General features: G+C 65.6%; 44 protein-coding genes and 2 tRNA genes (1 of these 46 running past the window's edge). 20 read left to right on the forward strand and 26 right to left on the reverse strand.

The window, feature by feature from the left end:
• The 7 genes from tsaE to RBB46_RS07025 form a co-directional block, all read left to right on the forward strand.
• On the forward strand, positions 1 to 118 hold the 3' end of the coding sequence (gene tsaE, locus RBB46_RS06995; protein ID WP_306028180.1) for a tRNA (adenosine(37)-N6)-threonylcarbamoyltransferase complex ATPase subunit type 1 TsaE. 1,391 nt of this gene lie to the left of the window's left edge; only the last 118 of its 1,509 coding nucleotides appear in the window; its start codon lies off the left edge, out of view; it ends in the stop codon at positions 116 to 118.
• 41 nt (positions 119 to 159) lie between these two features.
• The gene (locus tag RBB46_RS07000) at positions 160 to 924 is read left to right on the forward strand and encodes a nucleotidyltransferase family protein (RefSeq protein ID WP_306028181.1); all 765 of its coding nucleotides are present in this window, start codon (positions 160 to 162) and stop codon (positions 922 to 924) included.
• 26 nt (positions 925 to 950) lie between these two features.
• Entirely contained in the window at positions 951 to 4,079 is a 3,129-nt protein-coding gene (gene addB, locus RBB46_RS07005) for a double-strand break repair protein AddB (protein WP_306028182.1), read from the forward strand.
• Complete coding sequence (gene addA, locus RBB46_RS07010) at positions 4,076 to 7,573, forward strand: double-strand break repair helicase AddA (RefSeq protein ID WP_306028183.1); 3,498 nt, start codon at positions 4,076 to 4,078, stop codon at positions 7,571 to 7,573. The genes addB and addA overlap by 4 nt, the downstream gene beginning before the upstream one ends.
• 90 nt (positions 7,574 to 7,663) lie before the next feature.
• Entirely contained in the window at positions 7,664 to 7,984 is a 321-nt protein-coding gene (gene trxA, locus RBB46_RS07015) for a thioredoxin (protein WP_306028184.1), read from the forward strand.
• A 143-nt stretch (positions 7,985 to 8,127) separates the two neighbouring features.
• Positions 8,128 to 8,799, forward strand: coding sequence for a nucleotide exchange factor GrpE (gene grpE, locus RBB46_RS07020; protein ID WP_306028231.1), 672 nt, complete (start codon positions 8,128 to 8,130; stop codon positions 8,797 to 8,799).
• A 161-nt stretch (positions 8,800 to 8,960) separates the two neighbouring features.
• Positions 8,961 to 9,578, forward strand: coding sequence for a trimeric intracellular cation channel family protein (locus RBB46_RS07025; protein ID WP_306028185.1), 618 nt, complete (start codon positions 8,961 to 8,963; stop codon positions 9,576 to 9,578).
• Positions 9,579 to 9,720: 142 nt separating this feature from the next.
• Here the strand turns inward: RBB46_RS07025 and RBB46_RS07030 are convergent, their stop codons facing one another.
• The 3 genes from RBB46_RS07030 to sppA all read right to left on the reverse strand — a co-directional run bounded on the left by RBB46_RS07030 (position 9,721) and on the right by sppA (position 11,602).
• Complete coding sequence (locus tag RBB46_RS07030; protein WP_306028186.1) at positions 9,721 to 10,074, reverse strand: LapA family protein; 354 nt, start codon at positions 10,072 to 10,074, stop codon at positions 9,721 to 9,723.
• Positions 10,075 to 10,193: 119 nt separating this feature from the next.
• The gene (locus RBB46_RS07035; protein WP_306028187.1) at positions 10,194 to 10,490 is read right to left on the reverse strand and encodes an integration host factor subunit beta; all 297 of its coding nucleotides are present in this window, start codon (positions 10,488 to 10,490) and stop codon (positions 10,194 to 10,196) included.
• A complete protein-coding gene (sppA, locus tag RBB46_RS07040) occupies positions 10,487 to 11,602 on the reverse strand; it encodes a signal peptide peptidase SppA (protein ID WP_306028188.1) in 1,116 nt (371 codons plus the stop codon). The genes RBB46_RS07035 and sppA overlap by 4 nt, the downstream gene beginning before the upstream one ends.
• 83 nt (positions 11,603 to 11,685) lie before the next feature.
• Here sppA and panB point away from each other — a divergent pair, with 83 nt between their 5' ends.
• Both panB and RBB46_RS07050 read left to right on the forward strand, forming a co-directional pair.
• Positions 11,686 to 12,495, forward strand: coding sequence for a 3-methyl-2-oxobutanoate hydroxymethyltransferase (gene panB / locus RBB46_RS07045; protein ID WP_306028189.1), 810 nt, complete (start codon positions 11,686 to 11,688; stop codon positions 12,493 to 12,495).
• 93 nt (positions 12,496 to 12,588) lie between these two features.
• Positions 12,589 to 12,975 (forward strand): DUF488 domain-containing protein, encoded by a 387-nt coding sequence (locus tag RBB46_RS07050; RefSeq protein WP_306028190.1) that lies wholly within the window; start codon positions 12,589 to 12,591, stop codon positions 12,973 to 12,975.
• Between the two features lie 136 nt (positions 12,976 to 13,111).
• Here the strand turns inward: RBB46_RS07050 and rpsA are convergent, their stop codons facing one another.
• From rpsA to aroA, 3 genes are all read right to left on the reverse strand, one after another.
• On the reverse strand, positions 13,112 to 14,821 hold the full coding sequence (gene rpsA, locus RBB46_RS07055; RefSeq protein ID WP_306028191.1) for a 30S ribosomal protein S1: 1,710 nt from the start codon (positions 14,819 to 14,821) through the stop codon (positions 13,112 to 13,114).
• 303 nt (positions 14,822 to 15,124) lie between these two features.
• A complete protein-coding gene (gene cmk / locus RBB46_RS07060; protein WP_306028192.1) occupies positions 15,125 to 15,751 on the reverse strand; it encodes a (d)CMP kinase in 627 nt (208 codons plus the stop codon).
• Positions 15,748 to 17,103, reverse strand: coding sequence for a 3-phosphoshikimate 1-carboxyvinyltransferase (gene aroA, locus RBB46_RS07065; RefSeq protein ID WP_306028193.1), 1,356 nt, complete (start codon positions 17,101 to 17,103; stop codon positions 15,748 to 15,750). Before aroA ends, cmk begins: the two co-directional genes overlap by 4 nt.
• 232 nt (positions 17,104 to 17,335) lie before the next feature.
• On the opposite strand from aroA, the gene RBB46_RS07070 reads away from it, so the two are divergent.
• The 4 genes from RBB46_RS07070 to RBB46_RS07085 all read left to right on the forward strand — a co-directional run bounded on the left by RBB46_RS07070 (position 17,336) and on the right by RBB46_RS07085 (position 19,753).
• Positions 17,336 to 17,731, forward strand: a complete 396-nt coding sequence (locus tag RBB46_RS07070; RefSeq protein ID WP_306028194.1) for a TIGR02300 family protein — start codon at positions 17,336 to 17,338, stop codon at positions 17,729 to 17,731.
• A 226-nt stretch (positions 17,732 to 17,957) separates the two neighbouring features.
• Positions 17,958 to 18,033, forward strand: a tRNA-Ala gene (locus RBB46_RS07075).
• Positions 18,034 to 18,395: 362 nt separating this feature from the next.
• Entirely contained in the window at positions 18,396 to 19,541 is a 1,146-nt protein-coding gene (locus RBB46_RS07080) for a radical SAM protein (protein ID WP_306028195.1), read from the forward strand.
• A 14-nt stretch (positions 19,542 to 19,555) separates the two neighbouring features.
• Positions 19,556 to 19,753, forward strand: a complete 198-nt coding sequence (locus tag RBB46_RS07085; protein WP_306028196.1) for a hypothetical protein — start codon at positions 19,556 to 19,558, stop codon at positions 19,751 to 19,753.
• 150 nt (positions 19,754 to 19,903) lie between these two features.
• Here RBB46_RS07085 and RBB46_RS07090 read toward each other — a convergent pair whose 3' ends face one another.
• Positions 19,904 to 21,589, reverse strand: a complete 1,686-nt coding sequence (locus RBB46_RS07090; protein WP_306028197.1) for a methyl-accepting chemotaxis protein — start codon at positions 21,587 to 21,589, stop codon at positions 19,904 to 19,906.
• 15 nt (positions 21,590 to 21,604) lie between these two features.
• A complete protein-coding gene (locus tag RBB46_RS07095; RefSeq protein ID WP_306028198.1) occupies positions 21,605 to 22,213 on the reverse strand; it encodes a hypothetical protein in 609 nt (202 codons plus the stop codon).
• Between the two features lie 436 nt (positions 22,214 to 22,649).
• On the opposite strand from RBB46_RS07095, the gene RBB46_RS07100 reads away from it, so the two are divergent.
• Complete coding sequence (locus tag RBB46_RS07100; protein WP_306028199.1) at positions 22,650 to 23,078, forward strand: Hsp20 family protein; 429 nt, start codon at positions 22,650 to 22,652, stop codon at positions 23,076 to 23,078.
• 73 nt (positions 23,079 to 23,151) lie between these two features.
• Positions 23,152 to 23,409, forward strand: coding sequence for a DUF1150 domain-containing protein (locus RBB46_RS07105; protein WP_306028200.1), 258 nt, complete (start codon positions 23,152 to 23,154; stop codon positions 23,407 to 23,409).
• Positions 23,410 to 23,530: 121 nt separating this feature from the next.
• Here the strand turns inward: RBB46_RS07105 and ptsN are convergent, their stop codons facing one another.
• The 12 genes from ptsN to RBB46_RS07165 all read right to left on the reverse strand — a co-directional run bounded on the left by ptsN (position 23,531) and on the right by RBB46_RS07165 (position 34,601).
• The gene (gene ptsN, locus RBB46_RS07110) at positions 23,531 to 23,995 is read right to left on the reverse strand and encodes a PTS IIA-like nitrogen regulatory protein PtsN (protein WP_306028201.1); all 465 of its coding nucleotides are present in this window, start codon (positions 23,993 to 23,995) and stop codon (positions 23,531 to 23,533) included.
• 88 nt (positions 23,996 to 24,083) lie between these two features.
• Entirely contained in the window at positions 24,084 to 24,659 is a 576-nt protein-coding gene (raiA, locus tag RBB46_RS07115; protein WP_306028202.1) for a ribosome-associated translation inhibitor RaiA, read from the reverse strand.
• Between the two features lie 448 nt (positions 24,660 to 25,107).
• Positions 25,108 to 26,664 carry an RNA polymerase factor sigma-54 gene (rpoN, locus tag RBB46_RS07120; protein WP_306028203.1) on the reverse strand — a complete coding sequence of 519 codons (1,557 nt, stop codon included), beginning with the start codon at positions 26,662 to 26,664 and terminating at the stop codon, positions 25,108 to 25,110.
• A 216-nt stretch (positions 26,665 to 26,880) separates the two neighbouring features.
• Complete coding sequence (gene lptB, locus RBB46_RS07125; RefSeq protein ID WP_306028232.1) at positions 26,881 to 27,627, reverse strand: LPS export ABC transporter ATP-binding protein; 747 nt, start codon at positions 27,625 to 27,627, stop codon at positions 26,881 to 26,883.
• A gap of 169 nt (positions 27,628 to 27,796) precedes the next feature.
• Positions 27,797 to 28,351, reverse strand: a complete 555-nt coding sequence (gene lptA / locus RBB46_RS07130; protein ID WP_306028204.1) for a lipopolysaccharide transport periplasmic protein LptA — start codon at positions 28,349 to 28,351, stop codon at positions 27,797 to 27,799.
• Positions 28,348 to 29,046, reverse strand: coding sequence for an LPS export ABC transporter periplasmic protein LptC (lptC, locus tag RBB46_RS07135; RefSeq protein WP_306028205.1), 699 nt, complete (start codon positions 29,044 to 29,046; stop codon positions 28,348 to 28,350). Before lptC ends, lptA begins: the two co-directional genes overlap by 4 nt.
• Before the next feature lie 118 nt (positions 29,047 to 29,164).
• On the reverse strand, positions 29,165 to 29,800 hold the full coding sequence (locus tag RBB46_RS07140) for a ribonuclease D (RefSeq protein ID WP_306028206.1): 636 nt from the start codon (positions 29,798 to 29,800) through the stop codon (positions 29,165 to 29,167).
• An 83-nt stretch (positions 29,801 to 29,883) separates the two neighbouring features.
• Positions 29,884 to 30,996 (reverse strand): DegT/DnrJ/EryC1/StrS aminotransferase family protein, encoded by a 1,113-nt coding sequence (locus RBB46_RS07145; protein ID WP_306028207.1) that lies wholly within the window; start codon positions 30,994 to 30,996, stop codon positions 29,884 to 29,886.
• A 5-nt stretch (positions 30,997 to 31,001) separates the two neighbouring features.
• Positions 31,002 to 31,919 carry a Gfo/Idh/MocA family protein gene (locus tag RBB46_RS07150; RefSeq protein WP_306028208.1) on the reverse strand — a complete coding sequence of 306 codons (918 nt, stop codon included), beginning with the start codon at positions 31,917 to 31,919 and terminating at the stop codon, positions 31,002 to 31,004.
• Positions 31,901 to 33,226 (reverse strand): glycosyltransferase, encoded by a 1,326-nt coding sequence (locus RBB46_RS07155; protein WP_306028209.1) that lies wholly within the window; start codon positions 33,224 to 33,226, stop codon positions 31,901 to 31,903. The genes RBB46_RS07150 and RBB46_RS07155 overlap by 19 nt, the downstream gene beginning before the upstream one ends.
• Positions 33,219 to 34,058 carry a 3-keto-5-aminohexanoate cleavage protein gene (locus tag RBB46_RS07160; protein ID WP_306028210.1) on the reverse strand — a complete coding sequence of 280 codons (840 nt, stop codon included), beginning with the start codon at positions 34,056 to 34,058 and terminating at the stop codon, positions 33,219 to 33,221. The genes RBB46_RS07155 and RBB46_RS07160 overlap by 8 nt, the downstream gene beginning before the upstream one ends.
• A 9-nt stretch (positions 34,059 to 34,067) precedes the next feature.
• A complete protein-coding gene (locus RBB46_RS07165; protein WP_306028233.1) occupies positions 34,068 to 34,601 on the reverse strand; it encodes an acyltransferase in 534 nt (177 codons plus the stop codon).
• A gap of 261 nt (positions 34,602 to 34,862) precedes the next feature.
• Between RBB46_RS07165 and RBB46_RS07170 the strand changes: the two genes are divergently transcribed.
• Positions 34,863 to 35,552, forward strand: a complete 690-nt coding sequence (locus RBB46_RS07170; protein ID WP_306028211.1) for a hypothetical protein — start codon at positions 34,863 to 34,865, stop codon at positions 35,550 to 35,552.
• 92 nt (positions 35,553 to 35,644) lie between these two features.
• Here RBB46_RS07170 and RBB46_RS07175 read toward each other — a convergent pair.
• A tRNA-Leu gene (locus RBB46_RS07175) sits at positions 35,645 to 35,731 on the reverse strand.
• A 259-nt stretch (positions 35,732 to 35,990) separates the two neighbouring features.
• On the opposite strand from RBB46_RS07175, the gene RBB46_RS07180 reads away from it, so the two are divergent.
• Positions 35,991 to 36,989, forward strand: a complete 999-nt coding sequence (locus RBB46_RS07180) for a complex I NDUFA9 subunit family protein (protein ID WP_306028212.1) — start codon at positions 35,991 to 35,993, stop codon at positions 36,987 to 36,989.
• 112 nt (positions 36,990 to 37,101) lie between these two features.
• On the opposite strand, the gene RBB46_RS07185 is transcribed toward RBB46_RS07180, so the two are convergent.
• Positions 37,102 to 37,404, reverse strand: a complete 303-nt coding sequence (locus tag RBB46_RS07185) for a DUF1127 domain-containing protein (protein ID WP_306028213.1) — start codon at positions 37,402 to 37,404, stop codon at positions 37,102 to 37,104.
• 157 nt (positions 37,405 to 37,561) lie between these two features.
• Between RBB46_RS07185 and RBB46_RS07190 the strand changes: the two genes are divergently transcribed.
• Positions 37,562 to 38,575, forward strand: a complete 1,014-nt coding sequence (locus tag RBB46_RS07190) for a YafY family protein (protein WP_306028214.1) — start codon at positions 37,562 to 37,564, stop codon at positions 38,573 to 38,575.
• Here the strand turns inward: RBB46_RS07190 and RBB46_RS07195 are convergent.
• A complete protein-coding gene (locus RBB46_RS07195; protein ID WP_306028215.1) occupies positions 38,558 to 39,364 on the reverse strand; it encodes an undecaprenyl-diphosphate phosphatase in 807 nt (268 codons plus the stop codon). The genes RBB46_RS07190 and RBB46_RS07195 overlap by 18 nt on opposite strands.
• A 188-nt stretch (positions 39,365 to 39,552) precedes the next feature.
• On the opposite strand from RBB46_RS07195, the gene RBB46_RS07200 reads away from it, so the two are divergent.
• Both RBB46_RS07200 and queG read left to right on the forward strand, forming a co-directional pair.
• The gene (locus tag RBB46_RS07200) at positions 39,553 to 40,245 is read left to right on the forward strand and encodes a glutathione S-transferase family protein (RefSeq protein ID WP_306028216.1); all 693 of its coding nucleotides are present in this window, start codon (positions 39,553 to 39,555) and stop codon (positions 40,243 to 40,245) included.
• Positions 40,242 to 41,405, forward strand: coding sequence for a tRNA epoxyqueuosine(34) reductase QueG (gene queG, locus RBB46_RS07205; RefSeq protein ID WP_306028234.1), 1,164 nt, complete (start codon positions 40,242 to 40,244; stop codon positions 41,403 to 41,405). Before RBB46_RS07200 ends, queG begins: the two co-directional genes overlap by 4 nt.
• Here the strand turns inward: queG and RBB46_RS07210 are convergent.
• The 3 genes from RBB46_RS07210 to RBB46_RS07220 all read right to left on the reverse strand — a co-directional run.
• The gene (locus RBB46_RS07210; RefSeq protein ID WP_306028217.1) at positions 41,402 to 42,601 is read right to left on the reverse strand and encodes an acyl-CoA dehydrogenase family protein; all 1,200 of its coding nucleotides are present in this window, start codon (positions 42,599 to 42,601) and stop codon (positions 41,402 to 41,404) included. The two genes, queG and RBB46_RS07210, sit on opposite strands and share 4 nt — an antisense overlap.
• 11 nt (positions 42,602 to 42,612) lie before the next feature.
• Positions 42,613 to 43,377, reverse strand: coding sequence for an SDR family NAD(P)-dependent oxidoreductase (locus RBB46_RS07215; RefSeq protein WP_306028218.1), 765 nt, complete (start codon positions 43,375 to 43,377; stop codon positions 42,613 to 42,615).
• A 41-nt stretch (positions 43,378 to 43,418) separates the two neighbouring features.
• Positions 43,419 to 43,818 (reverse strand): RNA pyrophosphohydrolase (locus tag RBB46_RS07220; RefSeq protein WP_306028219.1); only part of this gene is annotated, 400 nt, incomplete at its 5' end.

Here is a 43,818-nt window from a genome sequence, read left to right on the forward strand (position 1 = left end):
TGTCCATGTTCCGCGCGTACGCGACTATCTTGCCCGAGCGCTGGCGCATCCCGATCTGCATGAACTGGCGGACTGGTTCTCGGCACAGGCGGGTATCGGGAGCGGTGAGGGGCGATGATGCAAGGCCCGCCGCCACGGAAAAAGGACAGGGACCGGACAATGAACGCCACGGGCAATGACGGGATCGGTTCGGGAGACGGGGCGCATCGCCCCCGTTGCGCCATGGTGCTCGCGGCGGGTTTGGGCAATCGCATGCGGCCGCTCACCGCGACGACGCCGAAACCGCTCATCCCCGTTGCCGGCCGGACCCTGATCGACCGGGCCCATGACAAGCTGGTTCCCGCCGGGGTCGAGACGATCGTCGTCAACGTTCATTATCTCGCCGATATGGTCGATGCGCATGTGCGGGCTTGGCCGGCTCCGACGAAGGTGCTGGTGTCCGACGAGCGCGACGGGTTGCTCGAAACCGGTGGCGGGATTGTCCGGGCATTGCCGCTGATCGGCGAGGATCCCTTCTACCTGCTCAACTCGGACAGCACCTGGATCGAGGGGGTGACACCCAATCTCGAGCATCTTGCCCGAACCTGGGATCCTCGGCGCATGGACGCGCTCCTGCTGTTGTCGGAACTCGTCGGCGCGGTCGGCTACGACGGAAAAGGCGACTTCACGATGGACCCGGCTGGCCGGCTGGAGCGTCGCGGCGAGCGTGTGGTCGCACCTTTCGCCTATGCCGGGGCAGCGATATTGCACCCGCGGCTTTTTGAAGGGGCGCCGGCGGGGGCCTTTTCCCTCAATCGTCTCTTCGATGTGGCGATCGGGCGGGGCACGCTCTACGGTGCGAAGATGGAAGGCGTGTGGCTGCATGTCGGCACGCCGCAGGCGATCAAGGCCGCCGAACAGGCGATTCGCGACAGCGCCGCCTGACGCACCGGACGCCAAAGGGGAGGCAGATGACAACTCGGCGTCGCGACGGCGTGTACACGATCCCGCCGTCGGTTCCCTTCTTGCCTGCGCTTGTCGAGGCGCTGTTCGACGGGCGGCTGGTTGAAGGGTTCAACCCGGCTTCCGACCCTTTGGCCCTTGCGGACGTGACGCTCTATCTGCCGACCCGGCGTGCCGCCCGTGCCGTTGTGCCGTTGATCCGCGACCGTCTTGGCGGAACGGCGAGCCTGATGCCTTCGATCCGGCCTCTCGGCGACGTGGAGGAGGATCTGCAGCTTCTAACCGGCGGTCCGTTTCTGGAAGGACTGCCCTCGGCGATTTCCGGGATGGAGCGGCTATTTGCCATGACGCGTCTGGTCGGCGCCTGGGAAGGAGCGATGCGCCGGGAAGTGCTGAACCTTCCGGAGGGAGCGGTTTTGCGCGCCCCTGCGTCCGCGGCCGATGCGGCCTGGCTTGCCGGCGACCTTGTCGCGCTGATGGACGAGATGGAGACGGAGGAAGTCTCCTGGCAGGGGCTCGCCACCCTGGTTCCCGAAGACCATGCCCGCTACTGGCAGATCACCCTCGACTTTCTCAAGATCGCGATGGAGCACTGGCCGGCCTATCTCGGCGAACGTGGTGCGATGGATCCCAAGGCCCGGCGGTCGGAGTTGATCCGCCGCGAAGCCCGTCGGTTGCGCGATGCGCCGCCACGCGGTCCGGTGATCGCCGCAGGCGCGACGGGCTCGATTCCGGCCACGGCGGAACTGCTGGCCACGATCTCGCAACTGGAAAAAGGCGCGGTCGTGTTGCCGGGCTTCGAGCGGGAGATGGACGAACGGTCCTGGGCGGCGCTGGTCGGTGCCGAAGAAGGAAGGGGCGGCCCCAGCCACCCGCAATACGGCATGGCCAGGCTTGTGGGAACGCTTGGGCTCGAGCGGGGTGACGTTCTTCCCCTGGTGTCCTCCGACAAAGCCGAGGACGCGCTACGGGACCGGCTTGTCGCCGAAGCGTTGCGCCCCGCCGAGACGACGGATGCGTGGCCTTCCGTGATGGGGGCGGTTTCCCGCGAGGCGGTCAAGGCGGCTTTCGCCGGTGTGGATCTGGTTGTTGCGCGCAACGAGGCCGATGAGGCGCTGGCGGTGGCGACCTTTCTGCGACAGGCCGTCGAGGAAGGGAAAACCGGTGCTCTGGTGACGCCTGATCGGACGCTTGCCCGGCGGGTGGCGGTCGAGCTCACCAGATGGGGGCTTCAGGCCGACGACAGCGCGGGGCGGCCGCTTGACCAGACGGCGCCAGGTGTTCTGGCGCGTCTGGCCTCCTCGCTGGCGCTCGACGGGCTGGAGCCGGTGGCTCTTCTAGCATTACTGAAGCACCCTTTGACGCGACTTGGTTTGCCGGCAAATAATATACGGGCCTCTGCACGTGCGCTGGAGCGGGCCGTGCTGCGTGGGCCGAGAAGCCGGGCCGGAACGGCGGGCCTGCGCGAGGCGGTCGCCGCGGTTCGGGATCTTGCACGCGGCGGCGAGCCGCGGCGCATGCCTCGATGGCAGGCTCTGCATGACGACGATTGGGACGATGTCGCCGATCTCGTCGACCGGCTGGCGGATGCGCTGGCTCCGCTGGAGCGTCACACCGGCATGCGTGACCCGGTAGACGTCTCCGTACTGGTCGCCGACCTTGAAGAGGTGCTTCGTCGGCTTGCCCGCGACGAGGAGGGCGACAGCAGCGAACTCTATGCCGGGGAAGCAGGAGAGGGGCTGGCCGCCGCGTTCAGCGAAATGCTGGCCGCAAAGCCGGCCGGCCTTCAGGTGCCTCCGGTGGACTGGCCTGCCGTCTTCGTTGCGCTTGTTTCGGGGATCAATATCCGGCGGCGCCTGCCTGGCGATCCGCGGATCGCGATATTCGGTCCGATGGAAGCCCGCTTGCAGGCCTTCGACACGGTGATCCTAGGTGCACTCAACGAGGGCAGCTGGCCGCAGTCGACACGCAACGATCCCTGGCTCAACCGGCCGATGAAAGGCGGGCTGGGGCTGGATCCGCCTGAACGGCGCATCGGTGCGGCGGCGCATGACTTCACCCAGGCTCTGGGCGCGCGCCACGTGGTGCTTTCGCGGGCCGAACGTTCGGGCGGCGCGCCAACGGTCGCCTCGCGCTGGCTGCTGCGCCTGACCACGCTGCTGGGACGCGACGTGTCCGCCGCGATGCGCGCGCGCGGCGCCGTATTGCTGTCGTTGGCCGGCCGGATCGACCAGGTTACCGGTGAACCGGAACCCGCGCCCCGGCCGCAGCCCTCGCCGCCGGTCGCCGCGCGGCCTCGCCGTATCTCGGTGACCGAGGTCGAGACGCTGATCCGCGACCCTTATGCAATCTACGCCCGCAAGGTGCTGGTGCTAGATCCGGTTGAGCCTGTCGGCGGCGATCCGGGGGCGGCGGAAAAGGGAACCCTGATCCACGATTGCCTTGCCGAGTTTCTCGCCGACTGGAACCGGCCTCTCGATGACACGGCGCTGGCGCGGCTTATCGAGATCGGCCGCGCGCGCTTTGCCTCGCTCGACGCCTTTCCGGCGGTACGCGCGGTGTGGTGGTTGCGGTTCGAGCGCATCGCCGAGGCCTTCATTCGCCACGAGCAGGGAGTGTCCGCGAACATTGCGGGGCGCCATCTGGAAATCGGCGGAGCGCTGGACCTTGATCTCTCGCCAGGGGGTGCCGTGACGCTTTCGGCGCGAGCCGACCGCATCGACGTCTTGAAGGACGGCACGCTCGCCGTCATCGACTACAAGACGGGCCAGGCCCCGAGCGACAAGGAGGTTGCCTCGCTTCTCGCGCCGCAGCTGCCGCTTGAAGCGGCCATGATCGCCGGCGGCGCGTTCACGGGCATCGACCGGCAGGCGCCGGTTTCGGACATTGCCTATCTCCGTCTTTCCGGCGGTCGACCGCCACTCGAATGGAAGCCGCGCGCGCCGAAGGAGCGGTCTGTAGAGGAACTTGCGAGCGAGGCGTTGGCGCGTACGCGAATTCTATTTGCCGGCTATGAAAATCCGGAAAAGGGATATCTATCGAGGGCGCGGGTGCGCAAAGAGTCCGAGCTTGGCGGCAGCTACGATCACCTCGCGCGGGTGCGGGAATGGTCGCTTGACGGGAGCGTCGAGGAATGAGCGTCTTCGAAATCCCGCTCGCCACCAGGGAGCGTCAGGCGCTTGCAGCCGATCCCGCGCGTTCGGCCTGGGTCAGCGCCAATGCCGGTTCCGGCAAGACTTTCGTGCTGGCCAGGCGTGTCATTCGCCTGCTGCTCTCGGGAACCGCGCCGTCCCGCATCCTCTGCCTGACGTTCACAAAGGCTGCCGCTTCCGAAATGGCCAATCGCGTGTACGAGACGCTCGGTGCCTGGACGGGATTGGACGACGAGGCGTTGTGCGCCGAAATCGAGGATGTCGAGGGGCGCCGCCCGGACCCGGCGCGGTTGGCCCGGGCGCGCCACCTGTTCGCCACCGCGCTTGAAACCCCGGGCGGGTTGAAGATCCAGACGATTCACGCCTTCTGCGAGGCTCTGCTGCACCAGTTCCCGCTGGAGGCCAATGTCGCGGGCCACTTCCAGGTGCTCGACGATCGTCAGTCGGCGGAACTTCTGGCAAGCGCAAGGGCCCGGGTCCTTACTGCCGCGGAACGTGCGCTCGACAGCGGGCTTGGCCGGGCGCTTGTCTTTCTCGTCGCCGAGATGCCGGACAAGACTGTGGAGGCGGCGCTCTCGGAACTCGTGTCGCGCCGCGACGCGCTGCGGCGCTGGCTGCGCGAGGCGGGGTCCGTGGACGCAGCCCTTGCCGGCTTGCGCGACGAGTTCGGCCTTGGCGGGCACGAGACGCTCGAGAACCTCGACCGGCAGCTTCGCGATGGTGCGCTGATCGATGCAGGCGAGATGCTCGCCTTCGCCGAGGCGTTGGCGACGGGCGGGGCCAATGATCTCAAGCGGGCCGACCGTTTGCGGCAGGCCGCTGCGGCGGGAAGCTTCGAGCATTGGCAGGCCGCGTGGTTCGCGGTGTTTCTGACCCAGAAGCTGGAACCGGCCAAATCGCTCGCCGGGAAGGCCGTGGCCGAAGCGTTTCCCGCCCTCGTCGAACGGCTTTATGCCGAGCAGGAGCGGCTTGTCGCGCTGCTGGAGCGCCGCCGCGCCGCCTATGCGCTCGCGGGAACCGAGGCCGCCCTGCGGCTGGCGGATGCAATGCTCGATGCCTACGAAGCGGAAAAGACCCGCCGCGGCCTGATGGACTTCGAGGACCTGATCGTGCGCACGGCGAATTTGCTGTCGCGGGCCGATGCGGCGCTCTGGGTCCAGTACAAGCTGGATCAGGGGCTGGACCATATCCTGGTCGACGAGGCGCAGGATACGAGCCCCCATCAATGGCAGGTGGTGCGGGCGCTGGCCGAGGAGTTTTTCGCAGGTGCCTCCGCCAGCAGCAAAACGCGAACGCTGTTCGCGGTCGGGGACGAAAAGCAGTCGATCTATTCGTTTCAGGGCGCCGTGCCGGCCTATTTTGCCGAGATGCGCCAATATTTCGAAAACCGTGCGCGGGTCTCGCAAAAGGACTTCTCGCGAGTCGAACTGACACTGTCATTCCGTTCCCGGCCCGATGTCCTGTCCGCGGTTGACACGGTCTTCGCCGATCCGGATGTCCATCGGGGCCTGTCGCAGGAGCTTGTTGCGCCGGTGCATGAGGCGGTGCGGCGCAACGACCCCGGCATGGTGGAGATCTGGGCGCCGGAAGCGCCGGTGGCGAACGAGATGCCGGACGACTGGACCGCGCCCGTCGACCACATTGCCGCCGACAGCCCGATGCCAAGGCTCGCGAAGCGTCTGGCCTCGACGATACGGGCGTGGTGGCAGCGCGGCGAGGCCAACCCGGAAGACGTTCTGGTGCTGGTGCGCAAGCGCGGCCCGTTCGTCGATGCCCTGACCCGGGCCCTCAAGCAGGCGGGCGTGCCGGTTGCCGGCAGTGACCGCCTTGTGCTCAACGAGCATATCGCCGTCGAGGACCTGATCGCGCTCGGCCGGTTCCTGCTCTTGCCGGAGGATGACCTGTCTCTGGCCTGCGTCCTCAAGAGCCCGCTGTTCGGCTTGGGTGAGGATGAGTTGTTTCATCTTGCCCGTCCGGACGGGCAGTCTCTGCGCTCGGGCACCTTGTGGCAGTCCCTGCGCCGGCTGGCCGGACATGAACCTGCCCTGGAGGCTGTGCGTGCCCGGATCGAGATGTGGCGGTCGCGTGCGGACTTCATGCCGCCTTTCGAATTCTTCTCGCGCCTTCTCGGGGCCGATGGCGGGCGGCGGGCGTTCCGTCGCCGGCTGGGTACGGAAGTCGATGACGTCCTGGACGAGTTCCTGGCGCTGACACTTGCCTTCGAGCAGACCGGCACGCCCGGCCTTGAAGGGTTCCTTGCTTGGTTTGCGGCAGCCCCGACGCAGGTAAAGCGGGAGTTGAACAACGCCCGCGGCGTCGTCCGGATCATGACCGTGCATGGCGCCAAGGGCCTGGAGGCTCCCCTTGTCATCCTGGTTGACGGGGGCAATGCACCCGTCAGCGCCCACCACGATCCGGTTTTCCTGGAGCGAGCTCTGTCGAAGGACGGCACGCGCCCCTCGGCACTCGTCTGGAACCCGGTGAAGATTGAACGGACCGGGTGGCACGACACGGCATTGGCCTCCCTGCGAACCTCCGCGGAGGAGGAGTACCGACGGCTTCTCTATGTTGCGATGACCCGTGCCCGGGATCGGCTGGTGGTCTGTGGATGGACGCCGGCGAGGGGCAGTCAGGACGACGGATGTTGGCAGGCGCTGATCACGCGCGGCCTCGACCCTGGTGCGCGCGATGGAGAAACAGCGACAGGAGAACCCTGCCGCATCTGGCAGCGCAGCGGTGTGGAGACGCCGCCGCCGCTGCTGGGACAGGCAAGTGCCGGCGTGGAAGACCCGGATGCAGGGGAGGCGCCTGCCTGGCTCACGCAGCCCGTGCGTCCGCTGCCCCGGCCGCGCCGGTTGCGACCCTCCTCCGCCTTCGACGAGATGGAGGCGAAGGAAGGGCCCACGGAGGTTCCCGCCCTCGATCGCCTGGCGGAGATCCGTGCAGCGCCGGATTTCGCGCTGGAACGCGGACGCCACCTGCACCGCCTGCTGCAGACGCTGCCTGATCTCGACCCGGCCGCCCGCCGGCAGGCTGCCGCACGCTATCTGGAGATGGCCCTCTCGCCGGAGTTCCGGAACCGGGCGGAGGCGATCGCCGACGAGGCCCTGTCCGTCCTCGATGCCCCGCGTTTCGCGCGCATCTTTTCCGCGGATGCGCGCGCCGAAGTGCCCGTCGTCGGACGGGTTCGTGCTGCGGACGGCAGCGATATCGAGGTGTCGGGCCAGATCGACCGGCTCTGCGTCGATGCCCAAACCGTGCTGATCGTGGATTTCAAGACCGACCGCCGGGTTCCGGACAACACGGGCGCGATCGGGGAGGCGTATCTGGTGCAGCTTGCCGTCTACCGGGTGCTTTTGGGGCAGATCTTTCCCGGCCGCGAGATCCGGGCCGCATTGGTCTATACAGCCGGGCCCCGGTTGGTGGAGATCCCGGCGGGAGAACTCGATGCGGTGGCGACCGGTCTCGCGCCGGAGTGACGCAACGCTTGCTTGACGCGGACGGGCCGCCTTCCTACGTTCGGGTCAACGCAAGGATGCACCGCATCCTCGATCTGGAAAGGGCATGAAATGGCCACCGCAGTCGTGACTGATGAAAGCTTCGAGAGCGACGTCCTCAAGGCGTCGGGCACCGTTGTCGTCGATTTCTGGGCCGAATGGTGCGGCCCGTGCAAGATGATCGCACCCGCTCTTGAGGAAATATCCGAAGAGATGGGCGATCAGGTGAAGATCACCAAGCTCAACATCGACGAGAACCAGAACGTTGCCATGAAATACGGTGTGCGGTCGATCCCGACCCTCATCATGTTCAAGGATGGCGAGCCGATTGCCACGCAGATCGGTGCCGCTCCCAAGAACAAGCTCGCGGACTGGATCAAGACCGCGTCCTGAGCCTGTTCGCACGGACGACAGTACGACATTGGCGAATCGCGTGAGTTGTGTGCTGCCCACTCCGGCTGTGTGCAATTCGCGCGATGCTTGCTTGAGTGTGGCAGGTCGTGCACAACAGCGCTCCGGTCCCGACCGGGGACCGGATTGCGGGAAAGACTGAAAGCGCCGGAAAGACGATGAACGAAACCAACAACGAACCCGACGTCAATCCCGAGACGGCTGCCCAGGAGACTGGCGCGGCCGATGCGCCCGCGCATGAGCCGCGGGACGGGGATCCGACGGAAGCCCTGCTTGCCGAGAACGCGGATCTCAAGGATCGGGTGCTGCGCACCATGGCGGAGATGGAAAACCTTCGACGCCGCACGGAAAAGGATGTTCGCGACGCCCGCCAGTACGCGGCATCGGGATTCGCGCGGGACATGCTGGCGGTCAGCGACAACCTGCGCCGAGCCCTTGAGGCCGTATCCGAGGAGACGCGGGTGGCCGCAGACGATGCCATGCGATCCCTGATCGAGGGCGTCGAGATGACCGAGCGGGAGATGCTCAACCAACTCGAGAAGAACGGCGTCAAGCGGATCGATCCGGCCGGAGAGAAGTTCGATCCGAACTTCCACCAGGCGATGTTCGAGGTCCCCAACACCGAGGTGCCGAACAACACGGTCGTGCAGGTCATGCAGGCCGGCTACGTGATCGGCGAAAGGGTTCTGCGACCGGCTCTCGTTGGTGTTTCAAAGGGCGGCCCCAAGGAACGCCGTGCGGAAGACGCGCCGGGTGCGGCGTCCGAACCCGGCTCGACCGTCGACCGGACCGCCTGAGGGCGGCGTCTGGCGGAAACCGAACGCAAGCGCCGGCCTCTGGCCGGCGTTTTTGCTTGCAGGAAAGGCCCTGTGCATGCCTGCTTGTCATGCGCGAGGTCCGCAAGGCCTATGGAACTCATCCGTCACACCGTCGCTTGGATTGGCATCCGGTCATGATCATGATGCTCCAGATTCTGGATTTTCTCGGCGTGGCGGTTTTCGCGATCACCGGGGCGATCGTCGCCTCCCGGCTTCGTCTGGACTGCCTTGCCTTCGTGTTCTTCGCTGTTTTCACCGGCGTTGGCGGGGGAACGCTGCGTGACCTCCTGCTGGATGCGCCGGTCTTCTGGGTCGAGAACCAGATCTATCTGGTTGTCTGCATCGCCATCGGAGGGGCGATGTGGTTCCTGACACCCTTCGTGGAAAAGCTGAGCAAGCCGCTGCGCTGGGCTGATGCGCTCGGTCTTGCCGCCTATTCCGTGATGGGGACAGCCAAGACGCTGAGCCTTGGCCACCCGTCGATTGTCGCGGTTCTCATGGGCGTCGCCACGGCGACCTTCGGCGGTATCATACGCGATACCATCGCCGGGCAGCCCTCGGCGCTGCTCAAGCCGGAGATCTACCTGACATCCGCCTTTGCCGGTGCTGGGGTCTATGTGGCTCTCTGGACGCTGGGAACGCCCGCATGGCCGGCGGCACTGGGCGGGGTCTGCGCGGCCCTGCTGCTGCGCGGGGGGGCGATCGTGCGGGGGTGGTGCCTGCCGCCCTATCGTCCGTCGGAGGACCCGGAAGGCTGATGCCGGTCGGTAGCCCGAACAGCGCTGTTCCGGGAGGTCGAGATACGGACGGCATTGGGGTCGGTCTTACGATCCTGCAACGTCCTGCCCGGCAGGGACTTGCAAATGCGTCCGTCTGCCTGGAACCCTGCAGGGCCTGTCGTCAGGCGGCGGACCGTGAACCGGGAGCGGCGAGCGCGGTGCCGGTCTTCCTGGGTTGCTGCTGCGACTTCAGCTTGTCGGCTTCCTGGTGCCAGCGATTGGCTTCGCGACGCTTGACCCGCGCTTCCTTGCGCCACTTGCCCTGGGCTGCCCAGGACGCGACGCCTCCGACAAAGACGCCGAAGGCGACGGCGGCGAAAAGGAACCAGAACATCGGTGCCTGGAGGCTGACAGCCGGCTCCGCCGAGGAGAACGGATCGAGCGACAGACGCACGTCATGCCTGTTGGCCACCGCCAGTGCGATCAGAACCAGTGCGATCGGCAACAAGACAAGATTCTTCAGAAAGCGTGTCAAAGGAAGTCTCCCGTCCAGGCATCAGGAAGCCGGCATCGCGTGCCACCTTTCCGCCGGTCAACCGGTGATGTTACAGCCTCGCCGCGCCGGCGCGACAGGTTCGCGCCGAGCTTCTTTTGTCAGTCCTCGGATCCGTCGCCGTCGTTGAGCCGCTCGCGCATCTCCTTCCCCGTCTTGAAGAAGGGCACGTATTTCTCGTCAACATCGACCTTCTGCCCCGTCCGGGGATTGCGCCCGGTTCGTGCAGGGCGGTTCTTGACCGAAAACGCGCCGAAGCCGCGCAACTCGACACGGTTGCCGCTTCTCAGGGCATCGGTGATCTCGTCGAGAATGGCATTGACGATGTTTTCGACGTCACGCTGGTAGAGATGCGGATTTTGTTCGGCAATCCGCTGCACCAGTTCCGACTTGATCATTCGTGTCTCCCTGTCCGGTCGAGACCTTCCGTCGCGTTTTGAGCGTGCCAAACGGATACGGCACCGTCAAGCGCAACCCCTTCGAGTACAAAGCTATTGGCGCCCTTGACGGTATCGATGATACCGTCGGCGAGGCCGCTGCCGACCCATCTGGCGATCCGCGCGGGGAAAGGCAGGCCGTCCAGTTCACCGTTGCTCGACCACGTGACGACCGGCAGGTCGGGGCTTATGTCCCTTTCCTTTTCGAGCCAGGCGATGCTTGCCTCCTCGCCGCCGAGCGCGTCCACAAGTCCCAGTCGCCGGGCCGCCTCACCTGAATAGATGCCGCCCTGGGCCACGCCGCGAACGGCCTGGTCGTCCATCTTGCGGCGTTCCGCCACAAGCGCGACGAACCATTCATAGCTGTCGTCGATCACCGCCTGCAGGTTGTCGCGCACCGCCTGGGGCGGCTCGGAATGGAAGTTCGGCTCGGCTTTCAGCGGGCCGGAGCGCACGACATCGACCTTCACGCCGATCGTGTCGAGAAGGCCGCCGATATTCCCGTACTGGATATAGACGCCAATCGAACCGGTGAGCGAGGTGTGGCGCGCGACGATATAGTCCGCGGCAATGGCCGTCATGTAGCCGGCCGAGGCGCCGAGCGTGCCGATCTGGGCAACCACGGGCTTCTTCTCGGCAAGTTCCCGCAAGGCTTGGTAGAGCGCCTCTCCACCGACCGTGGAGCCGCCAGGAGAATTGATGTCGACGATCACTGCCGCGACGCGGTCGTTCTTGGCCAACTGCCGGATCATCTTCAGCCTGGCGCGGTCGTCGATAATGACGCCGCTGACGCCAACCCGGGCGATGTGCATCGATCGTTTCGACAGGGGGCCAAAACCGCCAGCCCAGGCAATGCCGCCGACGATCGCGATCGCGGCCACAAGGAAGGCGGCGATGCGCCAGAACACAACCTTTCGGCGCAGTCGCCGTCGGTCAACTATCGCATCCGCATCGAAGGACATGGACAAAGCCTTTCCGTCTCGTCGCTCGGGTGCCCTATCGCTACATTGGCGGGACGGGAATGAAAAGCCCGACTTTCCACCGAAATGCGTTTGGGTGAACGGCAGGCGCATTGCCTGCCGTAGCGGCATCTGTCACTTAACCCTCCGTCGGCCGCGGGGGCGGATGGAAATCGCAAGACGGAGGTGGCGCCAGGATGTCGCAGATCACGCTTTCCACACTCGACGGGGCGAAGGCGGAGGGACGCCGCTTTGCCATGCTGACCGCCTATGATGCGTCGTTCGCTCAGGCTGCGGCCCGGTCGGGGATCGAGACGCTTCTGATAGGCGACAGCCTCGGCATGGTTGCGCAGGGGCACGGATCCACGCTTCCCGTGACGATGGCCGACATGGCCTACCATACGGCCTGCGTCGCGCGGGGCGTCGAAAGCTGTGAGCAACGCCCCCTTCTGGTCGCGGACCTCCCCTTTGCGGCCGCCAACACGTCTGTCGACGCGGCCGCGAATGCTGCGCGGTTGATGCAGGCCGGGGCGAATGCGATCAAGATCGAGGGCGGTGCATGGCTGGCGGAGACCGTGCGCCATCTGAGCGAGCGCGGCATACCGGTTTGCGCCCATCTCGGGCTGACGCCCCAGAGCGCGGACATGCTCGGGGGGTACAGGCTCCAGGGGCGTGATGAGGCGGCGGCGGCGCGCATCCGCGCGGACGCAGCGCTGCTGGAGGAGGCCGGCGCCCGCCTTGTTCTGCTCGAATGCGTGCCGAGTGGCCTTGGCGAAGCGGTAACGCAGGCCGCCCGCGTGCCCGTGATCGGGATTGGTGCGGGTCCCGCAACCGATGCACAGGTCCTGGTCATGCATGACATGCTCGGTGTCACGAGCGGCCGGAAGGCGCGTTTCGTGAAGGACTATCTTGCCGGGCGCGGCGGTATCTCGGATGCCTTCCGCGCCTTCGCCGAGGAGGTCCGCAGTGGGGCCTATCCGGCACCGGAGCATTGCTACGGAGCCTGAAGCTGGATCTTTCGCGCCCTGCACGCCGGGCCGGTCCCTTCAACGTCGGACCTTGTCGTGTCATGCTCGCTGGCGAATGAGGGAGATCGGGCGATGAGCGTCAGGATCGTGCAACTGGGGAGCGGCCGGAAGGCCGGCGAGGGGCCGCGCATCGGCACGGTGCGTCGCCCGCCGCGCGGCGTTCGCAAGCAGGACCATGCCACAGGCGACTGGTACGACAGCTGGCTGCCGGAACTGTCCCCGAGCCCCGGCCTCGTGGCTTCCGCCAGGGCCGCCGGCACGGACGCCGACTGGCAGGCCTTCGTCAAGGCATTCCGCAGGGAAATGACGGCTGCGACCCCGGCGCGCCTGCTGGACATGCTGGCGCTTATGTCCCGCACGGCGAATTTTTCACTGGGCTGCTATTGCCAGGACGAGAACCGCTGTCATCGCTCGGTCCTGCGGGCGCTGCTTGCCGAGCGCGGGGCCGACATCGAATGACACCGGTTCCGGCTCGCGCTTGACCATGCCCGACACGGGGCGGGAAGAGCCGTCGCGGTGCCGCGACAACCCCTCAAACGAAAAGACCCCGGCCTTGCGGCCGGGGTCTCGTTTTCAGCACAGGCAAATGGCCTGATCAGTCGTCGGTCTCGCGGGCCTTGAGGGCCGCACCGAGAATGTCGCCGAGCGACGCGCCGGAGTCCGACGAGCCGTACTGCGCGACAGCTTCCTTCTCCTCGGCGATTTCCAGCGCCTTGATGGAGACCGAAACGCGACGGGTCTTCTTGTCGAACTGGGTGACGCGGGCATCGAACTTCTCGCCGACCGAGAAGCGCTCGGGGCGCTGTTCGGCGCGATCGCGCGACAGGTCGGCGCGGCGGACGAAGGTGGTGATGTCGGAATCGACGATCTTTGCCTCCAGGCCGCCCTCCTTCACCTCGGTCACTTCGCAGGTGATGATGACACCCTTGCGCAGTTCGCCGGCGGCTGCAGTGTCGAACGGATCGCCGCCGAGCTGCTTGATGCCGAGCGAAATCCGCTCCTTGTCCATGTCGACGTCGAGCACTATGGCGCGAACCATGTCGCCCTTCTTGTACTCTTCGATGACCTGCTCGCCCGGACGGTTCCAGTCGAGGTCGGACAGGTGGACCATGCCGTCGACATCGCCGTCGAGACCGATGAACAGGCCGAACTCGGTCTTGTTCTTGACCTCGCCCTCGACCTCGGTGTTGACCGGGAACTTGTCGGCGAAGGCCTCCCACGGGTTCTGAAGCGTCTGCTTCAGGCCGAGCGAGATGCGGCGCTTGACCGGATCGACTTCCAGGATCATCACCTCAACCTCCTGCGAGGTGGAGACGATCTTGCCCGGATGGACGTTCTTCTTGGTCCAGGACATCTCGGAAACGTGGATCAGGCCTTCGATGCCCGGCTCCAGTTCCACGAACGCACCGTAGTCGGTGATGTTGGTCACGCGGCCGGTGAACTTGGCATCGACCGGGTACTTGGCCTCGATGCCGTCCCACGGATCGGCTTCGAGCTGCTTCATGCCCAGCGAGATGCGGTGCGTGTCCTGGTTGACCCGGATGATCTGCACCTTGACGGTCTGGCCGATCGACAGGACCTCGCTCGGATGGTTGATCCGGCGCCAGGCGATGTCGGTGACGTGCAGGAGGCCGTCGATGCCGCCGAGGTCGACGAACGCACCGTAGTCGGTGATGTTCTTGACCACGCCTTCCATGACCTGGCCTTCCTCGAGGCTCTGGACCAGCTCCGAACGCTGTTCGGCGCGGGTTTCTTCCAGAACGACACGGCGCGACACGACGATGTTGCCGCGGCGCTTGTCCATCTTCAGGATCTGGAACGGCTGCGGGGTGTGCATCAGGGGAGCGACATCGCGCACCGGACGGATGTCGACCTGGCTGCGCGGCAGGAACGCCACGGCGCCGTCGAGATCGACGGTGAAGCCGCCCTTGACCTGGTTGAAGATCTGGCCGGTGACCTTCTCGTTCGCCTCGAAGGCGACTTCCAGACGGATCCAGCTTTCTTCGCGGCGCGCCTTGTCGCGCGACAGCACGGCCTCGCCGAGCGCGTTCTCGACGCGCTCCAGATAGACCTCGACCTTGTCGCCGACGGACACGCCGGCATCGTCGCCGTCGCGGCCCTTGACGCCGAATTCCTTGAGCGCGACGCGGCCTTCGACCTTGAGGCCGACGTCGATCACCGCGAGATCCTTCTCGATGGCGATGACGGTGCCGGTGATCACGGAGCCTTCATAGTGCTCCTGCTCCTCGAAGCTCTGCTCGAGAAGGGCGGCGAACTCGTCGCGTGTGGGATTCAAACTGTTCATCGAAACTCCTGGCAGCCAAACATGGCTCATCGCCGGCGGGTTTGTGTTGCTCCTGGCGATTTCCCCTTCCGGCACCGTCGCTCTGGACGATGCATCCGCATGGCTCCCCGTGTCCGCATCTTGCGGTAAGTCGAGGCATCCGGCGGGCCGGCGAGGCGAACGGTGAAACCGCACTCTCGAAATAGTTGCCAAGGTCGTCGGGCGTCCGGTTGCGGACCGGGTCGCGCCTGCGATCGTCCCGGCCGCCGCCTGGAAGCGGGAAGCCGTTATCGGGCCACGGAAAAAACGCCGAAATCGTGTCCGCTACTCCGCGTACACGCTATCGACGATATCCACAGCCGCCTTGAACGCCGTTTCTATATCCATTTCCGATGTGTCGAGCAAGTGCGCATCTTCGGCGGCCTTCAATGGGGCGACGGTCCGGTTGGCATCGCGCTGGTCCCGGCGCTCCAGATCGGCAAGGACCTTGTCGAAATCGGCCGGCTTGCCTTTTGCCTCGAGCTCTGTGGTCCGACGTTTTGCGCGTTCCCGGGGGCTTGCCGTGGCGAACAGTTTCACATCGGCGTCGGGACACACGACGGTGCCGATGTCGCGGCCGTCGAGAACGGCGCCGGGGGGCTCCATCGCGAAGCGGCGCTGCAACTGGACGAGTTCCTCTCGAAGGCCCGGCAGGACGGCGATGCGCGAGGCGGCCTCGCCGATCTCGTGGGCCGAGAGCACGTCGCGATCGAGCCGGGAAAGATCCAGGTTGCGCGCCGTCGCCACCGCCACGGCCTCGTCGCCAAGCGGCAGGCCGCGCGCCAGCAGGGCGGCGGCAACTGCCCGGTAGGTCAGCCCGGTGTCGAGATGATGCAACCCGTAATGCGCCGCCAGCCGGCGGGCAAGGGTTCCCTTGCCGGACGCGGCCGGTCCGTCGATGGCGATGATCATGCGGCCTTCTCCCCGGCGAGGGAGAGGTCGCCGCCAAGTTCGCGGATCAGTTTCTGGAAGGTCGGGAAGCTGGTGGCGATGACCGCGCCGTCGTCGACGGTCACCGGTGCGTCGGCCGCGAGGCCGAGAACCAGGAAGCTCATGGCGATGCGGTGATCGAGATAGGTGGCGACCGTGCCCCCGCCGATCGCGCCGCGCCGTCCGTGCACGACGAGGCTCGTCTCGCCTTCCTCGCAGTCGATGCGGTTGGCCCGCAGGCCGGCCGCGACGGCGGCCAGGCGATCGGACTCCTTCACGCGCAGCTCCTCAAGTCCCGGCATCGTCGTCGCCCCGCTGGCGAAGGCGGCGGCAATGGCCAGGACCGGATATTCGTCGATCATCGAGGGCGCGCGCTCGGCCGGCACAGTGATGCCCTTCAGGGCCGAATGGCGGACACGGATGTCGCCGAGCTTCTCGCCGCCCGTCTCGCGGATGTTGTCGATGACGAGATCCGCGCCCATTTCCTGCAATGTGGTCAGCAGGCCGGTCCGGTGTTCGTTGAGAAGCACGTCGGCGACGGTTACGTCGGAGCCTGGCGTGATCAGCGCGGCGACGATCGGGAAGGCGGCGGAGGAGGGATCTGCCGGAACGGTGATGTCCTGCGGCTGCAACTCACCTTGTCCCGTGACGGTGATGATGCGTCCGCCCGAGCCGTCGGCCTCGACGCTGATCGCCGCGCCGAAGCCCAGCAGCATGCGCTCGGTATGGTCGCGCGTGGGGATCGGCTCGATCACCGTCGTCTGACCGGGCGCGTTCAGGCCGGCCAGCAGGACCGCCGATTTCACCTGGGCAGAGGGCACCGGCACCCGGTAGGTGATCGGCGCCGCGGTGCCGGGACCGCGGACGGACAGCGGCAGCCGGTCGCCCGAACGTGCGATGATGCGTGCGCCCATCTGGCGCAGCGGCTCGAGCACGCGGCCCATCGGCCGGCGCGACAGGGACGCATCGCCCGTGAAGGTGGTCGCGATCGGGTGGGTTCCGGCAAGGCCCAGCGCGAGCCGGACGCCGGTGCCCGCGTTTCCGTAGTCGATCACGGTCTCGGGCTCGACAAGACTGCCGAGCCCGGCGCCATCGACTGTCCACACGCCGAGTGGGTCCCGGTCGATCCGCGCCCCGAATGCACGCATCGCGGCCGCGGTGTTCAGGACATCTTCCGATTCCAGCAGGCCGGTCACGGTGGTCCGTCCGACCGCCAGGGCGCCCAGCATCAGCGAGCGGTGCGAAATGGATTTGTCGCCGGGTACCGTGACCCGGCCCTTCAGCGCGCGACCTGAACGCGCCACCATCGGCGCGACAGAAGTGGAATGGGACATGTTGCGATCCGGAGCTTGCAGGCCAGTGTTGCGTTGCATCTCGTATCATGCTGGAACCGATACGTCACCGTGGCGGTTTCCTGGCTGGACGCCGCTGTCGGGCCGGCTCCCGCTGAGCTTTTGGGAAAAGATAACAAAGCGTTTGACGAAGCAGGCCGGATTAGGCTTTGACATGACGTCGGGCAGCCTATATGCGAACGCCCGATTATCGAAAAAGACAAGGGTTGGAACCGTGGCGAAACCCGAACTTGGCACCAAGCGGCTGTGCGGCGGCTGCGGCGCGAAATACTATGACCTCAATCGCGATCCGATCACCTGCCCGAAATGCGGCACCGTGTTCGTCCTGTCTCAGGCGATGCGTGTGAAGGCGGCGGCAAAGGCGGCTGCGGTCGAGGAAGACGAGGACGACGAGGTCGAGGTCGAGGACGAAGGCGCCGAGCTGGTCAGCCTCGAGGAAGCCGACGCCGAAGCCGAAGGCGATGCGGCCGTTTCGGTTGATGCCGACGACGACGAGGAACTCGACGACGACGATTCGGCCGATGACGTCTTCATTGACGATGAGGACGAGGAAGACGACGACGTTCCCGGCATCGTGGTCGAGCGCGACGACGAGGACACGGATCGCTGACGTGCCGCCGCCGCAGGTCGCTGCGTCGGCGATTGTCCACAGTCTTCGCCGCCTTCGGCGAGAGATGTTTGAACGGGCGGATTATTCCGCTTGACTTGAAGGGCGGAAGACGTATTTTCCGCCCGCATCGGCACGGCAGTCCCAAACGCCGCGCCGCGATTTTCTGAAAGCATGACAGCCTCTTCGAAGGAGTGCTTGAAGGGCTTTCGGAGAAGACCTGGAAGACGGGGCCATAGCTCAGTTGGGAGAGCGCTTGAATGGCATTCAAGAGGTCAGGGGTTCGATTCCCCTTGGCTCCACCAGTCTTCCCCTTACGTGTTTCGATCTCCACATGAATTGAGTGCTTTTGTGGTTCCGGGGGCTCGCCTGGCGGAACCGGCGCCGGCGCCTGCATGGCTTCGCGATAGTGGCGGTTCGACACGTTTCCGCGAGCAGTGCCTGCGGTCTGTCCACCGAGACGACCTTTCAGGCAGCATGGTCTTTGCCCCTGCAATTGGCGCAGACGCGTCTGACAGGCTGTACCAAGTGACGAGATGCGCGCTGCGCTTCATCCCGTGGCTGCCGGCGAAGACTTGTCGAGGTGCATGTTCCCTCGGGGTGCTTTCGCCTTTGACGCACCAGAGCGGCACGCTTTAGTTGTTTTCGCATCGGCGGAGGCAACTCAATGTATCCAGGGCACGCGACCGACTATCTCCATATCCTGGTGGTGAAGGTCATCCGGTCATGCAACCTCCGCTGCAGATACTGCTACTATATCAATGATGATACGCGCGATTACGGGTCGTCCATGAGCGTCGAGACGGTCACGGCCCTGTACGAGCGCTACCGCGACTACCTCTCCGGGCTCGGCCGGGAAGGAGCGATCGTCTGGCATGGGGGAGAGCCGCTCATGCTTGGCCATGCGCGCTTCGCCAGGTTCATGGATCTGCAAGAAGAAACCGGCTTGGCACCGTTCATTCACAACAGGCTGCAAACCAACGCCTTGCTGATCGACGACGCATGGATCGACTTCCTGCACCGCTATGACATCGGCATCGGGGTGAGCATCGATACCGACCAGGCCTCCCACGATGCCAACAGGGTGACGCCGAAAGGCGAGGGAACGTATGTCCAGACGGTGGCGGCGCTGAACCGGCTCCGCGAGGCTGGAATCGGTACAGGCGTCTTGAGTGTCGCTGCCGGATCGGTCGATGGACGGCACGCGATTTCGTCGCTGCGCTCGCTCGGTGTCTCCAGTGCCGACATTCTTTTGCCAATGACAAACAATGCAAGGCAGAAGAACGCCGACACGGCGGTAGATCTCGACGCCTTGCCCGATTTCCTGGTCGATGCCTTTCGCGAGTGGGTGAAGGGCGACGACCCGTCAATGCGCATTCGGCTTTTTTCTTCCATGATCCTGCAGGCTTTCGGTCGTCGCACGACGTTCCTTGGTACCGGTGGGGCGGACATGAGTTCCCTGGCGGTTGTCGAAACGGACGGCTCCCTTTGCATGGACACCGAATACAGCCAGCTGGAGCGCTTCCGGATTGCTGGTGGCTACAGCACCGGTCTCAATGTGAAGGATGACGATTTCACGTTTGCCCGCGCCGAGACGCTGATCAAGGCCTTCGTTTCGCAGGTCGGCGGAGACCGGCTGCCGACGGCCTGCAAGAGCTGCGAGGTCGCCGCCGTGTGCGGCGGCGGGCATCCCGGCTCGCGATACGACGACGCGGACGACTCCCACGATCATCCAAGTGCCCATTGCATGGCGCTGTACAGGCTTGGCCAGGAAACCCTGTCCTATTTGAAGAACCCGCACCCGTATCTTTGAGAGAGGAATTTGCGATGAGCGAAAATTCGGGAAAGACGGTCAAGGTCAAATTCGAAGTCGAAATCCAGGGTGTGAACGAAGAGCTTCACGGCCGCCTCATGGCGGTCCACGAGGCCGGCGACCTGACGAACATGGTCAAAAGCATTCTCAACGAGGCCGATAACGATTCCTATACAAAGGTCATCTGGGGACAGTGGCAGCAGTTCGGCTAGGATCGATCGCTGCTCACGGGGACAACGCCTTGCTGCCTGTCGTCGCAGCGGAATGAGCGAACACCGAACTGTCCGGAATCGGCAAAAAAGCGGCCCGCGGGAAAACCGCGAGCCGTTCCGGTAAACTACGGACGTGTTCCGTGAGACCGCTCAGGCGGCGCGGATTGTCGACAGGAACTCGTTCATCGCCGACTGCATGCGGTTCGAGCGGTCGTGCAGGTCGCGGATAGATTCCCGCATCTCCGCGCTCAGGTCACCGGTCTGGTTCGCCTGATTGGACACCTCGACGATCGAACTGCTGACGCTCAGCGTGCCGCGTGCCGCCTCTGCCACGTTGCGGGCGATCTCGTTGGTTGCCGCGTTCTGCTCTTCCGTCGCCGCCGCCATGGCGGAGGTCCGCTGGTGGATGGTTTTCACCATTTCGGCGACGGAGGCCGTTGCCACGATGGAATCGTCGGCAGCCTGACGCATCTCCGAGATCTGCGTGTCGATCTCCTCGGTCGCCTTGGCCGTCTGTTCTGCCAGCGCCTTGACCTCGGAGGCGACGACCGCGAAGCCGCGTCCGGCATCTCCGGCGCGGGCCGCCTCGATCGTGGCATTGAGCGCGAGCAGGTTGGTCTGCTCGGCGATGTCGGTGATCAGCCGGGTCACGTCGCCGATCTTGGCCACCACCTGCTGCAGCTTGCCGACCGCGTTGTTGGAGCGCTCGACCTCGCTGGAGGCTTCCGTCACCACCTTCGAGGAAGCGTGCACCTGCTCGTTGATCTCGGCGATGGAGGCGGAGAGTTCCTCCGTCGCGCTCGCCACCGTGTTGACGTTCTCTGTTGCCTGCTGCGAGGCGGAGGAAACCGACAGGGCCTGGTCCGTCGTCCCGTGGGCGATGTCGGCAAGCGACCCGGCGGACCCGTTGAGCGCCTCCAGCCCGCTGATCATCTCGCGGGTGATGGTCAGGACGGTTTCCTCGAAGCTGCTGGCCACCGCTTCCATTTCGGTGCGGCGCCGCTCGGCCGCGTCGAGCCGCTGGCGTTCGGTGTCTGCTTCCAGTTCGCGGGTGCGGATCAGGTTGGCACGGAAGACGCCGAGCGCCTCGCCCATCTGGCCGATCTCGTCGGAGCGCCTGCCGAAGTCGACTTCCTCGTCGGTGTCGCCGTCGGCGAGCTTGCGAACCACGTTGGCGAGCTGGCCGAGGGGGCGCGACACCATCGCGAAATTCAGGTATCCGAGCAGCCCGGCAAAGAGCGTGATCAGCAGGCCGCTGCCGAGCGCCACCATCTGCGCGGAGGCAAGTTCGGCTCTCTGGGTGCCGAGCAGGGCGCTCTCGCGCTCCTGGAGCGATTTCTGCAGCTCCGCAACACCATCGAAGGTCGAGGCGAGAAGGTTCGCGCCCGTCGCGGTCAGCTCCATCGCCCGCGCCAGGTCGACCGTCTCGGGAACCCGCATCAACCGGATCTGCTCATTGGCGAAACTGTCGGCCCAGGACTTCCAGGCAGTGCGGACGATCTCGGCCTGTCCGACCAGGCTTTGGTCCAGGCCGGAAAGCCGCGACCCCAGCCCGTCGATGCGGGTCGTGATCTCGACCGACTGGTCCTCGACCTTGCCCACCCAGTCGCGATTGCCGGTCAGCAGGAAGTTCTTGACCCACAGCGCCTGCTGAAGCACGGCCCGCTGCAACAGGTCGGCCTCGCGCGAGATCGAGGTGACGGTTTCCGCCTGCTGTACCGCCTCGGCGGCGGTGATGGTTTTCGTGTAGGTGATGGCGCCGCCGATGGCGCCGATCAGCGCCAGACAGGAGAAGGCGATGGCGCCCTTGGTCGAGACCGATAAATTGGCGAACATGACTTTGTCCCTGATTTAGCTGGCGGGCGAATTGCGGCGCTGCAACTCGGTGAGGTTGACCTCGACTGTCGCGGCGCCGATCGGCTGGGCGGTTTCGGGATCGGCCAGGGTGAGGTTGAGCTGGGCGCGCCAGATCTTGCGCTCCTCGTCCCATTCGGCTTCGTCGATGAAGACCGCGTTGGCTCCGGCCGGGAAGGTCTTCTGGAACTTGGCCTCGTCGCCTTGCCAGTAGTCGCCGGTGATCGCGCTCTGGCCGACATTCAGCCCGTTCCCGTCCATCACGAAGATCTCGGTGTAAAGGCCGAGCGTCTGGGCCTGGATTCGCAACAGGTAGATCGACAGGGGCGCCGACAGCGTCGCGGCGATCAGCGGCTTGTCGTCGCTCTTTCGCTCCGCCACCCACTGCTGGTCGAGTGCATCGATCGCCGCCTGGCCGAGATCGCCGCGCAGGCTGTTCTGCGCCTTGATCGACAGCGGGACGATCGGGTTGGCCAGCCACTCGCGTGTCTGGGCGATGAAGGTATCGTCGATCAGGGCGGTGACATCGGGTGCCGACGGTTCCGCCGCCGCCGGCCCGGTCAGGGCGAGGATCGACAGAATGAGAGTACCGGCGATGCGTCGCATGTCTGGCTCCTGTCTAAAAAATGGTCACTCCACATTTCGCCCGCGGGGGTTAACGCCATCTTTAAAAGGCGAGGAGAAAAATTCAAATGAATGAAATCAATTAGTTATTCGAATATATTGCAGGAATTACGCATTATCCCGGAAGGGTCGATTCGTATTTTCTGCAAGCTTCCTTTTGATGTGCAATTTTTCGGGCAACTTCTGACGCTGCGTCAGACAGGCTTGCCGTCGCCGGCGGTATGGGCGGCGCGTCCTGCCCGGTGCGTTTCTTGAATCTGACGCCGCATGCCGCCATATAGAAGACAACGGGGCACGTTGTCCCTGCCGGATGCCTGTCGGGTCCGGCGATTTGAACGTCCCGGTCGCGTTCGGGTTCACAGCGGCGCGGACGGGTCGTTTGTAAAATGGGCCGCTTTTGAAAAAGGGCTTGATGCATATGACGCGCATGTCAGCGTTTTCCTCTCCGTTGCTCCTCGGCTTTGAGGATCTCGAGCGGATGCTCGACCGGGTAAGCAAGGGCGCCAACGACGGCTATCCGCCGTACAATATCGAGCGCCTTCCCAAGACCGAGACGCATGGGGAGATCATCCGCATCACGCTTGCGGTTGCCGGGTTTACCCGCGATCAGCTCGATGTCAGCGTCGAGGAGAGCCAATTGGTGATCCGCGGCCGGCAGGAGGACGACAAGTCCCGTCACTTCCTGCATCGGGGCATCGCGGCGCGGCAGTTTCAAAGGGCCTTCGTTCTGGCGGAAGGGATCGAGATCCTTGGCGCCGAACTGAAGGACGGCCTGCTTTCAATCGACCTTGTCCGTCCACAACCCGAGCGCATCGTACGCCGGATCGAGATCGACGCGCGGGACTGATCCCGCATGTCGGTTGTCCGGTCATCCGGAAAGGGCGATGCGGCAGGTCCGCTCGCCGGAAAGGAGTAGTGCCATGACGCGTGACGAAGAACATCTCGAAATGCAGCCGGGCGAGTTCAAGGCTCTTGGCGCCGGGCAGATCGCCTATGTGAAGCGCATGACTTCGGACGATGTCTCGACGCTTTTTCCGCAAGCCCCGCATATGGAGCCTGGCCTGAGCCTATGGGTGCTGCTCAATGCGGACGGGACGCCGATCATGCTGACGGACAGCCGCGAGGCGGCGCTCGCCAACGCGGCGGAGCATGAGCTTTACACGGTCGGCCTGCACTGACGTCGGGCGGCCCCGCCGGCTTCGACGTAAACCAGGACGCCCCGGTTCATTCACATGGACCGGGGCGTTTTTCGTGGGACATGGGCCGCGGCCGGACAGCCGCGGACCGCGCCGGGAAGCCTCAGGCCGCGTTGGAGGCGGCCGGTTGCGTCAGGATGGTGTAGAGCGCATCGGCGTCGCTGCTCGCCCGGAGCTTGGCGACGGTGCCGGGATCGCGCATCCGGCGGGCGATGCGGGCCAGTGCCTTCAGGTGATCCGCTCCGGCCCCTTCGGGCGCAAGCAGGACGAAGACGAGATCGACCGGCTGGTCATCGAGCGCATCGAAGTCGATTGGCCGCTCCAGCCGGGCGAAAAGGCCGACGAGCTTGTCGAGGCGGACAAGCTTGCCATGCGGAATTGCGATGCCGTTGCCGACACCTGTCGATCCGAGGCGTTCACGCTGCAGCAGCGTGTCGAACACGTCGCGTTCCGGCAGGCCCGTGACAGCGGCGGCCTTGGCGGCCAGTTCCTGAAGCGCTTGCTTCTTGCTGTTCGCTTTCAGGCTCGGAACGATCGCTTTCGACGTGAGGAGATCGTTGAGATCCATAAGGCGACTCGTCGTTGGGGCAATGAGAGGCGATCGGCAAATCGCCGCGCCCCCGATCGGGGGCGCGGCGCTGCCGGCTGATGCCTGACTACCTGGTTGCGTTTTCCGGGTCGATCCACCCGTAATTTCCGTCCGGACGGCGATAGACGACGTTCACCGCCCCGCTTCCGGCATTGCGGAACACCACGACGGGCGCTTCCGCGAGATCGAGCTGCATGACCGCCATGCCGACGGTCATCGTCTTCACCTTGGCGGATGTTTCGGCCACCACGAGCGGCGTGAAGTCGGCAGGAACCTCCTCCTCGTCCTCGACGGAGGCGAGCACATAGGAGGTGGCATCGAACACGTCGCGTCCGTTGGACGCGTTGCCGTGGTGGTCCTTGAGCTTGCGCTTGTAGCGGCGCAGGCGCTTCTCGATGCGCTCGGCGGCGGCATCGAAGCTCTGGCGCGGATCCTGACTGTCGGCGGAAACCTGCAGGTCGATACCGGTGTCGAGATGCAGCAGGCATTCGGAACGGAAGCCGGAACCCTCGCGTCCGATGGTCACGTGGCCGGTATAGCCTCCATCGAAATATTTGGAGATACCTTCGGCAACGCGATCCTCGATATGCGTGCGCAGTGCGTCACCGACATCGACATTCTTCCCCGATATCCGCAGTGTCATGGGAACCTCTTCTTGTTCTGGTCAATCCGACCCGACGATGAATATGACGCGATTCCCGCACATGTCATCGCCAGCCAACCCACTCTTGCAGACCGGGAGGCGGATTGATATCCGCAACCCGCCTAATTGCGTCCCGGTCCTGGGTTACACCTTCGTTGCGGCGGCACACTGTCCGCCGTCCACGGGCCGGTTCATGCGCTCCGCCGGCGGTTTCCTGCCGTGCGGGCGTCCTGAGACCATGCGTGCCGTTTCCGGCACGTCCGAGCGCGGCTCTATAAGCGCCCGGCCCGACGAAGTCAAATGCACTGCCGGCCGATGTTGCACGCCGGGTCGTCGCCGGGTTCGTAACGGCCTGTACAAGTGCCTGAAGATGCGAAGATTTCATCGCCCCATATGCCGTGCCTTTCGTTGCCGCGTTCCGGCGGGCAGTCCGCTGCCGGAGTTCGCGTCAATCCCGGCGAGCCTGTTTCTCCCGTCGTCTCTGGACGGAGGAGGGCAGGCGCAAGGACTCCCGGTATTTTGCAACCGTTCGGCGGGCAATGTCGATCCCCTCCGCCTTCAACACTTTGACGAGGGTGTCGTCGGACAGCACGTCGGAGGGACTTTCGGCCTCGATCAGCGCCTTGATGCGGTGACGCACGGCCTCGGCCGAATGGGCATCGCCCCCGCCGGCCGAAGGGATCGAGGCGGAGAAGAAATACTTCAGCTCGAAGATGCCGCGAGGCGTTGCGATATACTTGTTGGAGGTCACCCGGCTGACCGTGGATTCATGCATGGAGATCGCTTCCGCGATGGTGCGCAGGTTCAGCGGACGCAGGTGCTGGACACCCTCGGCCAGGAACGCATCCTGCTGGCGCACGATCTCGCTGGCCACCTTGAGGATCGTCCGGGCGCGCTGGTCGAGGCTTTTCGACAGCCAGTTGGCGGTCTGCAGGCAGTCGGTGAGAAAGGTCTTTTCGGTTTCGTCGCGCGCCTTCTTGCTGATCAGGGCGTAATAGGTCTGGTTGACCAGCACCTTGGGAAGCGTGTCACTGTTCAGTTCCACAGACCAGCCGCCGTCGCGCGCCGCCCGCACGACGACATCGGGCACGACCGGCTGGATCAGGGTCTCGCCGAAGAAGCTTCCAGGCTTGGGATCGAGCGCCCGCAGCTCCGCGATCATCTCCCTGAGGTCTTCGTCGTCCACGCCGCAGGCCGCCTTCAGGGCCGCATAGTCATGGCGCGCCAGAAGGTCGATATTCTCGATCAGGGCGGCCATCGCCGGGTCGTAGCGGTTCTTCTCCTGCAACTGCAGCTTCAGGCATTCGGCCAGCGAGGTCGCGAACACGCCCGTCGGTTCGAGCGTCTGCAGCAGGGACAGGATTTGGTCGAGCCGCGCCCGCTCGACGCCCATGCGCTCCCCTGTCTCGTCAAGATCAAGGCGCAGATAGCCGGCATCGTCGAGATTGTCGATCATCACCTGGGCGATCATCCGGTCCACGGGATCGGCGATCGCCAGCACCATCTGCTCGCGCAAATGCTGCTGCAGCGAGACATCGGAGGCGACGAAGGCCTCCAGATTGTAGTCGTCGCTGGCGCCTCCACCGCCCGTCCGACCGCCAAGCCCGGTCTGCCACTGGTCGCGCTGCTGTGTTTCAGCGCCGCCTGCAGGCTGTTCGCGCCCGGTGCCGGGATCGTCGGGATAGATGTTGCCGAGATCGGTATCGAGCCGCGAGGCGATGTCGCGAGAGCTGTCGGACAGCTCCGCGCTGAGCCACTCTCCGTCCCCGTCCCCGTCCGCCTCCCGCGAGGCGCTGCCCGTATCCCCATCGGCAGCCTCGCCGCCCTCGGCCGGACCGGCGTCGCTTTCGACCCGCTCCAGCAGCGGGTTGCGTTCCATTTCGGCTTCGACATAGCTCGTCAGGTCAAGCGACGACATCTGCAGCAGCTTGATCGCCTGCATCAACTGCGGCGTCATGATCAGGGTCTGGCCCTGGCGGATCTCAAGCTTTGGCGACAGCGCCATGCAGGCTCCCAGATTTCAGGGCTCGTCACGTGAGGAGACGACCGCCCGGCATCGGCCCGGACAGGCACAGGCGACGGACATGCCCCTGCCCGTCGTCTCCCGGACCCGTTGCCGGCAAGCGGTGCGCCGTCGGCGCGCCCATGCGCTGGCGACCGGAGCACTTGCCCCGCTCCGGTTGGTCCGCTTCTTGCTTTGTACCCTAAGGAAAGTTTCGCATCAAAGCGTAAACTGCTCGCCGAGATAGAGCCGGCGGACATCCGGGTTGGCAACGATCTCGAAGGGGGAGCCTTCCGTCAGCACTTCGCCGGCCGCGATGATATAGGCGCGGTCGATCAGGCCGAGCGTCTCGCGCACGTTGTGATCGGTGATCAGGACGCCGATGCCGCGCTGTGTCAGGTGCCGGACAAGCTGCTGGATATCGCCGACGGCGATCGGATCGATGCCGGCGAAAGGCTCGTCCAGCAGCATGAAGGTCGGCCGGCTGGCCAGCGCCCGGGCGATCTCGACGCGCCGCCGTTCGCCGCCCGAAAGGGCGATCGCCGGCGATTCGCGCAGATGCGTGACGCCGAACTCCTCCAGCAGCGATTCCAGGTCGCGCTCGCGCTGTTTCCTGTCCGGCTCGACCACTTCCAGCACGGCGCGGATATTGTCCTGCACCGAGAGACCGCGGAAGATCGAGGCTTCCTGCGGCAGGTAGCCGATACCAAGCCTGGCGCGGCGATACATCGGCAGCCGGGTGATGTCGAAGCCGTCGAGGCGGATGGTGCCGTGATCGGGCTGGATCAGGCCGGTGATCATGTAGAAGCATGTGGTCTTGCCGGCGCCGTTGGGGCCCAGCAATCCGACAGCCTCACCGCGCTGGACCATCAGGCTGACATGACGGACCACCTGTCGGCGCTTGTAGCTCTTGCCGATGCCGTCGACGATCAGCAGCCCGTCTTCCGCGGACGGTTCGTAGGGCAGGGCGTCCGCCGCTGGGCCTTGCTTGCCCGAAGAAAGGAAGGAGAGGATCTTCACGTCGTGTCCGGATTTGTGCGGCCAGCGCGCCGTATCGCGTCAGCGCCTAATGGCATGAAACGGGTATGGCATTCAATCGCCTGCCGTCGCCGGTTGGCGATGGCAGAGACGGGCATCAGTTCTGCGGCGTGCCGTTCTGCAGGCTGTTCGGCTGGATGAGAACCTTCACCCGGCCGCTCTTCGGTGCCTCCAGGTCGGCTTGCCCGGTCTTCAGGTTCACCGTCAGCTTGTTGCCGACAACGACGTTGGGTCCTTGCGACAGCACAACCTCGCGCCCGGTCATCACCATCAGCTGGCGGCCCATGTCGAAAGTCGCCTGTTCGCCCGTCGCCGTCTGGTCCTTTGACGAGATATAGACCCGGCCGCTCGCCTCCAGCCGCGAGATGCGCTGATTGACGCCGCCGGCGGCGGATCCGTCATAGCGCACGACAAGTCGCTGGGTCTTCAGCACCGCATCTCCCTGGGTGACGACGACATCGCCGCTGAAGACCGCGCTCTGGTCCTTGTCCTGGACCTTCAGCTCCTTCGCCTCGATCTGGATCGGTTCGCGCTCGTTCGAGCCGAAACCGGCAAAGGCGTCGGAAAAGGTCTGGGCGCCGGCAAGGCCGGGCGCGAAGGCCATCGCGACAAGGGCAAGGGAGCCGACAAGACGGCGCCGGAACTGGGTCATGGAGCTTTCTCCGCGTTCGGCGGCATCACCGTCATGGAGATGCCGTCGGTGAAGGTCAGTGTAGCCGCGTCCTGGTCGAAACGCATCCGCCCCGCCTTCAAGGATCCGAAGGACGAGGTGAAGACCGTTTCCTCCTGGCTGGCAAGCCGGCCGGTTTTCAGGGCGACGTCGAGAGATCCGAAGCGGGCCGTCTGGCCCTCGTTGGTGGTGACGTCGATGCCGTCGGAGAGCGACAGTGTCTCTTCTGCGCTGTTGTACGTGCCGCGTGTCGCCACGATCCGCACGTGCTGGTCGGCGGACAGCCGCAGCTCCGCGGTGATCGCCTCCAGGTCGATGATGCGCGGATCGCTGATGCGCTGGATCGCCCTCCGCGCCGAGACCCGGTAGGAGCGCTCGCCGTCATGGCCGGAGAGTTCCGGACTGTCCATCACCAGCCCGTCCGTGGTCAGCGTGATGGTGCCCAGGCCAAGGCTGCTCAGATAGCTGCTGACGCCGATCATGGCGAAGATGCCGAGCATCAGAACAAGGCCGATGCCGGGCACCGCCAGCCGCAGCCGTCGCACCCGCTTGCTGTGGCGCTGGGCCGCGGTGCGGGCGAGAGCGCGCGTTGCCGCCTGCCGCGCGTCCTCGCTGGCGCGCGGTGCACCGTCATGCCCCTCAAACGCGGGGCGCAGTTGATGGGCCTCCTGATCCAACCCTTGTCCGTCCAGTCCGGTCACAGCGGCACGCGGCCCGCCCGCCGCGCGCCGATCCGTCGATGCTGCAATACATATAGGTTGCCGTTTCCCGCTTGTCGCGGCATCGCGGCGAGCCTCAGCTGTGGGCGAAGATGTCGGTGTCGTCCCAGCCGGCAAGATCGAGCAACGCGCGTGTGGGCAGGAACTCGAAACAGGCCTGCGCGATCGCGGTGCGGTTCTCGCGTGCAAGCCGCGCGGCCAGCTGTTCGCGTATCGCGTGCAGGTAGAGCACGTCCGAGGCCGCATAGGCCAGCTGTGCATCGCTCAGGGTCTCCGCCGCCCAGTCGGAGCTTTGCTGCTGCTTGGAGATCTCGACGCCGATCATCTCCCGGGCGAGATCCTTCAGTCCGTGCCTGTCGGTATAGGTGCGCACCAGCCGTGAGGCGATCTTGGTGCACCACACGGGCGCGCAGTCGATGCTGAGGGCGTTGTGCAGGACGGCGACGTCGAAACGGGCGAAGTGGAACAGCTTGGTCTTCGACCGGTCGCCCAGAAGCCTGGCCAGGTTGGGGGCGCTCGTCTGTCCGGCGGCGATCTGCACCACGTCCGCGCTGCCGTCGCCCGGCGAAAGCTGCACGACGCAGAGCCGGTCGCGATGCGGCTTGAGGCCGAGCGTTTCGGTGTCGATGGCGATCGCGTCCGCCGACGCATAGGCGGCGAGATCGGGAGAGGAAAGGTCAGGCAGGTCGCCACGATGCAGGCGGATGGTCATGGAGGATCCTTGTCTCGAAACGTGACGCTCTTGATATCGGCCTTTGCCGCTTGCGTCCATATTGGCGCGGCGGCGTTACGGGTCTACTTGACCGAGCGGAGCACCGCCTCCGCCACACGTGTGACCTGGCTGGCGGTCAGGCCCGGATAGATCGGAAGGCAGAGGACCTTCTCGGCCATTCTGGAGGCGCCGCTCAGCGGTCCGGACCTGCGGGCATGTGAAAAGGCCGGCTGAAGATGCAGTGGCTCGGGATAGTGGACGGCTGTTTGAATGCCGGCTTTCCGCAGATCGGTGGCGACGCGGTCGCGGTTCTCGGCAAGGAGTGCGTATTGCGACCTAGCGCTTGCAACGCACGGGTCAGGCGCTGAGAAATCCAGTCGTCCCGCGTTTCGTGCATCGGACAGAAGGGCGTCATAGGTATCCGCGACCGCGCGCCGGTTTCCGATTGCCGCTTCCAGGGTCTTCAAGCGGACGAGAAGGGTGGCGGCGGTGATCGAACTCATCCGGCCGTTCACTCCGGTGCGGACATGGCGATACTTGCCGCTTTGCCCGTGATCGCGGATCTCGGTCAGACAGCAGGCCAGCGCGTCGTCATCCGTGAACACGGCGCCGCCGTCTCCTGCGCCCCCAAGGACCTTTGTGGGAAAGAAACTGGTGCATCCAAGACGCGCCAGGGATCCGCTCTGCCGGCCCTCCCGGCTGCCCCCGAAACTCTGTGCGGCGTCTTCGATGACCGCGATCCCGTGAGCGTCCGCCAGGGCGTTGATCGCGCTGAAGTCGGGAGGCGCGCCGTAAAGCGAGACGGCCACGATCGCCCGCGTCCTCGGCGTGAGCGCCTTTTCCAGCCTGTCGACATCGACAAGACCCGAAGGGGGCTCCACGTCGACGAGCACGGGCGATGCCCCCAGGAGCAGGGCGCATTCGACGGGCGCTGCGAACGTGTAGGCCGGGACGATGACCTCGTCGCCGGGGCCGATCTCAAGCGCCATCATGGCCATCAAGAGGGCAGTGGTTCCCGAAGCGCAGGCGATTGCATGGCGCACGCCGACCATCTCGGCGAGGCGGCCTTCCAGTTCCGCGATCTCCGGTCCCATGATGAAACGGCCGTGGTCGAAAACGGCTTCCACGCGCGCAAGGGTCTCGTGCTTGAGCGCCGCCCATTCCGTGGTCAGGTCGACGAAGGGGATCGGCTCCATCCCGGTCAGTCCTCCGCCGCCAGGGCCGGAATGGCGCAGAGCCCGCGAATGCGCTCGCTCAGGCAGAAGACGCGGTGCGCATCCCTTGCGACCGCGATCGATGCCGCTTTCCCCTCGCACAGGTCCAGGAAGGACTGCGCCTGACGCGACAGCGGATCGGCGCCCGGTTCCCGCGGCAGGGCGGTCAGGTCGAAGCGTTTCGGTTCCCGCCCGGGAGCCGCCACGTCAACGGTCCGGCTCCGCCGGGATCCCGCATGGCAGGCCTCCAGGTCGTATTGCCGCCGTCCGTAGTCGAGACGGCATCGCAGGCGGACGATGATCCCGTCCTGCGCCTTGGCCTCAAGCACCTGCACCTGGCATTCGGTGTGCCCCTCGACCATGACGATCCAGTCGAGGTCGTGAATCAGGAGATCGGCGATCACGTCCGGCCTGGTGGAACCGGGCATCAATGGCGAGATCCGGCTGGCCGTGACGGTTCCCGGGCCGTTCTCCAGCATCCGGGCGCATTGCTCGATATTGACGTTGAACCGCTCGGTCTGGCCGACAGCAAGCATGGCCCCGCTCGCCGTCGCCGCGGCACTCATCGCCTCGATGTCATCCAGCTTGAGCGCAAGTGGTTTCTCGACCAGGCAGTGAACGCCGGTCTCGAGCAGGGGGACGACCACGTCGCGATGGGTCTCAGGGGGCGTCGCGACAATCGCGATGTCCGCCGATGTCGGCAGATCCCGGATCCTCTCGGCAAAAGCGAGCCCGGCGCGCTCCACCAGGGAACGCCGCGTGCTGTCGACATCGACGATCCCGATGACGTCGATCGAGGACATGGCGGTCAACGTGGACAGGTGAAGCTGTCCCATTTTGCCAAAGCCGACGACAACGGCCTTCCTGCGCGGTGCATGGACGCCGCTCATGTCTTCGCGAACCACCGTCGGCACCTTCGATAAAGACGGCCGACCCCGCCCGGGGGAGGGGATTTCAGCAGGGAAAGCTCGCTGCGGCAGGCAGCGAGTTCCGTTGCCAGCTGCGCCCGCACCGCAAGACATTCCGTGATTTCGATTTCCAGCTGCTTGACCTGCTCCGTGCTGGCAGCCAGTTGCCCTGCAAGTTCGTCATGCCCTGCGCGAAAATCCTCCAGCTCCTCGGCAAGGGCCGTGCGCTCGTGCTCGGCCTTGTGCCGCAGATGCTCGTTGTGGAACGCGAACTTGACCCGCGGCGAAAGAAACCGCTGATACTCCGAGGCGGCTTTCAGTTTGGCCGCATCGGAAATCCCGGCACCCTTCCGGTTCCAGGCGTCGATGGCATCGTCATAGAGCGCGATCCAGCGCTCGACCGCGGGAGCCATGTCGGCATCGGTGCGGATCCAGTCCGTGACGGCGCGGGCGTCCCGGGCGTCGAACAGCCGGATCTCGCGCTCGATGTTTTCGCGGGTCATCCTCGCCGCCTGCATGGAGCGGGCGCCGAAATTCAGCTTCCGCAGCCTTTCCACCTTGTCGCGGGTCACCATGCCGGCGAGGCCGGCATAGTCCGTCACCACCACGGCACAGCCCGACGCCATCGCCTCGATGGCGGCACGGGCTTTCGCAAACACGATGTCGTAGTTCGACAGGACATCCTCGGGCCGCGGGATCGTCGTTCCCGAGCGGATCCCGGCGATATCGACCTTCTCGATCCCGCAATTGGCGCAGGCGGTCCGGATCGCGTCCGAAACCTGTTCCGCGTAATTGCTGAAAACCAATGCCGACCTCGGTGCCTCCGGCAGTTCCCGAACCTGGTGGAAGCGCGCAAGGTCCACGAAATTGTAGAGCGTGGAAATCCGCTCAGGCAGGATGCCGGGCGTGGTCAGAAGACGCTCGCGGCACAGGTCGTCGACCGCGACATATGTCATGATGCCGGGAAAGGCCGGGGGAAACTCCTCCCAGGGTGCCCAGCCGTGACAGGTATAGACGGCGGGCGTTCCGGGATGGCCAAGGACCGCTGTCATCGTTTCATGGTGGTGCTGCCCGTGGATGACGTCGGGCGCGGTCTCCATGTGGCGGAGGTCGTCGATCACCGGAACGGTGAGGTCGCGCAACTCGTCGGCCACCTCGCCAAGTACCGGGCTGTAGGCAACCGGAAGATGCCCGCGCCTCATCAGCGCCACCGCAAGATCGCGCAGGTAGAGTTCGGAACCGGCGCGGCTGGCCAGCGTGTTGTTCGTCATCAGGATACGAAGCGGGCGACGGGCGCTATCCATGCGGGCGCAATCCCAGCATGCTCCGGACCTGGCGGCAGTCGGCGAACGTGCGCTCGAACATCCCGGCCAACTCGCGGACGCGCGTGACCATCTGGCTGTTGGTGGCGGGTCGGGTACGCGCCGCATCCAGCCACAGGTAGTCCTCAAGCCCCACCCGCACGCCGTTTCCAAACAGCAGGCCCAGGCTGTTCGCCGCAATCTGGCTGGCGCCGATGCCGCCGGCGCACCACAGCGACCCGGCAGGCAATGCGCTGGTCATGACGCCCAGGTGCAGCGGTGTCGCCTGGGCGGTCGCGACATTGCCGAGCAGGATGTTGAAACAGTGCGGCGCGGCGATGACGCCTTTGTCGGCGAGATACTGCGCGTAGTTGATCATGCCCGTGTCGAACACTTCGAGCTCGGGGCGTATGCCGCGCTCCGCCATCGTCTCCGCGAGCCGGCGCACCATCTCGGGCGAATTGACGCTCTCCGTCCTGGCGAAATTCATCGAGGACAGCGTCAGGCTGGCCATGTCCGGCTTCAGGTCACCGCTCAGGAACAGCGGTTCGCTGCGTTCCGCGAAGCCGGGAAAGTTGCGGCCGCTCAGCGACACGCAGATGACGACGTCCGGATGGGTTTCCCGGATGCCTGCAATGATGCGCGCGTAGACATCCTTGCGATAGGTCGGCGCGCCTTCCTCATCGCGGGCGTGAAGGTGCAGGATGGTCGCGCCCAGGTCCGCGCATTTGCGGCAATCGGATATGATCTCGTCCGGGGTGATGGGAACGTGGGGAGACATGTCCTGCGTCGGCACCATGCCCGTCGGGGCGAGATTGAGGATCAGTCCCGTCATGGCGCGTGCTCAATCCGCCTTTTCCGCCGGGCTTTTCCTGATTCTGGCCGGATTCCCCATTACGACCGCACCGGCCGGGACGTCCCTGGTCACCACGCTGCCCGCACCCACGATCGCGCCGGCGCCGACGCGCACTCCCGGCAGGATGCGGCTGCCGCCGCCGATCTTCGCACCCTTCTCAATATGGGGAAAGATCATCGGGTTCCCCTTCAGCTTGTCGTTCAGCGTCACGACGCCGGGGCCGACGAAGACGTCGTCCTCGATCACGACGCCGCGGGTGATGTGACAGCCGGTCTGGATGGAGACATTGTCGCCGATGCTGCAGGCGCAGATATTGCAATGAGAGCCGATGGTCGTGCCGGAGCCGATGCGGGCATCCGCGTGAATAAGGGTCATCGACCCGACGCGCGACCCGCGCCCGATGACGACGTTATCCTGCACTTCTGTCAGGTTCTGATTGTAGAAAAGAACGTCAGGAAAACGCGCGGTCAGACTTTTCGACATGCCTTTTCCCATTTTTGGCTTTTTTATACGTGGAAGCATCAAGGACAGGGCGCGGTTTTTCTTCTGAAAAATTGATGGCCGTGTCTTCTATTTGGTTGTCTGGTGCTCATCGCCAAATTTTGAGCTCGGACGAGTGCCACTTTCTGCCTGAGGCGAGATTGTCAGTCACAGGTATATTTGTGACAAAGTGGCCGGGCAAGTCAAAACCGGCGCCTGCGCAGCCCCTGGACCTGCTCGGTCGGTGGCCGGGCAAACAGGAGCGCTGCCTTTCGCAAACGTACGGAAATCGGGAGAGCGTGAATGTCGAAAGTGCAGGAACTTGGTGAGCGGATGGCCGATGCCCACGGGTTCCTCGGCGTGCCGACGCGGACATTCGACGAGGGCGGGCGTCGCCAGTTCATTTCGCTGCTGCGCGAGGGATTGGCGCCGGAATCGCGCATATGCGAGATCGGTTGCGGCTGCCTGCGCACGGCCTATTGGCTCATCCGGTTCCTGGAGCCGGAGCGCTATTGCGGGATCGAGCCGTTCCGCGATCGCGTCGAGTGGGGGCTGGAGACGTTGTTTTCCGGCGAGATGCTGCGCGACAAGGCGCCGCGCTTCGACCACAACGCGGTTTTCGACACCTCGGTGTTTTCCGGCACGTTCGATTTCTTCCTTGCCGGCTCGATCTGGACCCATGCCAGCAAGGCGCATATCGAGACCATGCTGGACGGCTTTCTGGAAAACACCGGCAGCGACGGGACGTTCCTGGCTTCCTATCTGCCGGCCGCAAATCCGCAGGAGGACTATCTCGGGGACACGTGGGTGGGGACCAGTCACGAATCGACCCAGGCCGGCATCGTGCGCCACAGCACCGAATGGATCGACAAGGTCTGCCGGGAGCGCGGGCTTGAGGTCGCGTACCTGGACGGACACGCCTTCGACGACCAGTTGTGGCTGCGCGTGCGCAGGGCCGGCCGCGCGCCGCACGAGGATCGGCTGGACGACTAGTCCGGCAGCCGGGCGCCACAAACGAAAAAAGGTCCGGAAATCCGGACCTTTTTCGCGCGGCACGACCGAATTGGGCGGTCTGCCGAAAATGTTGGTGCCCAGGAGAGGACTCGAACCTCCACGCCCTTTCGAGCGCTAGCACCTGAAGCTAGTGCGTCTACCAATTCCGCCACCTGGGCACGTGAGGGGCGCTTGTAAGGAACGCTCGCGACCTTGTCAACGGGGCTTTTGCGACCAAATGCCGATCATGCACAACCGCCCTTCACAGGAGCCGGCGCAAGGGCTAAGAGACGCGAGGAGATCGGCCGTGCTCCGCCCTTCGGGCGGTGTGCCCGGCCGTCAATCGGATCACGCCCGCTGCGCGCGGGCAACATCAACGTGGCGACACGGCGCATCTGCCAGGGCAGGGCGCCGGGCCACCGGCAAGGAGCGACAGCCATGTCCGCGGCATCTGGTTCGAAGGCCTTGAACGGCAAGCTCGTCACCGTTTTCGGCGGATCCGGCTTTCTCGGCCGCCATGTTGTGCGGGCGCTGGCGCGGCGCGGCTACAGGGTGCGCGTCGCCGTCCGACGTCCCGATCTCGCCGAGCATGTGCAGCCGCTCGGCGCCGTCGGCCAGATCATGCCGGTGCAGGCGAACCTGCGCCACCGCTGGTCGGTCGACCGCGCCGTGGAAGGGTCCGACGCCGTCGTAAATCTTGTCGGCGTGCTCTATGAGGCCGGTGCCCAGACCTTCGACGCCGTGCAGGATTTCGGTGCCCGTGCCGTCGCCGAGGCGGCGCGAGGCGCCGGCATCTCCCGCGTGGTGCATGTGTCCGCCATCGGCGCCGATCCGGCATCGGCCTCCGCCTATGCCCGCTCCAAGGCGGCCGGCGAGGCCGGCGTCCTGGAAACCGTTCCGCAAGCGGTCATCCTTCGCCCGTCCATCGTTTTCGGACCCGAGGACGGGTTCTTCAACCGCTTCGCTTCCATGTCGCGGATGTCGCCGGTGTTGCCGCTTGTCGGCGGCGGCGAGACGAAATTCCAGCCGGTCTTCGTCGGCGATGTCGCGGAAGTCGTCGCCCGCGCGGTCGATGGCGAGTTGACGGCCGGCGCCGTCTACGAGCTCGGCGGACCGGAAGTGCGCTCCTTCAGGTCCTGCCTGGAGCTGATGCTGAAGGTCATTCGCCGCAACCGCATCCTGGCGCCGATCCCCTTCGGCCTCGCCCGCATCAAGGCGCGGGTCCTGCAACTGCTGCCGAACCCGCTGCTCACCGTCGACCAGGTCGAGCTCTTGAAGAGCGACAATGTCGTGTCCGAGGCAGCGCGCGCCGACGGGCGCACGCTGGAAGGGCTCGGCATCGAGCCACGCACCATGGCCGCGATCCTGCCGACCTATCTCGATCGGTTCCGCGAGCACGGCCAGTACGACGCCAACCGCGCCGCGCCGGAAAGCTGAAGCGGACCGCTCGACCGCGGCGCCGGACGGACGCCACACGACCGCGAGACAGGAACGCCCGCGCGCACGCGCCGGGAGGGCGCGCGCGTCGTCGCTGGCGGGCTGCATCCCCTCACCGCCACAGGCCCAGGTCCGACCCGACCCGCTTTGCCTTGTGGTTCATGCTGCCCGTGGGCTCGTAGCCGAAATAGCCACGCGAGAGGCCGATGTCGTGCAACATGGCGTCGTCAAGGCCCTCGAGCGCCCGGCGAGTTCGCGCGGCCGCCCGCCACACGCGCCAGGCCTTGATCAGCCGGCCTGCTTGCCGCCACAGCCATACCGTGGCGGAAGGGCGGCGGACGGCGGGGTAGGGAATTGCGATCCCGGTCAGGTCCGTCTTGATGGCGCCGGTCTGGTTCACCCGGATATCGGTCATTGCTCTCTCCTGTCGCTGCGGCCGGTTCCCGATGCGTCTGCGTTGTGGAAACCGGCTATGAAACGCAGGATGGCGGTTCAAACCTGACACCAGCGCGTCAGGATTGTTTTGCTCAAATGGCGGCAGGCGATTTTTTCGTGACGGCGAGGGAACAACGATGAACGCGATCGAGCGTGCGCTCGGTATCCTGCTCCTCCTGACGGGCGGTCAGCGCAGCGCCGTTGACCTCGCCCGGCGCTTCGACGTGTCGGTGCGCACCATCTATCGCGACGTCGACAGGCTGATGGCGCTTGGCATTCCCGTCGAGGCCGAACGCGGCGCCGAGGGCGGCTACCGGCTGGCGCGCGACTATATCCAGCCGCCGGTGGCGCTGACGCGCGGCGAGACGGCGGCGCTGCTGGTCGCCCAGGCCCTGGTGCGCGGCCTGAAGGCGACGCCGCTGGTGGCCGAACTCGACAGCGCCGAGGCGAAGCTGCTGGCCTCTCTGCCGCGCGCCGCCCGCGAGCTTTTCTCGCAAGGCGAGCGCATCGTCGGGATCGAGCGACCGCCCGCCGACATTTTCCACACCGAGCCGGAGACCGCCGGGCCTGGCGACATGCAGCGCGCGGTGGACGGGTTCATGCACGGGGTCCTGGCCTCCCGCCGGGTGCGCATCACCCATGAAAATCCCTATCGCGCCCGCGTCGTGGACTACGACATCGAACCGCACGGCATCCTGTTCGACCGGGACCGCTGGTATCTTTTCGGCCACGATGTCGATCTTGGCTCCGACAGGCTTCTGCGCGCCGACCGGGTGCGGGAGATCGAGGTCAGCGGCATGGCCTTCCGCCCGCGCGCCGCGCTGTCCGTGCAGAGCCAGATCGGCCGGGCATGGCTGTCGCGCGCCATGCGGCGCTGGGAACGGGAAGGGGAGGTCAGCGTGTTGCGCGTCACCCTGGACCAGGCGGGGCTGCTGCGGCGCGACTGGTATTATCGCCACGCGCTCTTTCGCGCGCCGCAGGGCGATCTTGTCGAGATCCGCATTCCCAATGTCGACCCGGCCGTGATCCTGCCGCTGGTCCGCTGGCTTGGCCCCGGCGCGGAACTTGTCGCACCGCAGGGCCTGCGCGCGCGCCTGGCCGACGAGCTTGCCGGGATGCGCGCTGCCTATGCCTCAGCCGACGAGATATAGGCCGGCAAAGCCCGCAAGCCCGACGGCGATGCGCCACCAGGCAAAAGGTGCGAAACCGTGCCGGCTGACGAAGTCGAGCAACCGGCGGACGACGAACACGGCGGTGACGAAAGCGGCGATGAAGCCGACGCCGATCACGGTGGCATCGTCGAGAGAGAGGATGTCGCGGTTCTTGTAGAGATCGTAGGCGAAGGCGCCGGCCATGGTCGGCATGGCGAGGAAGAAGGAGAACTCGGCCGCCGAACGCTTGTCGGTGCCCAGCAGCAGCGCGCCGGCAATGGTCGCGCCGGAGCGCGACACGCCGGGCACCATGGCGAGCGTCTGGAAGCAGCCGATCGCAAGGCACAGCCACAGCGGGTAGTCCATCGCGTTGGTATGGCGCACGCGCAAGGTCATCTTGTCGACAACAAGCAGGACTATGCCGCCCAGGATGAGCGTGGTGCAGATCAGCGCGGGCGACTCGAACAGCACCGCCTTGATGAAACCATGCGCCATGACGCCGATGATCGCGGCGGGCAGGAAGGCGAGCAGGATGCCGGCGACAAAGCGTCGTGCCGACGCCTGATGCGGCAGGGCAAGGGCGATGGAGAGAAGACGCTGGAAATAGACCGTGAGAATGGCAAGGATCGCGCCGAGCTGGATCAGCACCTCGAAAGTCTTGCCGGTGCTCTCGAATCCGATGAAATGTCCAAGCAGCAATATGTGGCCGGTGGACGAGACGGGGATGAATTCCGTCAGTCCCTCGACGAGACCGAGAACGAGCGCTCCGACCAGTGTGTCCGCTTGCATGGGAAGGGTCTCCGGAATTTTTTCTCGCGTGTGTCGCGCCTGTGCCGCACCCGGGGGAAAACCGGAGCGCGCACCGTGGAGGGTGATTGCCGCGTTGTACGATGGCAGCGCGCGGCGTATACGGGTCGCCTGCCGGTGCGGCCCTGTTTTGCACCGTTTGATTAACCGTAACCGGTTACGATCCTGTTATGCTGACATTGTATCGCCACCCATTCTCGCCCGTGTCGCGGTTCGTCCAGCTTGTGCTGTCCGAATACGGCGCCAAGGTGGAGCTTGTCACCGAACGTCCGTGGGAGCGGCGGCGGGGCTTCCTGATGCTCAATCCGGCGGGTTCCGTGCCGGTGCTGCAGGAAAACGACGGCCCCCCTGTATGCGGCGCCTTCGCCATCATGGAGTATCTCGACGAGACGCGCGGCTATGCTGTCGGCGACCGCCGGTTGATGCCGGACCATCCCGATGCCCGTGCCGAGACGCGCCGCCTCGTCGACTGGGCCGTCAACAAGCTGGACGCCGATGTCGTGGGTCCCTTCGTGCGCGAGCGGGTCTACAAGCAGGAAATGCGGGGGTCCGAGGGCGGCGGTTCGCCGGATTCGGCCGTCTTGCGCGCGGCGCGGTCCAATATCGGCCACCATCTGCGCTATTTCGGATATCTTGCCGCCTCACGCAACTGGCTTGCCGGCGAGCGGCTGACCTTCGCGGACTTCGCCGTCGCCGCCGAGCTTTCCTGCGCGGACTACCTGGGTGAGGTGCCATGGGCGGAGGAGGAAAACGTGAAGGCCTGGTACGCGCGCATCAAGTCGCGCCCGAGCTTCCGTCCGCTGCTGGCGGAAAAGATGCTGGGCATGCCCCCGGCGCCGGCCTACGCGGATCTCGACTTCTGAGCACGGGCAAGGCCGAACGTCTGAAGGACAGCCTGCTGGAAAAGGCCGCGGCGCTCGGCTTCGACGCCGCCCGGGTCGCCGATGCGGGCGCCGTTCCGCAAACCCCCTCCCGGCTGCGTGCATTCATCGCCGACGGTCATCACGGCACGATGCAGTGGATGGCGGAAACCGAGGAGCGCCGTGCGGCCCCTTCGGCGCTGTGGCCGGGCGCGCGGCGCATCGTCACACTGGCGCTGTCCTACACGCCGGACGGAGATCCCCTTGCCACCCTGTCGCGGGGCGACCGCGCGAACATTTCCGTCTATGCCCGCAACCGTGATTATCACGACGTCATCAAGGGACGGTTGAAGGAGCTGGCGCAGCATCTTCTGGCCCAGGCGCGGCGCATGGGGATCGAGGGGGAGGTCAAGGTCTTCGTCGACACGGCGCCGGTGATGGAGAAGCCGCTGGCGGAAGCCGCCGGCCTCGGCTGGCAGGGCAAGCACACGAACCTCGTCTCCCGTGACCTCGGTTCCTGGTTCTTTCTCGGCGAGATCTTCACCGATATCGACCTGCCGGTGGATACGCCCGAGCGCGACCATTGCGGGTCCTGTCGGGCCTGCCTCGATGCCTGCCCCACGGATGCCTTTCCCGCGCCCTACCGCCTCGATGCCAGGCGCTGCATCTCCTACCTGACGATCGAGCACGCCGGGCCGGTGCCGGAGGAGTTCCGCGCCGCCATGGGCAACCGCATCTATGGTTGCGACGATTGCCTCGCCGCCTGTCCCTGGAACAAGTTCGCGCAAACGGCACGCGAGGCGAAGCTGGCGGCGCGTGCCGACCTTGTCGCCCCGCCGCTTGCCGACCTCTTGCAGCTGGACGATGCCGCCTTCCGGGCACTGTTCTCCGGTTCGCCGGTCAAGCGCATCGGGCGCGACCGCTTCCTGCGCAACGTGCTGATCGCGGCCGGCAACTCGCTCGACCCGGCGCTTGTGCCGGGCATCGAGCCACGTCTCGCCGATGCAAGCCCCCTGGTGCGCGGGACCGCCGTGTGGGCGCTGTCACGCCTGCTGGAAGGGCAGGCCTTCGAGCATCTTGCGGACCGGCATGAACCCGGAGAGCCGGATGAGGATGTCCTGGCCGAATGGACGGCGGCCAGCCGCCGCGTTGCAGGTTCTTAACGCCAGTAGTCGTTGCCGGCCTGCTTGTAGAGCCGCGCCAGCACCATCTTGTGCACTTCCGAGGCGCCGTCCACCAGGCGCGCGGCGCGGGCGTAGCGGTAGATCCATTCCAGGATCGTATCGGTCGAGTAGCCGCGCGCGCCGTTGAGCTGGATCGCGGTATCGGCCGCCTGGTGCAGCGTGTCCGCCACATGGATCTTGGCCGATGAGACCTCGGCGCGGGCCTTGTCGCCCCGGTCGAGCTGCCAGGCGGCGTTGAAGACCAGCAGCCGGCCGATCTGGATGTTGTGGGCAAGTTCGCCAAGGGCCAGCTGCACCGATTCGCGCTCGCCCAGCCGCGAGCCGAACCCCTCGCGCCCGTCGACATAGTCCTGGGCGATCTCCATGCAGCGCTGGGCAAGGCCGAGCCAGCGCATGCAATGGGTCAGGCGTGCCGGGCCGAGACGGATCTGGGTCAGGCGGAGGCCGTCGCCGACCTCCATCAGCCGGTTCTCGTCGGCAATCTCGAGCCCGTCGAATTCCAGCTCGCAGACGCCGCCGTGCTCGTCCGGTCCCATGTTGCCGATGCGTCGGACGATCCGCCAGCCGGGCTGGTCCGCATGGAAGAGGAACCCGGTCAGATGTCGTCGCTTTTCCTCCTGGTTGGGGTCCGTACGGGCCATCAGGATGAAATGCTTGGCGACCGCCGCGCCGGAAATGAACCATTTGCGGCCGTGGATCCGCCAGGTGTCGCCATGGCGTTCGGCGCGGGTCTGGATCATGCCGGGATCCGAACCGCCGCCGGGATGGGGCTCGGTCATGGCGAAGGATGAATTGACCTTGCCCTCGACCACCGGCTGCAGCCACCAGTCCTTCTGCGCCGGCGTGCCGACCGCCTCGATGACGCGCATGTTGCCGTCATCGGGGGCCGCGCAATTGAAGCAGGCCGGGCCGAAGATCGACCGGTTGGCCTCCGTGTAGAAGATGCTCTGCCCGACCATGGAAAGCCCGAGCCCGCCGAGCGCTTCCGGCATTTGCGGTGCCCACAGCCCGGCCGCCTTGGCTTTCTCGCGGACCTGGTCGCGCAGCTCCATGCGGAGGTTATCGAACTCGTTGTAGTTCGCCCGGTCATCCTCCAGCGGCCTGACGTGTTCGGCAACGAAGGCGCGCACCTGGTCGCGCAGCTCGGCGTGACGGGGATCGATGCTGAAATCCATGGCTTCATTCCTCATGCAAGCAGGTGGCCGCCATCGACCGGGACGGCCGCCCCGGTCATGAAGCGCGAGGCGTCGCTCGCCAGCAACAGGAACGGACCGTCCAGATCCTCGAACCGGCCGATGCGGCGCATCGGGATCTGGCGGATCGTCGCCTTCCCCGCATTCGTCTCGAAATAGCCCTCGTTGATCTCCGTTTCGAAATATCCAGGCTCGATCGCGTTGACGCGGATGTTGTTGCGGGCGAATTCAAGTGCCAGCGCCTTGGTCATCTGCACGACGCCGGCCTTGGAGACGCAGTAGGACGCCGTGCCGAGGCTGACCCGTTCGCCCAGAATCGAGGCGATGTTGATGATGTTGCCGGGGGTGCCCGTGTCGCGCCAGTGGCGGGCGGTCGCGATCGCCATCAGCCAGACACCGCGCAGGTTCACCGACATGACCGCGTCGAAATCTTCGGCCGTCTGGTCAATGGCAAGGCCGCTGCGGGCGATGCCGGCATTATTGACGAGAATGTCGAGGCCGCCGAGTTTCGACACCACGTCGGCGACGCAGGCATGGATGGAAGCCCCGTCGCCGACATCGAGGCCGATGGCCACCGCTCGTTGCGCTCCCAGTTCTCCCAGTTCCGAGACGAGCTCCTCAAGGCGGTCCGTGCGGCGGGCGGCGACCGCCACCGAGGCCCCGTTCCGGGCCGCAACCCGGGCGAAATGGGCACCCAGTCCGCTCGATGCGCCGGTGATCAGTATCTTCCGGCCGGCAAGGTCGGCTTTGAAGGTCATGGGTTCCCCTGTCGTTGTGTTTGGAACGCCTGGCCTGGCGGTTACCGGGTCAGCGTGGAAAAGGCGCGCAGCACCTGCGTGTAGACGTCGCGCTTGAAAGGAATGACGAGCTCGGGAAGCTCCGCCGCCGGCCTCCAGCGCCAGTCGCAGAACTCCGCCTTGTGGCCGTCGGGCGGTGTCAGTATGTCGATCTCGGCCTCCTCGCCCTCGAAGCGGAACGCATACCATTTCTGCGTCTGCCCCTTGTAGCGGGCCGTGTGCTTGGTGGAGACCAGTTCCGCAGGATAGTCGTACGAAAACCACTGCGGCGCCTCGGCGAGCAGCGTGACGCTGCGGATCGAGGTCTCCTCGTAGAGCTCGCGTCGGGCGGCCGCCAGCGGGTCCTCGTCGGCGTCGATGCCGCCTTGCGGCATCTGCCAGCAATGGTCCGGGTCGGGGGGG

It is taken from the genome of Stappia sp. MMSF_3263 (genome assembly GCF_030733745.1).
Taxonomy (GTDB): Bacteria; Pseudomonadota; Alphaproteobacteria; order Rhizobiales; family Stappiaceae; genus Stappia.

Coding starts and splice junctions, on each gene's coding strand:
- RBB46_RS07215 (WP_306028218.1), bottom strand. CDS start 43,377: ATGACCTTCAAAGCCGACCTTGCCGGCCGGAAGATACTGATCACCGGC.
- RBB46_RS07050 (WP_306028190.1), top strand. CDS start 12,589: ATGAGCGTCAGGATCGTGCAACTGGGGAGCGGCCGGAAGGCCGGCGAG.
- RBB46_RS07025 (WP_306028185.1), top strand. CDS start 8,961: ATGATGCTCCAGATTCTGGATTTTCTCGGCGTGGCGGTTTTCGCGATC.
- RBB46_RS07160 (WP_306028210.1), bottom strand. CDS start 34,058: ATGACGGGACTGATCCTCAATCTCGCCCCGACGGGCATGGTGCCGACG.
- RBB46_RS07085 (WP_306028196.1), top strand. CDS start 19,556: ATGAGCGAAAATTCGGGAAAGACGGTCAAGGTCAAATTCGAAGTCGAA.
- RBB46_RS07170 (WP_306028211.1), top strand. CDS start 34,863: ATGTCGAAAGTGCAGGAACTTGGTGAGCGGATGGCCGATGCCCACGGG.
- lptA (WP_306028204.1), bottom strand. CDS start 28,351: ATGACCCAGTTCCGGCGCCGTCTTGTCGGCTCCCTTGCCCTTGTCGCG.
- RBB46_RS07155 (WP_306028209.1), bottom strand. CDS start 33,226: ATGGATAGCGCCCGTCGCCCGCTTCGTATCCTGATGACGAACAACACG.
- RBB46_RS07210 (WP_306028217.1), bottom strand. CDS start 42,601: ATGGATTTCAGCATCGATCCCCGTCACGCCGAGCTGCGCGACCAGGTG.
- RBB46_RS07190 (WP_306028214.1), top strand. CDS start 37,562: ATGAACGCGATCGAGCGTGCGCTCGGTATCCTGCTCCTCCTGACGGGC.
- panB (WP_306028189.1), top strand. CDS start 11,686: ATGTCGCAGATCACGCTTTCCACACTCGACGGGGCGAAGGCGGAGGGA.
- RBB46_RS07180 (WP_306028212.1), top strand. CDS start 35,991: ATGTCCGCGGCATCTGGTTCGAAGGCCTTGAACGGCAAGCTCGTCACC.
- RBB46_RS07105 (WP_306028200.1), top strand. CDS start 23,152: ATGACGCGTGACGAAGAACATCTCGAAATGCAGCCGGGCGAGTTCAAG.
- RBB46_RS07100 (WP_306028199.1), top strand. CDS start 22,650: ATGACGCGCATGTCAGCGTTTTCCTCTCCGTTGCTCCTCGGCTTTGAG.
- raiA (WP_306028202.1), bottom strand. CDS start 24,659: ATGACACTGCGGATATCGGGGAAGAATGTCGATGTCGGTGACGCACTG.
- cmk (WP_306028192.1), bottom strand. CDS start 15,751: ATGATCATCGCCATCGACGGACCGGCCGCGTCCGGCAAGGGAACCCTT.
- RBB46_RS07200 (WP_306028216.1), top strand. CDS start 39,553: ATGCTGACATTGTATCGCCACCCATTCTCGCCCGTGTCGCGGTTCGTC.
- RBB46_RS07145 (WP_306028207.1), bottom strand. CDS start 30,996: ATGGAGCCGATCCCCTTCGTCGACCTGACCACGGAATGGGCGGCGCTC.
- sppA (WP_306028188.1), bottom strand. CDS start 11,602: ATGCGCCTGCCGTTCACCCAAACGCATTTCGGTGGAAAGTCGGGCTTT.
- RBB46_RS07165 (WP_306028233.1), bottom strand. CDS start 34,601: ATGCTTCCACGTATAAAAAAGCCAAAAATGGGAAAAGGCATGTCGAAA.
- RBB46_RS07195 (WP_306028215.1), bottom strand. CDS start 39,364: ATGCAAGCGGACACACTGGTCGGAGCGCTCGTTCTCGGTCTCGTCGAG.
- RBB46_RS07140 (WP_306028206.1), bottom strand. CDS start 29,800: ATGACCATCCGCCTGCATCGTGGCGACCTGCCTGACCTTTCCTCTCCC.
- RBB46_RS07035 (WP_306028187.1), bottom strand. CDS start 10,490: ATGATCAAGTCGGAACTGGTGCAGCGGATTGCCGAACAAAATCCGCAT.
- RBB46_RS07095 (WP_306028198.1), bottom strand. CDS start 22,213: ATGCGACGCATCGCCGGTACTCTCATTCTGTCGATCCTCGCCCTGACC.
- addB (WP_306028182.1), top strand. CDS start 951: ATGACAACTCGGCGTCGCGACGGCGTGTACACGATCCCGCCGTCGGTT.
- RBB46_RS07080 (WP_306028195.1), top strand. CDS start 18,396: ATGTATCCAGGGCACGCGACCGACTATCTCCATATCCTGGTGGTGAAG.
- addA (WP_306028183.1), top strand. CDS start 4,076: ATGAGCGTCTTCGAAATCCCGCTCGCCACCAGGGAGCGTCAGGCGCTT.
- RBB46_RS07185 (WP_306028213.1), bottom strand. CDS start 37,404: ATGACCGATATCCGGGTGAACCAGACCGGCGCCATCAAGACGGACCTG.
- aroA (WP_306028193.1), bottom strand. CDS start 17,103: ATGTCCCATTCCACTTCTGTCGCGCCGATGGTGGCGCGTTCAGGTCGC.
- trxA (WP_306028184.1), top strand. CDS start 7,664: ATGGCCACCGCAGTCGTGACTGATGAAAGCTTCGAGAGCGACGTCCTC.
- RBB46_RS07090 (WP_306028197.1), bottom strand. CDS start 21,589: ATGTTCGCCAATTTATCGGTCTCGACCAAGGGCGCCATCGCCTTCTCC.
- ptsN (WP_306028201.1), bottom strand. CDS start 23,995: ATGGATCTCAACGATCTCCTCACGTCGAAAGCGATCGTTCCGAGCCTG.
- rpoN (WP_306028203.1), bottom strand. CDS start 26,664: ATGGCGCTGTCGCCAAAGCTTGAGATCCGCCAGGGCCAGACCCTGATC.
- RBB46_RS07000 (WP_306028181.1), top strand. CDS start 160: ATGAACGCCACGGGCAATGACGGGATCGGTTCGGGAGACGGGGCGCAT.
- rpsA (WP_306028191.1), bottom strand. CDS start 14,821: ATGAACAGTTTGAATCCCACACGCGACGAGTTCGCCGCCCTTCTCGAG.